33 protein-coding genes (1 of these 33 cut by a window edge) are annotated in these 57671 nt (G+C 55.0%); 15 read left to right on the top strand and 18 right to left on the bottom strand.

What is annotated here, in order from left to right:
- The 6 genes from Pla100_RS24145 to Pla100_RS24120 form a co-directional block, all read left to right on the top strand.
- Positions 1 to 5084, top strand: the 3' portion of a protein-coding gene (locus Pla100_RS24145; protein ID WP_146581039.1) for an Eco57I restriction-modification methylase domain-containing protein. It extends 148 nt beyond the left edge of the window; only the last 5084 of its 5232 coding nucleotides appear in the window; its start codon lies off the left edge, out of view; it ends in the stop codon at positions 5082 to 5084.
- Positions 5085 to 5120: 36 nt separating this feature from the next.
- On the top strand, positions 5121 to 7400 hold the full coding sequence (locus tag Pla100_RS24140) for a restriction endonuclease subunit S domain-containing protein (protein WP_146581037.1): 2280 nt from the start codon (positions 5121 to 5123) through the stop codon (positions 7398 to 7400).
- A gap of 202 nt (positions 7401 to 7602) precedes the next feature.
- Positions 7603 to 8799 (top strand): antiviral reverse transcriptase Drt3a, encoded by a 1197-nt coding sequence (drt3a, locus tag Pla100_RS24135; RefSeq protein ID WP_146581035.1) that lies wholly within the window; start codon positions 7603 to 7605, stop codon positions 8797 to 8799.
- A complete protein-coding gene (gene drt3b, locus Pla100_RS24130) occupies positions 8792 to 10681 on the top strand; it encodes an antiviral reverse transcriptase Drt3b (RefSeq protein ID WP_146581033.1) in 1890 nt (629 codons plus the stop codon). The genes drt3a and drt3b overlap by 8 nt, the downstream gene beginning before the upstream one ends.
- Before the next feature lie 345 nt (positions 10682 to 11026).
- Entirely contained in the window at positions 11027 to 16861 is a 5835-nt protein-coding gene (locus tag Pla100_RS24125; RefSeq protein ID WP_146581031.1) for a DEAD/DEAH box helicase, read from the top strand.
- Positions 16858 to 18972, top strand: a complete 2115-nt coding sequence (locus tag Pla100_RS24120; protein WP_146581029.1) for a 3'-5' exonuclease — start codon at positions 16858 to 16860, stop codon at positions 18970 to 18972. Before Pla100_RS24125 ends, Pla100_RS24120 begins: the two co-directional genes overlap by 4 nt.
- 611 nt (positions 18973 to 19583) lie before the next feature.
- Here the strand turns inward: Pla100_RS24120 and Pla100_RS32490 are convergent.
- From Pla100_RS32490 to Pla100_RS24095, 5 genes are all read right to left on the bottom strand, one after another.
- The gene (locus tag Pla100_RS32490) at positions 19584 to 20948 is read right to left on the bottom strand and encodes a 5-methylcytosine restriction system specificity protein McrC (protein ID WP_146581027.1); all 1365 of its coding nucleotides are present in this window, start codon (positions 20946 to 20948) and stop codon (positions 19584 to 19586) included.
- Positions 20948 to 22750, bottom strand: a complete 1803-nt coding sequence (locus Pla100_RS24110; protein ID WP_146581025.1) for an McrB family protein — start codon at positions 22748 to 22750, stop codon at positions 20948 to 20950. The genes Pla100_RS32490 and Pla100_RS24110 overlap by 1 nt, the downstream gene beginning before the upstream one ends.
- Before the next feature lie 995 nt (positions 22751 to 23745).
- Positions 23746 to 23928: a hypothetical protein gene (locus Pla100_RS24105; RefSeq protein WP_146581023.1), complete on the bottom strand. Its 183-nt coding sequence runs from the start codon at positions 23926 to 23928 to the stop codon at positions 23746 to 23748.
- Positions 23925 to 24770, bottom strand: a complete 846-nt coding sequence (locus Pla100_RS24100) for a GP88 family protein (protein ID WP_146581021.1) — start codon at positions 24768 to 24770, stop codon at positions 23925 to 23927. The genes Pla100_RS24105 and Pla100_RS24100 overlap by 4 nt, the downstream gene beginning before the upstream one ends.
- Positions 24770 to 25177, bottom strand: coding sequence for a JAB domain-containing protein (locus tag Pla100_RS24095; RefSeq protein WP_231603538.1), 408 nt, complete (start codon positions 25175 to 25177; stop codon positions 24770 to 24772). Before Pla100_RS24095 ends, Pla100_RS24100 begins: the two co-directional genes overlap by 1 nt.
- Before the next feature lie 395 nt (positions 25178 to 25572).
- Here Pla100_RS24095 and Pla100_RS24090 point away from each other — a divergent pair, with 395 nt between their 5' ends.
- From Pla100_RS24090 to Pla100_RS24080, 3 genes are all read left to right on the top strand, one after another.
- The gene (locus Pla100_RS24090) at positions 25573 to 25881 is read left to right on the top strand and encodes a hypothetical protein (protein ID WP_146581019.1); all 309 of its coding nucleotides are present in this window, start codon (positions 25573 to 25575) and stop codon (positions 25879 to 25881) included.
- 60 nt (positions 25882 to 25941) lie between these two features.
- Complete coding sequence (locus tag Pla100_RS24085) at positions 25942 to 26163, top strand: hypothetical protein (RefSeq protein WP_146581017.1); 222 nt, start codon at positions 25942 to 25944, stop codon at positions 26161 to 26163.
- A gap of 91 nt (positions 26164 to 26254) precedes the next feature.
- Positions 26255 to 26476 (top strand): hypothetical protein, encoded by a 222-nt coding sequence (locus tag Pla100_RS24080; RefSeq protein WP_231603502.1) that lies wholly within the window; start codon positions 26255 to 26257, stop codon positions 26474 to 26476.
- Positions 26477 to 27382: 906 nt separating this feature from the next.
- On the opposite strand, the gene Pla100_RS24075 is transcribed toward Pla100_RS24080, so the two are convergent.
- Positions 27383 to 28951, bottom strand: a complete 1569-nt coding sequence (locus Pla100_RS24075) for an Nramp family divalent metal transporter (protein ID WP_390620662.1) — start codon at positions 28949 to 28951, stop codon at positions 27383 to 27385.
- A 139-nt stretch (positions 28952 to 29090) separates the two neighbouring features.
- Here Pla100_RS24075 and Pla100_RS24070 point away from each other — a divergent pair, with 139 nt between their 5' ends.
- Both Pla100_RS24070 and Pla100_RS24065 read left to right on the top strand, forming a co-directional pair.
- Positions 29091 to 30536 (top strand): sulfatase, encoded by a 1446-nt coding sequence (locus tag Pla100_RS24070; protein WP_146581011.1) that lies wholly within the window; start codon positions 29091 to 29093, stop codon positions 30534 to 30536.
- 669 nt (positions 30537 to 31205) lie between these two features.
- Positions 31206 to 36299, top strand: a complete 5094-nt coding sequence (locus Pla100_RS24065) for a hypothetical protein (RefSeq protein ID WP_146581009.1) — start codon at positions 31206 to 31208, stop codon at positions 36297 to 36299.
- Here the strand turns inward: Pla100_RS24065 and Pla100_RS24060 are convergent.
- The 6 genes from Pla100_RS24060 to Pla100_RS24035 form a co-directional block, all read right to left on the bottom strand.
- Positions 36278 to 37990: an endo-1,4-beta-xylanase gene (locus Pla100_RS24060; protein ID WP_146581007.1), complete on the bottom strand. Its 1713-nt coding sequence runs from the start codon at positions 37988 to 37990 to the stop codon at positions 36278 to 36280. The genes Pla100_RS24065 and Pla100_RS24060 overlap by 22 nt on opposite strands.
- Positions 37991 to 38272: 282 nt before the next feature.
- Positions 38273 to 38416, bottom strand: a complete 144-nt coding sequence (locus tag Pla100_RS31880) for a four helix bundle protein (protein WP_231603536.1) — start codon at positions 38414 to 38416, stop codon at positions 38273 to 38275.
- Positions 38417 to 38702: 286 nt separating this feature from the next.
- Positions 38703 to 39155, bottom strand: coding sequence for a hypothetical protein (locus Pla100_RS24050; protein WP_146581005.1), 453 nt, complete (start codon positions 39153 to 39155; stop codon positions 38703 to 38705).
- A 123-nt stretch (positions 39156 to 39278) separates the two neighbouring features.
- Entirely contained in the window at positions 39279 to 39797 is a 519-nt protein-coding gene (locus Pla100_RS24045; RefSeq protein WP_146581003.1) for a four helix bundle protein, read from the bottom strand.
- Positions 39798 to 40087: 290 nt separating this feature from the next.
- Entirely contained in the window at positions 40088 to 40567 is a 480-nt protein-coding gene (locus tag Pla100_RS24040; RefSeq protein ID WP_146581002.1) for a type II toxin-antitoxin system VapC family toxin, read from the bottom strand.
- Between the two features lie 1582 nt (positions 40568 to 42149).
- A complete protein-coding gene (locus tag Pla100_RS24035) occupies positions 42150 to 43457 on the bottom strand; it encodes a GDSL-type esterase/lipase family protein (RefSeq protein WP_231603500.1) in 1308 nt (435 codons plus the stop codon).
- Positions 43458 to 44012: 555 nt separating this feature from the next.
- Here Pla100_RS24035 and Pla100_RS24030 point away from each other — a divergent pair.
- Both Pla100_RS24030 and Pla100_RS24025 read left to right on the top strand, forming a co-directional pair.
- Positions 44013 to 47420, top strand: a complete 3408-nt coding sequence (locus Pla100_RS24030) for a DUF1553 domain-containing protein (RefSeq protein WP_231603498.1) — start codon at positions 44013 to 44015, stop codon at positions 47418 to 47420.
- A gap of 7 nt (positions 47421 to 47427) precedes the next feature.
- On the top strand, positions 47428 to 48894 hold the full coding sequence (locus Pla100_RS24025; protein ID WP_146580996.1) for a DUF1501 domain-containing protein: 1467 nt from the start codon (positions 47428 to 47430) through the stop codon (positions 48892 to 48894).
- Between the two features lie 127 nt (positions 48895 to 49021).
- Here the strand turns inward: Pla100_RS24025 and Pla100_RS24020 are convergent, their stop codons facing one another.
- From Pla100_RS24020 to Pla100_RS24010, 3 genes are read right to left on the bottom strand one after another with little or no spacing between them, the layout of a single operon-like run.
- A complete protein-coding gene (locus Pla100_RS24020) occupies positions 49022 to 49717 on the bottom strand; it encodes a hypothetical protein (protein ID WP_146580995.1) in 696 nt (231 codons plus the stop codon).
- A 3-nt stretch (positions 49718 to 49720) separates the two neighbouring features.
- Positions 49721 to 51775 (bottom strand): serine/threonine-protein kinase, encoded by a 2055-nt coding sequence (locus Pla100_RS24015; protein WP_146580992.1) that lies wholly within the window; start codon positions 51773 to 51775, stop codon positions 49721 to 49723.
- Positions 51776 to 51819: 44 nt separating this feature from the next.
- Positions 51820 to 52644, bottom strand: coding sequence for a hypothetical protein (locus Pla100_RS24010; RefSeq protein ID WP_146580990.1), 825 nt, complete (start codon positions 52642 to 52644; stop codon positions 51820 to 51822).
- A gap of 383 nt (positions 52645 to 53027) precedes the next feature.
- Here Pla100_RS24010 and Pla100_RS24005 point away from each other — a divergent pair, with 383 nt between their 5' ends.
- Both Pla100_RS24005 and Pla100_RS24000 read left to right on the top strand, forming a co-directional pair.
- Positions 53028 to 53261, top strand: a complete 234-nt coding sequence (locus Pla100_RS24005) for a hypothetical protein (RefSeq protein ID WP_146580988.1) — start codon at positions 53028 to 53030, stop codon at positions 53259 to 53261.
- A gap of 636 nt (positions 53262 to 53897) precedes the next feature.
- Positions 53898 to 54959: a hypothetical protein gene (locus tag Pla100_RS24000; RefSeq protein ID WP_231603497.1), complete on the top strand. Its 1062-nt coding sequence runs from the start codon at positions 53898 to 53900 to the stop codon at positions 54957 to 54959.
- 5 nt (positions 54960 to 54964) lie between these two features.
- Here Pla100_RS24000 and Pla100_RS23995 read toward each other — a convergent pair whose 3' ends face one another.
- From Pla100_RS23995 to Pla100_RS23985, 3 genes are all read right to left on the bottom strand, one after another.
- On the bottom strand, positions 54965 to 55474 hold the full coding sequence (locus Pla100_RS23995; protein WP_146580986.1) for a chemotaxis protein CheX: 510 nt from the start codon (positions 55472 to 55474) through the stop codon (positions 54965 to 54967).
- 43 nt (positions 55475 to 55517) lie between these two features.
- Positions 55518 to 55892 (bottom strand): response regulator, encoded by a 375-nt coding sequence (locus Pla100_RS23990; RefSeq protein WP_146580984.1) that lies wholly within the window; start codon positions 55890 to 55892, stop codon positions 55518 to 55520.
- 473 nt (positions 55893 to 56365) lie between these two features.
- A complete protein-coding gene (locus tag Pla100_RS23985) occupies positions 56366 to 57427 on the bottom strand; it encodes a glycosyltransferase family 9 protein (protein WP_146580982.1) in 1062 nt (353 codons plus the stop codon).
- Positions 57428 to 57671: the final 244 nt, after the last annotated feature.

Genomic DNA, 57671 nt, shown 5'->3' with positions numbered 1-57671 from the left:
TCGTCTCATTCGAGCAAGATGAGAATGCCGGACGAGGCAAGTTCGTCAGCTACGTGCTCGATTCCATTTGTGGATTCGCCCGTGCCGGAACCTGGGATCGCGGCACCTCCGTTGATCCCGCCCGTTGGACCCGGCGCACCATCGCCGGCGACAACGTCAAACCCAGCCATCTGTGGCGTGGTCCATCCGATGCGATCCTGCCCGTCTTCATCGACGACCAAAAACGCGTCGGCGTTGGTCGTGGCAAACGCGCCGTCACCGCGGCGATCCAGTGGCTGCGCGGCGGCGATGAAAAATTGGCCGTCGTTACCAACGGTCGCCAGTGGCGTCTCGTCATGGCGGGCCTCGACTACGAAGCGTTCTGTGAATGGGACATCGACCGCTGGCTCGAGAGCGGACAAACATCCGCCGAGCTATTCGGGCTGCGGGCGCTTTTGAATCCGCCGATCTGGACGCCGCCATCGAGCGACGAAAGCAGTCCGCTGGTCGAAGCCATCGCCGACAGCCGCAAGGGGCAAGCCGATTTGTCGGCCGTTCTCGGCGAACGCGTGCGGCAAGCCGTCGAAATCCTGATCCAAGCTCACGGACCGGTGCTCGACAACATCAGCAAAACATCGACCACACCGCCCACCCACGCCGAAATCTACCGAGCCGGCGTGCGGTTGGTCATGCGTTTGGTCGTCGGCCTGTTCGCCGAATCACGGGAAGGCTTGCTGCCCAAAGACAACCCGATCTTTCACGAATGTTATTCCCTTTCCGGCCTGCGAGATCAACTCGAACGCGTCTCGCCAAGTCGTCGCGCGGGCAGCTATTCCGCCTATCCACGCGTCGTGTCCCTGTTTCGGCTGATCCACGACGGCAGTTCCCACGAAGGCCTTACCGTGCCCAGCTATGGCGGAAGTCTGTTCGCACCGGGCCAAGCCGACAGCGACGACGGCGTCAGCCGTGCCCTGCACGTGCTCGAACAAGGTTGCTACGAACACGAAATCATCAGCGACGCCAAGGTCTACTCTATCCTCGACCTACTCTCACGCACCAAGGTCAAGATTCGCCAAGGCCGCGGTGGCACGTGGGTTCCCTCGCCCGTCGATTTTTCATCGCTCGACAGCGAATACATCGGCATCCTGTACGAAGGCCTGCTCGACTTTGAGCTTCGCGTCGCTGGCGATGATGGCCCCGTCATCTTCTTGGCCGTTGGCAACCAACCCGCCTTGCCGCTATCGATCCTCGAAGCGATGAATGACAAGTCGCTCAAGAACCTGCTGGAGAAAATGAAGGACACGTCATCCGGTGACGACGAAGAGGAAGCGAGCGACGAAGATGCTGCCGACGAAGATTCCAGCGAATTCGATTCAGAGGACGGCGACGAAGACGATGCCGACGATGAAACAAGCGAGGACGTCGAAGAGGAATCCGCCGACGACATTCGCCATACCGCCCGCACCGCAGCGGAAGCCTGGGCCAAGCGAGCGATCGAAGTCGGCAAGCTGGTCCGCAAACCACGCGGCGCGATGACGCCCGAAAAGCAACTCGGTCATCAGGCCGCGATCGACCGCAAAGCCAAGCAGATCATTACGAAAGTCGTATTGCCCGGCGAACGCTACCTCGTCCGTTGGGGCGGCACCCGAAAAGGCAGCGGCACGTTCTACACCCGTCCGCAACTGGCCATCCCCACCGTCCACCGAACGCTACGTCCACTAGCTTATGAGCCGACGGCGCTAGCCGCGGGTGACGACAACAATTCATCCGCTGTTGACCAGGCCGCCAACGCGATCGAAACCCCACGCCGCCCCGAAGAAATCCTCGCCCTAAAAGTCTGCGATCCCGCCTGCGGCAGCGGTTCGTTCCCGCTCGCGGCACTGCGGTTCCTCACCGACGCTTTGTACCACTCGCTCGTCCATCACCAGCGATTCACCGGCTACGACGATCGCACCGTTATCGACCTGATTCGTGACACCGACAACGAAACCACGTTGGCCGACGAAACCTTGCCGTGTCGTCCCGACGACGCCGAGTTCGAGCCGCGAACCAAGGCGGTACTGCGTCGTTACATCGTCGAACGCTGCATCTACGGTGTCGACCTCGACCCGCTGGCCGTCGAGCTATGTCGATTGAGCCTGTGGATCGAAACGCTCGACCGCCGCCTGCCGTTCACCTTCCTCGATCACAAGATCAAATGCGGCAACTCATTGGTCGGAACCTGGTTCGACCAATTCATGCACTACCCCGCGATGGCCTGGATGCGCGAGGGCGGCGATAAAAACCACAGCGACGGTGTCCACTACAAAAAAGAAGGCTGGACCAAAGCGATCAGCGGCAAAGTCAAAAACGTCAAAAACGAATTGATCGACTACATCGACGGTGCGCTCTACATGTTCACCGACGAAGATCTCGATACGATCAAAACCGTTCACGACGAAGCCGAGCAAGCGCTTAAGGCGATTCACCAGTTAGGCATCCACGAAGCCGAAACGCGTGCCCAGATGTATCGCGAACTGCAATCTCGCCAGTCGGTTATCGACGCGAGGTTTTCGCTCGACCTGTGGTGTGCGATGTGGTTTTGGCCGCCCGACCAGATCGACGAGTGTCCGCTGCCATCAGAGTTCTACGCGGGCAAACTTTCCGACGAAGCCAAGCAAATCGCTCGCCAGGTCGCCGATCGCCAGCGATTCTTTCACTGGGAACTCGAATTCCCCGACGCGTTTAATACCGACAGCGATGGATTTGACGCCGTCATCGGGAACCCGCCCTGGGACATTGCCAAACCCAACAGCAAAGAGTTCTTCTCCGCACTCGATCCGCTGTACCGGAGCTACGGCAAACAAGAGGCACTGAAGGTCCAAAAGACACTCTTTGAAGCGACCGAAACCATCGAGTACGATTGGTTGCAATACAATGCCGGCTTTCGCGCCCAGTCCAACTGGCTCAAGAGTTCCGGTTACCCCTACGGCGACCGTGTCACGACCACATCGGCCGGCAAACAGTCGCACGATATTCCGCTCGGTGGCGGTGGCAAGGGATCGTGGGAACGTTCGGTGCATCGCTATGAAAAATGGCGAGACAATCGCGAAGCCCAAACCGGTTACTCCCGTGGACTCGAAGAGACGCGAGGGTTTCGACATCAAGGCGGCGGCGACATCAACCTCTATAAAATGTTCTTGGAACAAGCCCACAAGATCGCACGCGGATCGGGCCGTCTGGGCATGATCGTGCCATCGGGCATCTACTCCGACCACGGCACTCGGACTTTGCGAGAACTGTTCCTGGACGGGTGCCAGTGGGAATGGTTGTTCGGATTTGAAAATCGCGAAGGCATTTTTGACATTCACCGCTCGTTCAAGTTCAACCCGTTGATCATCACCAAGGGTGGCCGCACCGAGTCGATTAAAACGGCGTTCATGCGTCGCGACATCGAGGATTGGGAATCAGGCGAGCGATACGCGACCGAGTATCCGCGCGAGAGAGTGATCCAGTTCTCACCACGCAGCAAAGCAATTTTGGAAATCCAGTCGCGACGAGATTTGGACGTGCTCGAGAAGATTTATTCGGGAAGCGTGCTGCTGGGCGACGACGGCCCCGACGGCTGGGGCATCAAATACGTAACTGAATTCCATATGACCAACGACAGCAAGTTGTTTCCGCCACGGGCTTGGTGGGAAGAACGCGGCTACATCCCTGACGAGTACAGCCGCTGGATCAAAGGCAAGTGGCAACTCCGCACGGCAAGCAGCCCCGCGCCACCGGATTGCCCGCGAACGCAAATCCCCGCCGGCATCTTTCTCAGCCGCGACGGAGAACAATACATTTACGAAGATGACATTGATGTGGAGGAGTTCACACAAGCCAACGGGAAGCCGATCGTCTTCAAAGTCAAGAACGAAGAAGGGGAGACGGAGGAGATACAACCAACTGGCCCGGCGATTGGCTTACCTCTCTTGCAGGGCATCATGATGAATCAGCTGCTCGGCAATCGTGCGTTCTTCTCTGAATCAGGAAATCGAAAGTGGCGGATATCCAATAGCTACGAAGACAACGTCTACTCAAAATTTGTCATCGGAAAGCCTGTGGCCGCGCTGGCAACTCCGTCTTACGGAAGAGCAAAGTATGGTTTCCGATCTATCGCGCGAACAACGGACTCACGAACTATCATTGGCAGCCCATTTCCGGGGCTTCCTGCTGGCAATAGCCTTGGAGTTCTTACGTCGCGAACGGCGGACCCGCTTGTCATGATGTCGCTCGGAATGTTTTTGAGTTCGTACGCTTTCGATTGGCAGATGCGTAGACGAATTGCTGGTACCAATGTGAATTATTTCTTCCTTCGCGAATCAGCGACTCCGCCCACATCGCATATTGGCCGATTGGCGTTCGCCGCCTTGGGGTTGGCTTATCCATCGTTCAATGTATCGCAGCTTTATTTAGAAGCGGCAAAATCAAACAAAGAGATCATGTCATATCCATTGCAAAAGCTATGGGCGGTATCTGATCGAAGGCGGCTTGAGTCGCTGGCTGCGAGCAATGCGGTTACCGCAGAGTTGCTAGGGCTGGAAAACCAGCAGCTTAAATCGGTGCTCGCGGATTGCGATCGGCCGGTTGCGTGGTTGGCGGCAAACTCGGAAAGCCTCAACAGTGTTGGCTTTTGGCGAGTTGATAAGACGCATCAGCCTGAATTGCGGGAAACCGTCTTGGCACTGGTTGCGTTTCAGTCGTTACAAGAAGAAATCTTGTCTTTAGGCCGAGACGACGCGATCATGAAATTTTTGTCGCCCGACGGTTGGCAGCTTCCTGAGACGTTGCGATTATCGGATTATGGGTTGGGTCATGACGAACGGGCGAAGCAGGCTCAACCGGTGCGGGAGTGTTTCGGGCCTCGCTTTTACGATTGGCAGCTCGCCCAAACCCCCGAAGAATCCTGGGCCGAATGCCACCTCCACGCCCGAAACCTCCTCGGCCAAGCCGCCTACGAAAAACTGGTCGCTGGTGACTCGGCGGCTGTGGTTGGTGAAGAAAACATTGACGCCGTCCGAGAAGAAGAGGTTCCATTCCAGTTAACCGGCGAACCTAAGCCTTCCAAAAAACGAAAATGATTAGGCCACCAACTGCAACGCTTGCATAGGACTTTCATGAAGACTAATTACGCACAACTTGCTTTCCGTTTTTTGCTCAGGAATTGTTGTGAAAACATCGGTAAGGTCACTGTCTTTTATCCGCGATCGGTTCAGGGTGAAAAGCCATGGGAAGAAATACCAGAATTGCTCGGAGAAGACTTCAATTGCATCTCGATCCATGGCGTCGATAAGTTTGCTGATGCATTGAAAGCGGCGATCGGAAAACACGGCACTGGCGATTGCGTAGTGATTCCTCCGTTCGGCGTACTTAAACCGCTCGAAAAAAATGTGAAGCAAACCTATCGGCCACTGAACCTCGAAGCGGAAGCAATGCAGGCAGCGACCGATACGTTGCCTGCCGGATCACAGGTTAGCTTCCTGATCCCGAACCATCTTTTGACGGCAGAACGGTATCGACGCTTTCGATCATCTTTATTCGAGAAGCATCCGCCGGCGATCGTAACGAAGCTGAAGAACACAAATGGGGGAATTAGCCAACGAATCATCGCGTTCTTTGAGTTTGCACTCGTCACGTTAAACGTCGATGCTGAACAAGCTCCGCCGCTCAAGTTTTTTGTTCCAGGTGAAGTCACGAACGAAAACTCTTTTGAGATGGTCTCCTCGGATTTTCAGCGACTCGTCAATCAGCCAGGAGGGACGACGCAGTTCGGATACGTTATCCGTGGTGGCCTGCCGACCGATGCGCCACTGATTCACGAACTGTATGACCCGAAATTCATCAAAAAGCAACAATCGCTCGAAGCAATCGGTGAGTTGAAGCGGATTAATGAACTGTTTGACTTTGTCCCGATTTTGCACACGACGCATGCCAGGGAAGGGCTGCACACCGAAGCCGCCGACGGTAGGTTTCGCGTCATTGATGGCCGAGCGATCCATAAAGATGGCCGAGTTGAACCCACAGAAGCTAAACACTGGGTCGACGACGCAGGGAAGCGACAATTGCGGGTCGGCGATCTTTGTTTCCGCAGCATCGGTCGGTTTTCCGACAAAGAAATTGTCTTTGCTGAAATTCAAAAAGATGACCTTCCTGCGGTCGCCTCTCAATCGACGGTGGTGCTACGCCCGAAGGACGGTCTCGATAAGCTAGATCTGGAAGTCTTGGTAGCGATGATGAAGTCGCAGCACTTTGCCGATGCGTTAGCCGTTCGTTGTGGAAATTCTCTTCATCTGCTCCGCGGACCGTTCGGAGAGATGCAGGTTCCGGTTCCTGACGAAAACTTGAAGATCGCGGTTCACGATCTCAATGAAGCGATCTCGCACTTTGATCGCTACAAAACGCAAGCGACAAAGGCCAGGAGTTTTCTGTTTAGCTTTTCGTCTCCCACGGAAATGCGAAACGAGATCATGGCAGCGAGCCGTTTGAGTCGGCTGCGCAGTGCAGCAGCAGGCGCGATTGACAACGTCAGCTATCGCATTCGTTCGCTCTATCCCCATCCGGTCGCCATCCGATGGCGCAGTGCTGAGGTCAGCCGTCGAGACTTGGAGGGATACGTTGAGCTGCTCGAGGCGGCTGAAGTGTTGGCGTATTACCTGGCCTCCATGGCGATGGTTCAAGCCGACGCACTCGAAGGAGCGAGCATTTCGTATGTCGGTGAGATTTCCGAGCGACTTGGCAGGGGCGGTGAAAAGTCGGTGGGAACGAGTATGGGTGATTGGCTGGCGATCATTCGCGAAGTGTCCGGATCAAAGGCATGGAAGCGTCTTTTGGCTGACGCTCCGTTCCCCGAAGTGTTGACGTTTATCAAGGACGATCCTGAGGTCGACAAGGCGATGCAGCGAATCACAGAAGCTCGCAACGACCAAGCTCACGGACGTGGTCCCAAGGGGGCTGCGGTTGCGGATAAGTTCGACGAGGTGTTCGCAGACGTCGAGTATCTTTATTCCGCGACAGAGTTCCTGTCCGAATATCCGCTTCGATTCATAGAAAAGACGAACCGCGATTCGATGCGAAAGGTGACTCGGTATCAATACCGCGACCTGATGGGTGACCACCCGCTGACGCCTCAACAGGAAGCGGAAAGCGATGATGCTGAACTGGAGGCCGGCAGTTTGTATTTCGTCGCCCGCGACGGCTCGCTGCTCCGCGTGCGGCCCTATATCACTCGTCGCGAGTGCCCCGAATGTGGCTGCATGTCGCTGATGTACCTGGACAGATTCAACGCCAAAAGCGGCGAATGCACCCTGAAGGGTCTCGACCACGCCCACACCGCCAAAGACGCAAGCGTGACGGACGACTTCCGGTTCGTCGGCTTTTTGCCTGGACCAAAGTTTTAAGACGCATGAAACTAGAATCGAAACACCATTCGGGGCCGCTCAACCATCCCCACGCATCGGCGAACCTGAGACATCAATGCGGCGTCAATAAGGAAATGTCTCTCTGTTTTTGCTTAGCGATTGTCATGGAACTGCGTTTCTCTATCCACCACCTTCATTGGGTTCAGGGACGACATGCCGCCCCCTGCGAAGGCTACGTGGCATGACAGGACGACTCGCCAACGCAAACTACCTGCGTAAATTGACAAGATCCGACGATCCTCGCCGGTTTCCTGAGGCAAGTGGTGGAACGAATTCTTTTCTGCCGCAGCTTGCCGACGAATTTGGGCGGCGGATCTTCCAACCATCGCCGCTGAAGGTGTTTGATGGTGGTCGACGTATTCTTCACTCCGCGTCTAGCTATGCAGACGTGCTCTTCTTGCGTCATGGTTGCAGGATGCTGAGGCGAAAGCGCGGCATCCGATCATTGAACCGAAAGCAAATCGCTTCCCAGATCGTCAAGATTTTGGAGGCCGATGTGTCCCACCTCATCTTGCGGACTGATATCACGAACTTCTTTGGTTCGATACCGGTTTATGAGGCGATGAACCTGGAATCGGTACAGGCGTGCTTTCCGGCTGTCGAGTACGCTTGGTGCATGAAGATGCTGTCCGCCAACCCTTACACCGACGACAAGCTTCCACGCGGACTGTCGATCAGCGGCGAATTGGCGGAACACTTCATGGCGGCGTTTGATCGAAGTGTGATCAGCCACGAGGGAGTTGTGTTCTACGGGCGTTTTGTCGATGACATCGTCATCGTTACCGCGTCGGACGATTTGGACGAGTTGGAAGCCGCTATCAGCGATTACCTTCCGAAATGCCTATCGTTTAATCCAGACAAAACGCAAGCTTGTCGGTGGGGCGACACCCGCCAAGCCAAGGCTGGATTTGACTATCTTGGATTTTCATTCCGACGAACCAGCAACATCGCGAGTCGGAAACGCTCCGAAGTACACGTTGGCATCGCGACAAGCAAAATGCTCCGGTACAAGAAAAGAGTCCAGTTGGCCTTCAACGACTTCATTGACAATAAGGACTTTCGGCTTCTTCGAGACCGGATCCGATACCTGACCGGCGGCTGCTCGGTTTACAGCAGTTTCCAACGGCGACGGATCACTTTGGGTCTATCAGCTTCTCATCAGGACATCACCGATGACGCAGCACTGCAAGCACTCGACGCGTACCTGGGCAACTGGATCCGGACCGCATCACGTGATGGCGTGAATTCGTGCTTTACGAAGGGCCAGCAGACCCAGCTTCGACGGCTATCTTTTACTGCGAGTTATTCCAAGAACATCCGCCATCGCTTCACCGGCAAACGTCTTTGGGAAATCCGAGGGATTTTCAAGCATGTCTAAAATGCAAAAAATCGACACGTCTGACCGAGATCGTGTGCTGCTGAGTGAAATTCTACCGCACGAAGTTCCGCCACGATTTTCTCTCCGGTCCGTTTACCGCCGAATGCGAGGGGCATCGTTGACCACTCTCGATGATGCGCTTTTCCAACACCAGAACGATAACAGCGGCCCGCCAGAGACGGTCCCGTACACATTCTCACTTTCCAGGGGGCGCAAGACACCGCGAGACATTCATGTGATGCACCCGTTCCACTACCGCGAGGTTGTGAACTTCTACGAGACGTACGCGACGCAGATTCTGTCGAACTGCATGAAGAGCAAATGGACACTGAGATCGCCATCGGGAATTGCCCGTCGAGCCAAGGACATCGGTTACCAAAATCAGCAGCCCGGCTTTCAAAGCGACTACGAAGGGGACGAAAGTCCGGTGTGCTACTTCGCTTACGGTCCGTTCAACCTGCTTTACGCGTTTTACGGATCGCGTGACTACGAACGGCTGGAATCGAAGTTTCGTTTCGTTCGCGCAATCGACGTCCAGTCCTGTTTTGGCAACATCTACACGCATTCGATCGCTTGGGCCATTCGCGGCAAGGCCAACGCGAAACGTCGAGGCGACCGATCCGCATATTTCACATTCGATGCTAGGTTCGATTCATTGATGCGTTCGATGAACCACGGTGAAACGCATGGCATCCTGGTTGGACCGGAGATGTCGCGCATCTTCGCCGAACTAATTCTGCAAACGGTCGACACGGCAGTGTTGGGTTCTCTAGGCAACCGAATCGAATTCGGAAAACAATGCGAGGTGCGTCGATACCTGGATGATTTCTTCATCTTCTTCAACGAAACCAGCATTGCTGACCAAGTCGAGCAATCTATCCGCGAGGAGCTGAAGAACTGCAAGCTCTACATCAATGACGCGAAGACTGTGGAGACGGAATCCCCTTTCATGTCTACTCTGAGCGCCCTGAAGCATGAGCTGAGCCACTTGGTCGACGACTTGCATGAGTCGTTCCTTCGCGCCAACAAGGAAAAACGCCCGATTCCAAAGAGCGTTTGCCGAATCGCTTTTCGGAAGATCAAAACCAAGGTGGCGCAATCGGGCTGCCACTATGAATCCTGTGTCAGCTACGTGCTTTCGATCCTGCAGCGGAAAGTTTCGGCAGCAAATAGCAGTCGATGCTGTCAATTTGTCGAAGGCGGGATGGTGTCTCTTCTGAGCAAACTGCTGGAGCTAGACTTTCGCTATCAGGTCGCCATTAAAGTCGCCACAATTTACCAATTGATCTCAGACAAGATTCACGCTGATTTCGACTTGGATCCATCTGTTGTTGTCGACCTGAATGAGCGCATTGCCGACGAAGTCACTCACTTGGCTGCGAATGCGATGTCACGAGAGACTCCGCCCTGCCTGCCATTGTTGGTTGTTCTGATCCCGATTGCAAAGTTGGATCTGGTTCACAACGTGAATCCAATTTTGGCTGAAACCATCTGGAATCTCTCCCGGGCACAATCGCCGCCCGGAGAAGTGGACTACTTTACAGTGGTTAGCTTGCTCTATTTCTGCGGGGATCGTTCCGCCTATGGGCGTCTTGTTCGAGAGATCGTCAAGGCAGCCAGGGATTTCCTTCGGAAGTCGACTGCGAAAGGCATGCGAGCGGATTGCCTGATGCTGGCCGCAGATCTTGCCTGTTGTCCACTTATTGAAGAAAAGATTCGGAAGGGATTGCTGCGTCTGATTTTCTGCTGGGTTGAGAAATCTACTGGTGTATCGGACGCATTGGAGGAACTGGCCGGCAAAAGTATGTTCTTCGATTGGGATACGAACGTTTCGACGACAACCTACCTGCTTGAGAAGCAAATTCCTCGGTGCTACGCTTGACACACACGGGTGGAACTCCGCTCGAGACTGGACCGGGGTTTACTCCGGACCGACATTGAGTGCGGCCGAAAGGCGAAGAGGTGAGGTCGCTGGCACGTGACCGATTCTCAGCCCTCCGGGGCACACACACTTTCCACCTGGACACGTTGGGCACTTCGGTGCCTGACGTGTTTTTCTTTTTTGTGACCAATTGCCGCGTGCGACTTGGGCTTTGGTGGCGACTTTCTCAATCCTTGCCCCATTGAAACATCGCTGAGAACCAGGGGAAGCCGCAGGAAGAAGGATCTTCTATGATGTTGGCTGATTTGCTTACCCGCCGACAGCGACTGTTTCCAAGGGGCACCGATGCCGCTGAATCCGATTGTTTATACCGAAAAGATCGTTCGGAGCTTTCTTCGTTATCAATTGACCAGCTACGCGCTGGCTGATCCTCGTTTGTACGACCAAATGCGGGATCAATTGCGGCTCGATACCGTCCGAACATCACCGCTGCTGCGCGGTCCCTACGTCAGTTTGTCTCGTGGGTTTCGCCAAGGCGCGTCGGTTGATCAGTTGATTGACGATGGGGTTTTTCATCCGCACATGAAACGGATCGTGCCGAGCGGTTTCACGGCAGCCTATGGGCACCAGGAACGGGCCTTCCGATCGGTGGCGGATGGCAGCCCGACTCTGGTCAGCACGGGTACGGGATCGGGGAAGACGGAGTGCTTTCTGTACCCGATTATCAGTCGCTGTTTGGAACTACGTGACCAGAACTCGCCGGCAGGTGTGACGGCGGTGATCGTCTATCCGATGAACGCTTTGGCTGAGGATCAACTGGATCGGATGCGTGGGCTTCTGGCGGGCAGCGGTATTACGTTCGGGATGTATGTCGGCAAGACACCCGAAAACGAGCGGGAGGTTCACGGCCACCGAATGGAGGTTGGTGAGAGCCGCGGCGATTACGAGTTCCGCATTCGCGAAACACGTGAGGCGGGACTGAGCGATTCGGTTCACCCGGTCGAGGAGGTTTGCTCGCGAGAGATGATGCGGACCAGCGGCAGCCAACCACGCATCCTGCTGACAAATATCAAGCAGTTGGAACTGCTACTGACTCGGCAGCGTGACGTCGAACTGTTCGACAACGCCATGCTCGACTTCTTGGTCTTTGATGAGGCCCACACATTCACTGGGATTCAGGGGGCCGAGACCGCCTGCCTGATCCGACGACTGCGAGCGTTTTGTGGCAAGGACGCTTCGCACACGACTTGCATTGCGACTTCGGCAACGATCGTTGACGAAACAGAACCGGACGCGGCGCGAAAGTTTGCGTCTCGATTCTTTGGCGTCGATGCGGCGTCGGTCGTGACCGTCAATGAGGAATACCAAAACGACGAATGGGCCAGCACAAGCTACCTTCCCGAGCGGCCTCGTGAGCTATCTAAGCTGCTGGCCGACACACTGATCGCGGTCGAGTCGCTCAATCCGGAAGAGCAGGTCACGTCGGTTTACCGGCGGCTGACGAAGCGTGAAATCAGTGGTGACGATTGGCAGGAAGCGTTGTTCGATGATCTTCGCCAAAACGAAATCGCCAAGCAGATCCGCACTTCGTTGATGGGGCCTCGCGAGCTGTCGACATTGCTGAGTGAGTTGAACACCACGGTCGGTCGCAAAGTCGGTGAAGAAGAGTTGTTGTGCTACCTGACGCTGGGTGCGGCATCGCTGAAGGACGGCCGACCTTTGATGCGACCGGTCGTGCATGGATTCTTGCGTGGCATCACTGGCGGCGTGGTCTCGTTTGAAACGGGAAGCGAACCGAAGCTTTCGCTCAGCAGTGCTGAGGAATTAGAACGGGGCGAGAACGCTGAGAAGTGGTGGCGTCCGCGATTGTTTTCGTGCAACACCTGTGGTCAACATTACCTGACCACGCACTTGAAGGATTTTCAGTACACCGGCAACACGCCTGGTGGCGGAGAGATGGGCGAGGACGAGGACCACTTTTGGGCTCCACAAGAAGAGAAACACGGCGGCGTTCGCGTGGTCTTGCTGGACACGATCGTCAATCAAGACGGTCAAGACCTCGCCAATCATGCGCGAGCCACGGCGTTGTATTTTTGCCGCCAATGTGGTGCGGGGCATCCGAATGCAAAGTCGCGTTGCCAAGCCTGTGGCACGATGTCGGATATGGTTCGGCTGTACGCCGTCAAAAGCAAAGAGTCGCATCCCGGCAATCTGACGAGCTGTTTTTCTTGCCGGGCGCTTGGCAGTACGAACGGGCGACGTTATCGCGAACCGATCCGCGAGGTCCGCGCGACTTCGGTTGCCGACGTGCATGTTCTTGCGCAGGACATGGTGCATCACGCCGAGCGGAAGCGTTTGCTGTTGTTTGCGGACAATCGACAGGACGCGGCATTCCAAGCTGGCTGGATGAAGGACCATGCCCGCCGATTCCGTTTGCGGGGTTTGATGGCCGAAGCAATTGCGGGTGGTGCGGTGTCGATCGGCGATGTGGCGCTGAAGATGAGCGATGGGCTTGATCGGGATGATTCTTATTCGCGAGCGTTGATCCCCGAAGTTTGGCGGGTTGCACCGAAAGAGGGCAGTGGTGGATCGCACGCGGACGAGCGAGCGTACTTTTTGCGGATTCAGATGCTGCGTGAGATCACGATGGCATCGAATCAACGCAAGGGCTTGGAACCGTGGGGGCGAATCACAATGTCGTATGAGGGGCTGAGCACTTCGGACGCTTTTATTCAGTCGTGGGCGAACCGATTGGCGATGCCGGCGGAAGAGCTGAAGATCGGAGTTGAAACGCTGTTGGATATGCTTCGTCGGCGACGTTTGTTGCGGGATTCACACAATGAAATCTTCTCACGTTATTGGCACGACGGTGATCGTGAAATTCAACGCGGCTATTTACCGATCTTGCCCGGTCCGAAGGGAATGAAGCTAGAGTTGGGCGGTGCAGATGAACGAGAACGTGTCACGGCTTGGATGTCTCAGCGCAGCAACTTGATCCGGTCAATTGTCCGTAAGTGGGGCGTGCCACCGGACGATGTGGGCGAATTCATCGAAGACCTGTGGGCCTACTGTACGGATCCAACCAAGGCGTTGCTCGTGCCGGTGACGCTACGTAGTAACAAGGGGCGGGCTTTGCCGCGATGCAGTGGGGTCTACCAAATTGACTCGGACAAGATTCGTATCGCCGAGAACCATGGTTATTACTGCTGCAATCGTTGTCGCCGTCGGGTGACTCGACGGACGCCGGGCAGTCTGTGTTTAGCTTGGCAGTGCGATGGCACACTGGAATTTGTGGGCGAAGATCCTGACAACTACGACTTGCAGGTGCTTGACGAACGCTACGCGATGCTACGCCCGGAAGAGCATACGGCGATGGTTCCGCAGACGCATCGTGAGAAGATTGAAAACTGGTTCAAGGGAGGCGGCGATCGAGTCAATACATTGGTTTGCACGCCCACTTTGGAACTTGGTGTCGACATCGGGGCTTTGGACTCGGTTTTGCTTCGCAATGTTCCGCCGTTACCGGCCAACTATTGGCAGCGTGCCGGGCGTGCTGGACGTCGTCACCGGATGGCGGTGAATATCACCTATTGCCGGCCCGCATCGCACGACCGATCGTACTTCAACGATCCGATGCGAATGCTTGGCGGAAGGGTCGACCCGCCGGCGTTCAACTTGCGAAATAATGTCTTGGTTGCCAAACATGTTGCGGCCACGGTGATTACGCGGCTGAATCAACTGGCCCGACCGGCCTCCGGCTTATCCGAACCGGCCAGAGAGTTGATTCACGACACGTTGAAGGAAACGCTGCCATCTCGCATCACGCATTACCTATTCACGGCATCGGGTCAACTGCGCAGCCAACCGTTCAACGTTCAGCCGCTTCAGGATTTGATCGCATCGCATCGAGATGATTTGTTGCAGTACGTCGGTCGAGCGTTTCGTGATGGTTGGCCGGTCGAGGACGCCGACGTAACGACGGCTGACGAGATCGCTAGGCACATCGACGAAGTGGCCAATAATCTGGACAGCGTGATCGGTCGGCTGCGCAAACGATTGCAATGGGCGATTCGTGAAATTCGCCGTTTGAATCGCGTGCGTGACGACGAGGGCACGCTCAGCTATGACGACGAAGCACACTTCAAGCGTTGCGATCGGCTCGTCAAACAGCTCAAAGGCATGGGGCGGCGTCGTCGCGGCGATGCCGATGGCGTTGACGACACGGTGACGTTCAGCGTTCTGTCGCAGGAAGGGTTTTTGCCGGGCTATGGATTGGACGGCGGCGCGATCGTTGGGATGGCGGAAGTGCCGCGTTGGCAAATAGGGGCGATGGATTTCAATTTGCCTCGGGCCGCGTCGATGGCGCTCCGCGAGTACGTGCCGGGGAATTTGATCTATGCGAACGGACATCGCTTTGTCGCCCGTCGATTCCACCGCGAAGCTGACATGGATGAAGTCGATACACCAGTGTTTGCGGTGAACGTCGATCGCGAAGCCATTATCGAAAGTGACCGCAGCAGCGCCGCAGGCAGCCTGAGCGATATCGAGTTGATGGCCATTCCTGTTTGCGACGTGGACTTGGTTCACATGTCCCAGATTTCGGACGAGGAAGAGAACCGATTTCAATTGTCCGTATCGACGTACGGGCGCGAACAGGGACGGCACAACGGCGGCCAAGCGTTTGGCTGGGGCGGCAGCCCAATGCATTTTAGACGAGGCGTTCACTACCGCATGGTGAATGTGGGTGCGTCTTCGCTGGTGGATCGAACGCCGCCGGAGATGGGATACCCGGTTTGCCAGATCTGCGGACAGAGCGTGTCTCCGCTTTCTTCGGTTCGCCAAATCCAAAATTTCCGCGATAAGCACACGGAGTGGTGCGGGCATGAACCGGTCAATGTTGGCTTCTATGCCGACGTCGTCGCGGACTCGATCACTATGGTGGGCGTCAAGGATCAATCAACGGCTTACACGATCCTTGAATCCATTCGCCAAGCGGCGGCATCGGTTTTGGACATGCACCTGGATGATTTGCAGGTGCTGGTCGTCGGTCACGTTGATCGTGATGAGGTCGATGCCAGCCTGTGGGATCCGATGCCGGGCGGTTCAGGCTTGCTGGCTCAATTGCTTGATAACTTTCCACGCATCATCTCGACGGCGGCGGAGATGTTGGCGGGCTGCCCTTCAGATTGCGGCAGTTCCTGCAACCACTGTCTGCAAACGTTTCGTAATGCGTACTACCACCGCTATCTCGATCGTCACGCGGGGTTGGAGTTCTTCGAGCGAGCGGGTAACCAACTTGTCGAAGAGCATCCCATCCCATCTCTGCAACCGTCGCCGGACAACAATCCAGTCGCGCCGGCTGGCGAAGTCAATGATGCCGAAGCCAAATTGAAGCACTTGTTGTCAGCGGCAGGTTTTGCAACCGGCTCGTTTCAACAACAGATTCGATTTAAGCATGAGTTTCGGCCAAGTCCGAATTTGAGCAGCACGACTCCCGATGTCTTTTTCGATCCGGATCCCGATGACCCCGACGAAATGGGAATTTGCATTTATCTCGATGGCATGAGCAACCATATCCACGGCAACGCGGCAACTGCGGCCAAGGATAGCGAGATCCGATCGTGGTTACGAAGCAAGGGATACAACGTGTTGGAAATCACACGTGTTGATTTGGATGATAGCGGTGCGATGCGCCGTCATCTGAAAAAGCTTGGCCGATTGCTGGTGGGGAAAGAGTTTGCAAGTTCGCTGGATGAGAACGCAGAATTAACCGCAGCATTGGGCTCGGAAGTTCCGAAGCCCACGGCAAGTGGCGGTGAGGGCGTTGTTAAAGTTTCGGCCACGATGTCCCCCGTCGCCAAGCAAGCTACCAAGCTCTCCGCTGACTACGAAGAGGTTCTCGATCTAGTCAGTGGCGACGTCCGCAAGTTGGTGCTTCGACTTGCCGAAGAAAAAATCCCGGTCCCCGAACCGGGGCACCCGTTGGACGATGAAGACGGCGTCACGATTGCCGAGTGCGAGTTGGCGTGGCCCGATAAATCGGTTGCCTATTTCCGCAAGGGTGATGATGGTTCAGCAGAGCAGTTTAAGTCACGTAGCTGGACGGTTGTTGTCAGTGAAGATGTTGCCGCTGATGCGAAGGCAATTCAATCTGCACTGAAAGAGGCGGGCACGGCATGAGTGTTCCGCAATTGGCCATCAGCAACGAATTCATGGATGCTCTGGCGCGACTGCCGAAGTCGCAACGCAAGAAGGTTCAAGAGTTTGCCAAAAAGTTCAGAGCTGATCCAAAATCGGCGGCGATCAACTACGAGAAGATCCACAACATGGCGGACGATCGCGTTCGCACCGTTCGGATTGACCAAAAGTACCGGGCCGTCGTGCTGCACCCGGATACTGGGAACACCTACGTACTGGTTTGGGTCGACAACCATGACGAGGCGATGGATTGGGCCAAGAATCGCACGTTCGAGGTGCATCCGGAGACTCAATCACTGCAAATTTTGAACGTCGAACAAGTCCAACAGGCGGTCGACCAAGCGGCGGCGGCACCTGCCAATGAAAACGCTCTGTTTTCTCATGATGACGCGACCTTGCTTTCGCTCGGAATCCCACCCGTCTTACTGCCGGCGGTTCGGCAACTGCAATCAAAGGAACAACTCGCGCAGCTACAAAACGTGCTGCCGGCCGAGGCGTTTGAATCGCTCGTATGGCTTGCCGAGGGCGAGTCGGTCGAGAGCGTCAAAGAGTATGTCGGCTTGCTGCTCGGAGAGAAGGAACAGAGATCGTCCCTTGATGAGATCGCTGAAGAAGATCGAGTGCTGGGGAGCAATCAGTCGTCTAGACGTTTCCGCCGAGTCGACAGTGACGATGAATTGGATCGTGTTCTTTCGGCACCGTTGGAACAATGGCGAGTGTTCCTGCATCCTCACCAACGTCAGATGACTCAGCAGTCGTTCGCCGGACCGACGTTGGTTCTGGGGGGCGCAGGAACCGGTAAGACAATTGTTGCGATGCACCGAGCGAGGCAGCTCGCCTTAAAGTTACCACCCAACGAGCGAGTTCTTTTCACCACATTTACGAAAAACCTTGCGGAGAATGTTCGGTCGGTACTACGGACGTTTTGTGGCGATGAGTACGAACGCATCGAAGTTCAGCACATCCACGAACACGCGATGTCATGGCTGCGCACATCCGGTCCGGTTCAGGTCGCCTCCGACGATGACATTTCACTCGCATGGGATCAAGTGGCGATCGACAATCCCACCAAGCTAGAAACGGATATTCTGCGTGATGAGTGGTTCTACACACACGCCATCCGAGGCGTCACCACTAGAGACGAATACCTGCAAATGTCTCGCGTCGGGCGGACGCCATCGTTGTCACGACGTGAGAAAGCCGGCGTCTGGAAAGCGTTTGAGAGTTTTGACGAGGCGCTTCGCTTGAGTGGGAAGATGAGTTGGGTCGGTGTCACTGCGACCGCAAGCAATCTGTCCGCTACCGCCGCGTCGCCAACCTATCGACACCTCATTGTCGACGAGGGCCAGGACTTCACCGCAAGCGATTGGCGATTCATCCGGTCGTTGGTTCGACCGGCCGCCGACGATCTGTTCATCGTTGCCGATCCTCGGCAGAGAATTTATCATGAACCCACGCAACTCGCCGACGGTGACATTCATATTTCGGAACGAATTCATCGCTTGCAGATCAACTATCGGACGACCGAGCAGATTCGCAGTTGGGCGACCGGACGAAGCAGTGGATTGACCACTGCGGACCTGTGTGACTCATCTTGGTCGGAAATCGCAACGCACTCGCTGCTGGGCGGTCCTGAACCTGTTCTGCTCGAACACGATGACCAGCAATCTGAATCCAATGCGATTGCCGAACTCGTTATCTCGCTCAAGGGTGAATTTCCGCCAGAAGAAATTGCTATCGTCGTCAGAGCGGGCTGGCTGCTGAAGCAGCTCAAATCGACGCTAAAGAAGGAAGGCGTAGAATTCACCGTTCTTGATGGCGACACGTCCGTCGGAAGCGGAGTGCAATTAGCGACGATGCATCGAGTCAAAGGGCTTGAGTTCCGATGCGTCATCATCGCGGGACTGGCCGATGCGGTCTTTCCGACGAAGTTTCGGGGGCGAGACGAGGACCAGCGAGCACGCGATCGCCACATCTCGGCTGAGCAGAACCTGCTTTATGTCGCCGCAACTCGGGCACGAGACCAACTTTACGTCAGTACGGTCGGCGGTTTCACCAGATCAGCGTTCTGGACAGGGGGTGAACCATGTTAATGCCGATGTTGAGCGAGGCTGATCCGGCGGAGTCGGCGGAGGGGTCGATTGATCCGCTGAGGATTTATCCAACTACCGATCCGCTGGCGTCGCGGATGGTACCTGGCGTGCGGGAGAGACAGCAGCACCCGAGATTCTTAATGGTGATTGCGATGTCGCTTTGCAGGGCTCATCGGTATTGGTCGCCGCTCATCATTTTCTTGGGACGTGAAGTTTGCGCTGGGATCTGTTGCCAGCACGATTGTCGGGGGTCCAATGTGCTAAGGTCAGTCTGTTGGTTTGGTCGAGTCAGGTTCGCTTGATGATCGGTTCAACGTTGTGATGGGGCAAACGACCGATTCGTCTTGCGAAGTACGGACAAAATCGCCTGACGACTTCTATTTCCGCTTGTCGCGGCCCAAGAGCTTGCTTTCAGGCTGGAAGCCGAGCCAGCGAATAGCAACGAGATCAAGTCCCGCACGTTAAGCAACTGAAACAGTATGCGCTGAAGGATTTGAATCTGAACGGACGATCCATTCGCAATTTCCAACCGCCTACCAAAACACCGATCCTGCAAAGCCTTTGAGGTGACTTGTTTGTGGCAGTGATTGCGATTCCGTCGTGTTGATCGATCAACATGCTGGAACGAGCATTCGCCGAATCGTTGCCAGGAACCGTTGCTCTTCGGCGGTGTAACGCACTTGGTGCTGCGATTCCTCTTCTGTGCCTAGTCCCACGAAATAGACTGATGCCGAACTAGTTGCAGAAAAATATGGGTTTGCATCACTTAAACGGTCAAAGGCTTCCGAGGGACTGGGGTAAACCAGTGCACCACTGATACAGCTAGCATTGTTCGAGAACGCTGTAACGTACGCATTGATTTGGTAGAGATCCTCACGTAGCAAGCCGTTAGGGCGTTGTTCTGACGGTGTGGTGAGTTTGTACTTCGCGTCTATGACACCGAGAAGAGTATTCTCGTACCGCCGGTAAGCCAGAATGTCAGGCTTGAGCCCCCCTACGCTTGTTTGATCGACTGAACTGTGAAAAAGATGACCTTCGTTCACCTGATCACGCCCAGTGTGACGTAGGCGTAGATCAGGAAGGCCAGTGCGAAGTAAGTGGTAAATATATAGTTCCCAGACTTCAGCCATGTCCACCAGTGCACCCATCACATCTCGCTGTCCCCGCGAAGTCGACGTAATGCCCTGGCCAGCTAAAATTGAGAGTGAAAGATCAACTACCTGACGATAACTTTCTGTAATTGGCGTGTAGCGTATCCCAATCGGCTTCCTCTCTGTTGAAGTGTCCGAGCGGACACCTGAGTGCAGTCGCAACCGCGAAATTAGATCGTCCGCCTGCGGTGAAAGCCATCGAATCGGTCGTTGGCTGCCGGCCAATTCGATCTGTAGTCGCTTCCACGCACGAAGTAAAACGCTCGCAATTGGTTGGTCGATCCATCGTTCGCGTGAACGGCTGACGAGTTGATGCCGTCCTGAACTCAGCTGTTTGACAGTTCCGCGGATATCGAGTCGTCCTCGGATCGCTTGGCCTATATGAGCCTCATCAATTCGGCGGGTCGGAAGCCCGTGCTTTGCTGCGGCGACTAGTCTCGATTCCCATAATCGGGCAATGAGGTGCCAAATCCAAAGTCGGGATTGACTGTAGGCTCCTTTGGAGTCGATTAATTGAACTCCCCAGATTCGACTTAACCAACGCGACAATTGAACGTCCCCGAATCGTGGGCTGATGCGCAACGTTCCGCCTTTGAACTGAACCTCGCCGACGAAACGCCCGGTCCACCAGCAATTCGTTACTGTGTCGAACCGAAGCAGTGGTTCCGGATCAATTTGTTTGTTGCCAGATAACGAAATTGTAAGCCGTCCCGTGTCCGAGATATGGGCAAGCTCACGAATCCACCTGTCTTCTTCGTCGGTTAGTCTTCCAATTGAGCTTAGATCGGTCGTAGTGATTTCGATCGCGCGGGCCTGACGAGCCATCACTTCGATCCTTTTCCGAAGACATTCCAAGCATCCGTCAAGAACTGCGATCGGTCCACCTGGTCAATGCCCGAAAGGTACTGTCCCAACAATGGCTCAAGCGAATACTGCCACAAGACACCGAGCGTCTTCGCCAATCCAACGCCTTTGTTGTTGAACAGGACCCGTTGCCGGCCTGGGTTTGCCTTCAGGTCTTCCTTGATAAAGGAAACGACATCACAGAAATAGACATGACCTATCTCGTACTGCTGGCCAAGTGACCGATGCTCTGAAATAAGCCTATTCAGACGCTCTGCACGATCCGCAAGAAGCTCAAACTCGCCAGCAAACTGATCCCAAGAATTGACGCGAGGCAAGTCCGCTTGAATTTTGTTCCAGCGATATTGCGCCACTTCCAGAAACTGCTCTCGATCAAAACCTCGAAAGAACCAGAGGAAGCGACGGCGCAAGGCGAAGTCTATTTGTTCAAGCGATTGGTCGATCAGGTTCATTGTTCCGATGAAGAACAAGTTGTCCGGTAGTGAGACTTCGAGAGGTATTTCGTCCTGACCAGCCAACTGGACGGGCAGGCCTCGATCTTCCATCAAAGAAAACGCCTCGCCAAATACTTTGCTCAGATCCGCTCGATTCATTTCATCAAGAATGACAACGAAGGGAATTTTTTTCATTTCATCCGAGTCATCGTTGAGGTTGTCCACGATTCGCAACAGCACACCTTTCCGGTAGTCCGTTTTCCCGTCGCCCACCAGCTGCAGGCCGCGGATGAAGTCCTCATAAGCGTAGCCCGGATGAAACTGAACTCGACGCCAACGTCCCTTAACAAGACTCTGGATCGAATCGTGGCTGAAATACTTGTTCGGCCCCCAGAGTTTCAGCAGCGATCGACGGATCGCACGATCGGCTACGGCTCTCGCCTCGTGAGTCTTTCCAGTGCCTGGCGGACCAAAAAAGACAATCTGCCGCTTATGGCTAAGTGCCTCGATCGGCTCAATCTCGTTCGAGCGATGCGAAGCGAACCAACATTCATAAAGTGGAGATTCGTAAAAGTCGAGATTCCTTTCCGGCAAACATTCTTGAAGCCTTCTGCGGATCGATACGATTCGATCATCTTGATCGTCGTCACCCATCTCCCCTTCGCTGAGCATTTCGCTGAACGTGTCCGCGATTAGCCGTTTATGGTTCTGGCTTGCTATCCGCTCGTACTGATCGGGGAAGAGTAAATGCAACAGAACATCGCGACTTTGGACCGCTTTGTCAGTTGGAATGTTGTCCATCAACGTGCGAAGAGCGACATGGTCAGCGAGCAGAGTCAGGCGTTCAGCGCTGGATTTGTTGTTTATCTCGATTGCTAAGCGGCCAATGAACATTAGCTCGTACGGTCGGTTGAGATTGTAACCCATTCCGGCACCGCCGATCCCGCTCGAAAGTACGTTGTTCAATCGTGCGTTCTCGCTTTTTGGAACTTTGATCTCTTTCCAACTCAGCACCTCATCTATCAGGCCTCGTTTTCGAATCAAGCCTACCGACGAGGTAAAAGAGAGATGTACGGCGAGCATTTCGACTGCCAATTTCGTCGTGGTCGTATCTTCTGATCCTAGTTGCAACTTGAACTTGTTTTCAAAAGTCGCGTCCGATTCGTCAGCATTTTCGATGAAACACTTGTTGAAGCTCGCCAAAGAGTTCTGTGTCCAGACGTTCTCACCCTGCCAAAGCAAAGATCCCTCGCCAATTAAACACTGTTCACGCCACTGCGATGCGAACTCGTAAATCAGGTCGGAATTGGGGCCAGGGAATTTAGCCATTCGTTAAACTCGATCAATATGTCTGAGAGTGTCCAGTTAATGGCAATGTTATAACCTTTCCCACGATGGTTGGTGCCAAGCGGTAAACAGGTTGAAATCGACGGCCCTCTTTTTCAGAAACGTCTGAGCAGGTGAACGGTCGGCTCATTTGAGATTCTTGCAAGGCGAAAAAATATGCTTTTTGAAAGCTATGGTTCGCGTGCGGGAATGCCAACGCATGCACCCGAGTTGAGGTTCTCTTCCACGTTGAAAGGAGGTGGCTTTCAAAGCTGAATCTCGAGTGGCGATGAGCGGGAATGAAGTCGATACCGAATCCTGAAGACGAACTGGCATCGCTGGACTGAATAGCGGTAATGTCTATAAAGAAAATCGTCAAATCGATGGCGTATCGTGTTTTTTGAAAGTTTTGAGGTTGCGCATAATCTGCGCTGCGATCCCGGAGAAATATTTTCGAAATTCTCGCGAGAATGTTTCCGATGTCGACATCGGCGCAGCATTCGAGCGCATGCGATACCGGTCTGTCGCAGAGGCGGACCGGAAACCGCACACGCTCCCCAGCGTGATCGTGTCGTTTAGTTGTTGGCTGTCGTCGGTGCTGCTGTCCTCCTCGAGGAGCTCGAGCGATCCCCAAACGAAAATGGGGAGCGCATGCGGTACCGATCTGGCGCAGGGCCGGACCGAAAACCGCACACGCTCCCCAGCGTGGTCGTGATCGTGTCGTTTAGTTGTTCGCTGTCGTCGTTGTTGCTGTCCTCCTCGCGTAGCTCGAGCGATCCCCAAACGAAAATGGGGAGCGCATGCGATACCGATCTGGCGCAGGGCCGGACCGAAAACCGCACACGCTCCCCAGCGTGGTCGTGATCGTGTCGTTTAGTTGTTGGCTGTCGTCGTTGCTGCTGTCTTCCTCGAGGAGCTCGAGCAATCCCCAAACGAAAATGGGGAGCGTATGCAATCCGAAGACCGCACACGCTCCCCACGCTGGGGAGCGTTCTCGTTTAATCGGTCGTGTTTTCGTTGTCGTCGTCCTCGAGCTCGAGACGATCGTTCTCCGATTGCAGTTGCTCTGTTAGCACTTGCGCCATTTCCGCTATTTCGCTGTCGTGCATGCGCCGTTCAGCTGGCGTGCAGTTTGACAGCCATCGCAAGAACTTCTCGAGCTCGACTAATAGACTTTTCATTTTCGAACCTCAACCGAAAAATTAGATGTGATCATTTCCGCGCGTGCTTTGTTACTGTGCGCCTTCAAACGTAACCCAATGACGCGCCCGCGCGTCCGGCCGCGGGGATCGTCAAATCTCAAATCGGTCGTGTCGCCATCGATTACAGGGAATCCCCGCCAGGATTGCGGGAGACGCTGCCGTCCGGACCGGTTGCCAACAAAACGCCCTGCGGTGTCGTGGAATACAACGGCAACGTTCGCGCCATTTCGCAACGTTTGAAGCACCGCAGCGTCGTTTGTTTCGCTTCTCGAGAATGTGACCCAGTAGTTCGGCAGCAGAGCTCCAGCGCGTTTGGGGTGCTTAGTGTAATCGTAGAACTTGACCTCTGGAAATTGTTGCGGGATCCCGAAACGTTCAAAAGGAATATCGGAAAACATATTCAACCGGGCGCAGAGCTCCAGCCCCTTGCGCTCTGCTTTCCGTTGCCATCGTTCAACGTCCCTCGCTAGCGTCTCGAGAAACCAATCACGCGCCAGATACCATAAAACCGTCCGCGCCTTCCGCGCGTAGCCGATCGTTTCAAATACGCTTGCCAGCCCCTGCGCGTTGAGACAACCCGCAACGCATGCCGGACTGGCGTCCGTGCAAACGTTGCCGAATCCTACCGACTGATGCGGCGACATCGACAATCCGCAGGACAGGTAGCCCACGTTCTTGCGTGTTTTGGTATTGCTATCCCCAGACGCTAGCAACGCGTGCACCTCGAGGCCTTCCGCAAATCTGTCCCCATAACCATCGACCCAGACGCGCGGGATCCCGTTGCTAAACTCAACCCGGTTATTCGTTTTTTGATCGCTCATTAGATCGCCTTCCGCAGTGAGACGGATCCGCCTTCGTCATCGCCCACAACGATATGGTCAAGAACGTTAATACCGATAATCTTGCCTACCTGCTCGAGACGATCGGTTACCGCTCTGTCCTCCCTGCTGGGCGTGGGATCGCCCGAGGGGTGGTTATGCATCAGCAGAACTGCGGACGCGCCCGCCAGAATCGCCGCCTTGAATACTTCGCGAGGGTGCACAAGCGACGCGTCTAGCGTTCCCACCGTGCAAACTTCAATGGACATTGGACGGTGTTTCGTGTCCAAGTGAGCAACAACAAAACACTCGCGATCCGCGCCACGCTGGGCAAAAAATGCTTCGGCAAAACTGCGCGCCGTTGCGGTTGATGTGATCCGCGGCCGGCGGTTGATCGATCCCTCGCGCACCACCTGGAGACGCTGGATTGGGGTACAATAATTCGACACTTGGGGAGCTCCTAGAAAGCTTTCCGGGTTAGGCGCTTGCAGGGATTGCCGTCCCTGCTCGCGCCGTTTCTTCACACCCGCGCGGGTGCGTTCATGCCGGCATCATTCGGCCACCGGAATCCCCTTGCAATAGCGCCCGCGCCTCCTTCAGCGCCTGCGTCCGCCCCCTCTTTACGCACCCTTCGGCTCAAAAAAACGGCACGGGTCCTTCCCCGGCCGGCGGGGGTGCCGCGCGGGAAAGGTGTCCGAGGAGAACTCGCTGGCACGCAGTTTTTGGGAGACCACCACCACCACCACCTTTCAGGGGCAACCCTGGAAGTTACGATGTTTTGGTTCTGAGGCACGGTCAAAAGGTGGTGGTCATCACCACCTTTCCGATCAAGACGCTGCGGACAACAACGCCGACCGATTGGGCGGAATCAATCCTTTACGCGGGCGGCGGATACAATGAGCCTATGAACCGCAATCCGTATGAAACGCCACCCGAAGTTGACGACGCTACCGCGGATGACAGGCGGGAGACCCGCCGTCCAATTCTCGCCGTTGCTGCAACTATGACATTCGGGGCCCTAGGTGTGGGTGCGGTCATGTTTGGCGATTTGCTGGGGGCCGGTTTGGCATGGGTCGTGGCGATCGGTTTTGCCTGCATCACCGAAACCAAGTGACCAAACGTGTCGCGGAGACCTTCTCGCCGTCGGAAAGACGTCAATCGTTACAATGAAACCATGACCAGCAATCCTTATCAACCGCCGGACGAGTTAACAGAGGAGCCCGATGCAGCTAAACCAACAAACTCAGAAGCGTTCTGGATTTTGATACCGGGGTTTACGCTGATGATTGCTTGGGGATGGGCATTGTTCTCGGGGTATCTCCTCCTAGCGGGGATTCTACCGTTGTTGGCCTCCGTTCCTTTTCTGATCTTCATTTCGCAATCAGATCAACGGTGACCAGACGTGTCACGGTTCCCGCCACCATCCCCGTATGAACCGAGGGAGAGGACACCGCCGGAAACTGACTGAGGACAACCGAGTCGGCTTGATGGACGACCTACGCCGTCAGATCGCAAAGAACTTGGACATCAACCCCGACCGCCTTCGATACGCTCCGCTCGAGGACGGCGTCCCCGGCCGCCTGAACACTGAGGGAGTTCACTGGCAGATTTGGTATCGGGAGGCTTGGCGTGAATTACCTTGGCATCATGAAGGGCCGCTATATGTCACGCGTGGCATGGTTCAGCAGTGGTGGGGTTCACCTGAATGACAACTTTCATTCTCCCGCTTTCTTGCTACCCGAAGATGAGTCAGCAAATGAATTGCTATCAGACTAGCTCACATTTCTCGTTGCTCAGTTTTTCGACCGCCGCGTTAACTACTGCCAATTCCTGGCACGGAATGAAACGAATCGACGACGGATTGTAATTCGCGGTGCGGTGGGTATGACGGCAAGTCAATGACGCGTCCAGACCGACTACAACCAGCGGTTGTAAACAGCCCTTGTTTATCGCCGTCAGACCGGCCGAGATCAGGCAACCCGGCGAATGCGTTTGTGTTGAATTCAAACAGCAACGGACGAAAGCGTCCGCTGGTCAACTAAGACAAGATTTGAACCAAGTTTTCCACCCCCTTGGCACAGGGCTGCGGTATTACAACCAGCGGTTGTAAACAGCCCTCATCTATCACCGTCAGACCGGCCGGGATCAGGCAACGCGGCGAATGCGTTTGTGTTGAATTCAAACAGCAACGGACGAAAGCGTCCGATGGTCAACAAAAACCGAGATTTGAACCAACTTTTCCAACGCCTTTGACCAGGACCGCTGTACTACAACGACTACAACCGATAATTGCATTTTCTGTCCGATACAACCGGTTGCTGCAGTTGCTGTAAGTGCCGAAACGCTGGGTTCTAGGCGTTTCAGAAATCTTGCGTTCGCCTTAGAAGTCCGTTGCTCTATCCAGCTGAGCTATGGGCGCGGGTGAGGGCTTATCGGCCCGTAGACCATATGGCGAAAATGGCAGGATTGAGAAACCTCGTCGAATGAGTGATCGGCGGCCTTCCTCATCACTCGACGGACTTCGTCAATCTCTCAGAATTCAAGTCTATCGGGATGGCCGCAGGTGGGCAATGTCCGGAAATTAGGATTACGGACACGGCATCGCGACGAATGGTTCAAAACTGCGATACGATCGTCCATCCGCCGGTGATTAGCATGGCAAACGCCGACAACCATAACATCACGTCCCATAGTCGTCCTGGTCGAAGGGCGTCGTCGATTCGGTAGTAACGGAAATACAACGCGGCGGCGGCCAGCATCGGTAGCATGATGCCTTGCGCGACACCGCTGAGCAGGACGAGCTGAGCCGGCGAGGGAAACGCGACGTAGATCAACAAACAAATCAACGGAAACAGACCGCTGAAGATTCGAATCCACTTTTGCTGAGTCGCTTCGCTTCCATCGATCACGCCCATGACGCGAAGGGCGTCCGAGAAGACTCGCGCGTGACTGGCGTTGGCGACGAAGAACGTGGAATACAACACCGCGATCGCGCCGAACAAGAACACCGTCGATGCCCAATCCGAAAAGACGGGAACAAACATCACCGCGAGCGTTCGCACCATGTCGGATTTTTCCGGATTCAATCCGATGCGATGCAATACTGCCGCACCCATCAAATAGAAAGCGATTGTCGCGAACGTGTAAACCACCATTGCTCCCCAAGCGTCGACACGCATCACTCGCATCCATCCGGCCGCTCGTTCTTTCCACTGAGGCGTTCCGTCGTTGGGACCGGTGAAACGTCCGTAGCCTTTTTCGAGACACCAGTACGGATAGACGATCAACTCGGCCGCCCCGACGCCGATGATGCCGAATGTGGCGAGTGCGGTAACGATCGGTCTTGCCGTTGAACCCGCCACACCTTCGGGCAATCCAAACGAAAGCCCCGAAAAAATTTCGGACCACGAAACGCGATAGCTCGGTTCGTCCTGCAACAGAAAAACATTTACGATCGTTAACAGCGTGAACGACGCGACCAACACGGTCGAGAAACTTTGAATCAGTCCGTATCGCCCCCACACCAAAACCAAACTGGTCGCGACGGCCATGATCGCGGCCCAAATCTCGACGTCATGGGGCGAGGTGTTGTTATAGCGGCTTTCGTATTCGGATCGCAGTTCGGCGACCCGTGAAGCGCGAGCTTGGAAATCTTCCGAGTCCACGTTCGTATCAGCGGCTTCGGCCGCAAATTGATCAAAACGCAGCAATTGTTCTTCGTCGGCTAGGCGGTTCGCGTCGCGTCCTTGAACGGTCAACGGGGCGCTGATCGACAGCGCTTGCCCGACACCGCCGACGATACCGCCCTGTTGGCTGACGCTGGCCAACCACATCACCAACCAGTACCAAACGAGCCAATTGCCTCGACCGGAAACGCGTGGTCCGGGGACCTCGTCGAGTGCCTGCAATGTCGTCTTGCCGCTGGTCAAGGTATAACGACCTAACTCGATCTGCGCGAACACCTTGACGACGCATCCGAGGACGATCAACCACAACAGCGTGAATCCCGCTTCCGCTCCGGTTTTCGTCGTCGCGATCAGTTCGCCCGACCCGACGATCGATCCGGCCACGATCAATCCAGGACCGACACTACCAAGGATCCGAAAGCTCGTCGTCGGAGGCTGCCGGGTTGTCGCAGATTGCCCCGACATCGGCCCTCGTTCACTCGCCGTTGGGTGTGTCATGTCATCAAGTACTTCGTCAGCGGCCATCGATTTTGTTTGCCTGAAAGAAAACCGTTACAATGTGAGACCGAGATGATAATCGTTTTGATGTGACGGATGTTTCGCTCTCCTTCGCTTTCCCGTACATGAGTCCACTGCCATGCGTTCCCCCATTCGCGTTGAACTGGTTTTGTTTGTTTCCCTGTTTCTTGGTGGGTTATCCACGAGCAAAGCCGACGACACCGATAACCGGCCCAAAGACGTTCTGTTTATCGCGGTAGACGATCTGAACGACTGGACCGGTCATCTCGGCGGGCACGTCCAAGCGTCCACGCCGAACATCGATCGATTGGTCAATCGAGGCATGGTGTTTACCAATGCCCATTGCGCGGCACCCGCGTGCAACCCGTCAAGGGCCGCGTTGATGAGCGGTCGGCGTCCCTATGAAACCGGAATCTACGTCAATGGTTCGCCTTCGCACGAGGTGTTGAAAGACACCGTCACGATCAATCGTCACTTCCTCGCCAACGGATATCAAGTACTCGGTGGCGGCAAAATCTATCACGGGTTTCAAAGCGAAGGCCGCGATGACACATGGACGCAATGGATAGGGAATCCGAAAGACAAAGGACCGTTACCGCATAACGTCAATGGGCTCGATCAATCGCACTTCGATTGGGGCCCTCTGTCGTGTGAAGATGAAGCGATGGGCGATCATCAATTGACCGACTGGGCGATCAAGACATTGAAGCAGTCGCCGCGAACCAAACCGCTGTTCCTGGCTGTCGGTTACGTCAAACCGCACCTGCCGTGGTACGTTCCGCAAAAGTATTTTGACCGTTTTCCGCTCGACGAGATTCAACTCCCCGCAGTCCAAGAAAACGATCTTGCGGATTTGCCTCCATCGGCGATCAAGATGGCCAAACCGGATGGAGACCACCGGGCCGTTCGTAAAAACGACCAATGGAAGCAAGGCGTTCAAGGCTACTTGGCGACGATATCGTTCTTGGACGATCAAGTCGGACGTTTGCTTCAAGGACTCGAAGATAGCGGTCGCGCCGACGATACGATCGTGGTGTGGTGGACGGATCATGGTTGGCACTTGGGTGAGAAGCAGCACTGGCGAAAATTCGCGTTGTGGAATGACGCGACGCATACTTCACTCGCCATCACCGCTCCCGGCATTACCCAACCGGGGCAACGTTGTGATGCCGCGGTCGATTACGTGAGTTTGTACCCGACGATCTGTGAACTAGCTGGTTTACCGACACCAAAGCACGTTCAAGGTCCGAGTTGGATGCCGCTGTTGAAAGATCCCGATGCCGAGTGGGATCATCCTGCGATCTGCACTCACGGTCGCGGCAACCATGCGATTTATCAAGACAAATGGCACTTGATTCGGTACACCAACGGAGACCTTGAACTCTACGATCGGCAAAACGATCCGAATGAATGGAACAATCTTCTCGGCCCGAATCAGGATTCGACAGCGTTGCAAGGGGTGGTGAATCGCTTGGAATCGCAACTACCAACGTTGAAGCAGGAAGCCGATCCGCTGGAAACGCCCAAGAAAGGTGGTTCGAAGAAGAATAACAAGAAAAAGTAAAAGCCTTAGTCATCAACGAGAGTGTTTCCCTATCGACTGGAACAAATAGTGGCATAGGCTTCCAGCCTTTTTATACCCCACATCTTTTTTGACCCCCACGAGCTCGTCTCGTGGGTGAGTAAGGTTCGCAAGCTAGACAACGACGCCCTCCCAACCTTCCGATTTTCACTTGTGCTCGCCGCTTCAAGCGGCGAGCACAAGTGAAAATCGGAAGGTTGGAGAAATTGCGGCTCGTGTCTAGCTTGCCAACCTCGGCTTCCTGCCAGACGAGCTGGCAGGGGAGCAATACATGAGGACTTGTGGGGTATAAAAAGGCTGGAAGCCTATGCCACTTTTTTTCACGCGATGCTTAAACACAGAGTCCGATGACGGACGTCGAATACGACGCTTTGCGGCCCTCTGCGTCTCGGCGAACTCTGCGTTTAGACTTTAGCAACGAGTCATTGAAGTTCGCTTACGTTTCAGGTTGCCATTCCGACCCAGTTTCCGCAATTCCGACTTTTTGTCGGTTTCGTCAGTAAAAGGTGCCATCGGTTGAGGATCTTTAACAAGATCCACTACACCGAACCTGAATAGTCGTTTTTTTGCGCATCCAATCTACGCAAATGGGCACCGGGAAAGCTACTCTTGTGAATCAAAGTCCTGTTGCTCCTGCGGCGAGTGTTTTTAATGGAAGTTCTCTTCGTTGGCATTCTGATTTGGGGCGTTCTAACGCTTCTCGGGCACGGCACTTGGGTCTTGATCCGGGGAATTTTCCGCGTTCTTGCTTCCGATCCTACCAAGCCACCGGTTTCGCGTCCGGTGGCGACGGCGATTCCAAGGAATGAGCCGGCAGGGTCGGCGCCCGATCCCCAACGAGATCTGGCCGCGTTTTCGCGGATGGTAGATGCGTTAACGTCGACCGAGCAGATTTCCGGCGATCAAGCCACGCAGCTCAAGACGAAAGCTCGTGAGTTTGTTCAACAATACGCCGCGTTGCCTTCCAAGCCGATTCAACCTAAGCCCGTCGAATTACCAGCGGCAGCGAATACGCCGGTCATGAGCGATCTGCCGGTGCAAGCTCCTCCACGCTGGAACGAAGAATCTTCCCGGCCGGTTTCGGCCGAGACGGCTGCCCGGCGTGGTCTGGCCGATGTGTTGGCTGGTTTCCTGGAACAGCACAACATTCGCTGGGGTGAATTGATTGCCGGGATGTTGATCGTGCTATGTTCGATCGGACTCGTTCTGAGTTTGTGGAGCACGCTGACCGCCGCCCACCGGATTGTCCCTGCGGTTGTCTTCATGTCCGCCGATGCGGCGATCTTTGCCGCCGGTTTGTACACGATGCGTCGTTGGAAGTTACGGCATACTAGCCGAGCGGTTCTGATCATCGCGACGTTGTTAGTTCCGCTATGCGTGCTCGCGGGGCTTGCCGCTGCGGGTGCCAACGCGAACGCCACCTCGGTATCGCTGACCGACCCGGTCACGCTGAGTGTGATCGTTGTCGCCACGATCGGTTGCGGATGGTTGTTGTGGCAAGCGTCTCTTGCGTTGGTCGGCCGTAGTGGTGCCTTGGCGCTGACCTCGAGTGTCATCGCGTCATCGCTCAGCCTTCCGTTGCTGCCTGCGGCGGGCCGGTGGCTGGGCTCTCACGCCGGGTGGATGATCTTGGTGCCCACGTTAATCACCGCGATCGCGTTGGTAATGCGACGAGGTTCGACGACCTTGAAAGGCCGCCGCGCTTGGAAGAACCACTGGTTGCACATGGGGATCGTTGTCGGGGCTCTTGGTAGTGTGGTGGTTTACGCCGCGTTCTTTTTCCGTGATGCGGGTGAGGCGATCTGGTTACAGATCGCAATCTCGACCGTCCCGATTTGGGTGGCCATCACGATGATCGAGGCGATGCATTGTTTTGGCTTCAGATCACAAGCGTTGTTAGCGAGCAGTCATCGAGCGACACAGCGTTTTATCGCTACCGTACTGGTTTTCGTCGCCATCGGAGCGACCGCCGCGATTCTGCCGGCGTCGTTCGGCAGTTTGTCTTGGCTGTGGACGCACGCGATCGCGGTCAGTCTCTCGGCGGTTTTATTCAGTGTCTTGTTGCGACGCGGCGACCAAGTATTGCTGGCGATGTTGCCCGTCGCATTCGTGGCGATGGCAACGTCGACGGTTTGGATGAGCGGCCAAGATTGGGCCGAGGTGGATTTGCTCCGGACGGTATTGAGTGGCGAACCGATGCTGTTTGCGGTGGGTATGCTCCTCATCGGGATCGTTTTGAGATGGGGTCTCGGGCTTCAGAACGAGTCGACAAAACTGTGGACGGATCTGTGGGAAGTCTTTTCGATCGGAATCTTGGGACTCGGGACGCTGTGGCGGTCCGCCGCGATCGTTGCCGCTCCGTTTGAACGCGTCTCAGATATTGCTTTCGATTTCCTTGCCGTGCCGGCGATGTCGGTATGGACGCTCGCGTTGCACGGTGCCGGTTTGATCGGATTGTTGCTGAGCGGCTACCTTGCTCGTCGGGATGAGTCCACCGCCTCGCGTGAACGGTTACGCGTCGGCGTCGGTTTGGTGGGGATGCTGTTTATCGCGGTCGTCGTGGCCACACAATTGACGGAATCGGTTGACGAACGATTGATCGCAATGGTGAGTTTCGCTGCCACCGGTTTCGCTGTGCTGTATTGGCAAATGCGATCACGACCGCTGGCGATCGGTGCAATCGGGTTGGTGAGTGTCGGCTCGATGGTGCTGTTGGGGACGTCATGGTTCCCATCGGTAATGGACCACGTTTCGCCTGATCGTTTGATCGCCGGTTCGATGGCGGCTTGGTGGATCGTGTCGGCGTTGGGGTTGATGCGATCGAGAACGTCTTGGCACCCGATTTTGTCCGCAGTCTTGTTCGCGCTGACGGCGGCAATGGTGACTCCCGCGCTCCGTTGGACATCACCAATTGTTTGGTTTCAAGCATCCGCGTTGGGGGCCATTGTCTGGATCGGGCTCAACGAGATCTCAAGACGATTCTTTACGAAAGGCTGGAAGCAGTCCGCCGTGGGAGTCGTCGATTCGTATCCGAACGAAGCCATCGATTTGTCCGTTGCTTGGATCCGGATTGTCGGAGTGATTTGTGCAGCGATGGTTCTGGTCGGTATCGTAACGCAAGCTACCTGGACGATCTCGTGGAGTTTGCCGCTCGGCGGCGTGATGACGCTCGCGGCCTTGATCACATTCGCGATCGGCAGCACGCGTGATTACCGCTGGCCGTTGCCGTTCTTGCTTCCGATCATGAGTGGGCACCTTGCCTGTTTCGCGGCGATGTTCGGTTGGATTTCCCGGGACGAAATCATGACTGTTGTGGTCGTGTGCGGTTGGCTCGGGTGTCTTGGTTCATCGATCTTCGTGTGGTGGCGTCGATCAACGGCCCATTCGTGGCACGTCGTCGGCCAAAGTTTATTCTTGACCGGATCGGCGATTGGGTTGAGCGAGCCAACGCGATTGTTCGCGTTCATTCCAGGCGGTTGGTCGGCATCCAACGCATACGTTTTGCTCGCGGTGTCTGGACTGATGTTCGCGGCGGTAGCGTTGATGCGATTCACATCGGGAATGCTTTCCCGCGGCCTGGGTTGGTTGGTGATCTTGGCCGGTGCCTACCTGATCGGTTTCGAGTTGGTCGGATATCGTTTCCATGCGACTTCATTGACCGGAATCATGGCGTGGCTTTGCGGTTGTGTCGTTCTCTGGCGGAGCGACCGGTTAAGACTTAACGGGGTTTCAACCGGCGACCTTGCGGTGCCCGATCGCCCGTCCACGTTCGGCAGTCGGGCCGATACGGAAGCTTCCGCATTGATGCTGCCAATGCTGGGTTTGACGGGATGGACGGTCTTGATGGAATCAGGCGGTCGCTGGATTTCGTCGTGGGATAATTCCGTTACCCAAGCTGTCTTGCAATGTGGGGTCGCCCTGCTTGCGGGTGCTTCGGCGTGGATGTGCCGTGACTTGCGCGGCGGGGTGACGGAAGACACGGAATCTCGATCAAGGTGGCTTTATTGTGTTTGGCTGATCGTTGGCTCGCTCGCGATCGGATGCGGTCTAGCCGCCACGGTGTTCAGCACGGATTGGGGAACGCCTTGGGTCGTGTTGAGTTTGTCGGCTTCGTCGGCGCTCGTTGCGGCGGTTTGGTGCCTGCCTCGCCGAGGTCATGGAGCGATCGAATCCGCGATCGAACGTGTTACCATCGGTTGCACGCTGTTGGGAACCTTCATTGCGATCGGGATAGCCACCACGTCACCGGGCGTTGAATCCAACTTGACCGGGATTTGGACTCGGTTGAGCGTGCTGGGCATCGGAATTCTCTCCTGGGGCATGTTCAGTCTCTCCGAGCAAACCCAACCCACCGATGGACCGATCGCGCAGCGCCGACGGCATCGGTGCGTCGGAATCGGTTTATGGGCAATCGCATTGATCGCCACGCTGGGTTCCGGTTCGCTACTTCGAGACGATTCGATCAATCAGGGTCTGCCCGTTTTGATCGCGACGATGCGTCTGGTGATCGCTTCGGTCGTGGCGATCAGTTTGCTGCTATTGGTCATCCCCAAGCTGCTCAAAGGTCCCTTCGTCGATCGGTGGCAGTTGGCGTTACGGCGCGGTGGGAAGATTGCTGGTGGGACGTTTATCGGTTCTTTAACGATGATGTTGGTTCTCGAGTGGACATTACGAGAACGAGATCTTGGGATCGAGGGATTGCCCATGCCGGTCGTGATCGTAGTGATGCTGATCTTAGGATTCTTTGCAGTGATGGCGGGCACGTTGGCCGTATTGAGCGGCCCCGTGTTTGGGAACGATCGCAAGCCGAACTGGTTACGACTAAGCGATCGTCAGCGAACCGCATTGGTTTATGGGGCTCAAATCGTTGCCGGATTAACTTGGCTGCATTTCTATCTATGCCGTGGCAGTTCGGCCTATTTGGGACTGCGTGAAGTTTGGCCTTATGTCGTCATGGGGATCGCTTTCGCGAGCGTGGGAATGGCCCAGTGGGCGTTGCGGCGTCAAGACAACGTGTTGTTTGACGCGATGAAACGTACCGCGATGTTCTTGCCCCTGATTCCGGTCGTTGGCTTTTGGCTCAGTGGTGCGTACGCGATGGTGTGGCATGAGCTGGAATGGTCATGGACGTTCTATCGCGGAGCGACATCGTATCAAGCCATTCTGATCGTCGGTGCGATTTATTACGGCATCATGTCGATGCTTTGGAAGAATGGTTTCCCGCGTATTGCCACCGTCGTGTTGGCGAACGCCGGGTTATGGGTGATGTTGACTCAAACGCCCGGCTGGGGATTCCTCTCGCATCCGCAAGCCTGGTTGATTCCGCCCGCCGCGTGCGTGCTGCTGATCGCGCATCTGCAACGGGATTCCTTGGAACCGAAGCTCGGATCGGCGATCCGGTATGGCGCGACGTTGATGATTTATCTCAGCAGTACGGCGGACATCTTATTCAGCGAAATCGGTACGTCGCTTTGGGGACCGATGATCTTGATCGGGTTGTCGCTGGTAGGAATGGTTGCGGGCGTGGCCATGCGAGTCAAACCATTCTTGTACTTGGGGACGATTTTCACGTTCTTGGGAATCATGAGCATGGTCTGGCACGCCGGCCAAGCGATCGACGCGGTATGGCCTTGGTGGGTCTTCGGCATCACGACCGGCTTGATTCTCTTGAGCGTTTTGGCGGGGATCGAAAAACACAAAGATCAATTGAGAAAGTGGTCCGATCAATTAGCGGGCTGGAGTTGATCGACTCGTTCGAAATACCAGACTTGGCTGGACCAATCCGCGACCGGATAGACACGGACCTCGGGACCAGGAACGTAGTCGCCGCTGGCGTTTTGGCCCGAAGCTTCTCTTGTGAAGGCTCCGTCGGGTGACGACCATCGGTTGATCATGCGAAAGCCGCCATCCCCTTGTGGGACCAGCGTCCATTGCTGACTGAGCCAATCTTCGTTGAGTCCCTGCAACGCGATCGAGGCTCCCGCCGTCGACGGATTGTTTGAGGAAGGTTGCCGCGTGAGATAATCGGCACCGTCTCGCCATTGATTGCGTAGCCGAAACACTCCAGACTCGACCCGCTCGATTTGCCAGATCAAACTGGACCATTGTCGCGACGTGTCATCGAGCGTTTCCAAGTAAATCTCCGAACCGGGTACATAGTTACCGGTTTCATCGGGGAACCCGAATCGTGCGAGATAAGAACTCGATCGATCCCAACCGCTGCTCAGTCGAACGAAATCCGTTGTTCGTCCGGCGAGTCGTTCTTGCATCGCGAAATACGCAGGCTTGGGAGTGATCGGAATGATTCCATCACCGCCGCTCAGTGGTGTGGCAAACATCGAACTGCCCGGCGGGACGATCGTGTCGGAGAAGCCGGGACGTCGATCGGCCAACGTGAGTGTGAAATCGGTGTTTTGCAACCAAGACGTTTCGTCGGTGAAGTCCCACATCAAGAAAGACTGGCAAGCCGGCTGATCCAGTGCAATCTGCAATAGTTCGGCGAACGAACGGGCCTGTTGTTCGAGTTCGGCCGAGTTGGGCGGATCCGCCTGAGGATCCGAAGTGATCGTGGCCGCGATGTCGCATTCGGTGATGAATAGTTGAAATCCTTCATCGGCGAATCGTTGAAAGTTCGCACGGATACTCGGAAAGTCGGGTTCATATCGCGTATCCAACCAATGGTTCTGAAAGCCAACTCCATCAATCGGAACGCCTTCGTCACGCAGCTTTTTGCAAAACGCAAGTAAGCGATCGGATTTGTCGTTGATCGTTTCAGCGGAGTACTCATTGACGATCAAGATCGCATTGGGATCAGCGGCCTTGGCCCACTCGAAAGCCTTGCGAACATAGTCTGATCCCATCGCCTCGTACTCTTTGTAAGCAATGAAGCCGTCGCCCGACCCCAGTCCGATCCGCAACCCATCGGCGTCCATCACATCACCGTTATCGCCGATGATCTCGTTGACGACGTCCCACACCCAAACGTCGCCCGCCGTACTCGACGCCATGGTCGTCACGTATTGCTGCAACGTCGCCTCGACTTGATCGTTGGGCAGGTCACGAAACCACGGCAATCGAACGTTCTCGGTCGGGTAAACCAAGATGTGGGCGTGAACTCGAAATCCGTTGCTGCGTGCCCAATTGACGTTGTTGACCAAGCCCGACGTGTCGATCGGTAAGTTTGGGTCGGACCATGGACCAAAAGGCATGAAGGCCTTGGTCGTCACGGCATTGAATTCCGACTTGGCAAACTCAAGCGGTGGAGAGTCAAATGTTGGCGTGTCGTAACCACCCATGACACCGCCGATCGCGAAGCCGGGCGGGACCAAGTCGCGCAGCCGGTCGGCAGAGAATGGACCTTGGGCAGGCAACGCATGTGAGCCGATGACGAACCCGAGCAGGATCGTCCATAACAAGGCAATCGGGCGAATATTCATGTGATTGAGCGATTCGAGGGCAGTGGCGGGATGGACTTCCCCCGATTGTAATTCCACGAAATCGGGATGGGATCTCGAAAGCTATCCGGTAGTTGCCAGCCGCCGTGTCGGCGTCCTTGGGTGCACGGCCTAGTTCTGGCTTTCGTTCGTGCTCGTGCTCAGCATCGCGGTGCTCGTACTCGTCATCGACCGCCGCCGCGTAGTCTACCGATGACTCCCCGACCCCGTCAAACTTGATCGCCATCCGAGTCAACATCGAGACGACTCGTTTGAGCTTCAGCTTCATGTCACGGCTTGTCCTGATATCCAATCCACCGGACACAACGAGCACATCTTCGATTGCAGGTATCCAAAAGCTGAACCGGGAGCGATGTCGAGAAAACGAGCACGATCCTTCACGCTTCGCCTGACGTTGCCCTCGGCGATGTTCAGGGGAATCGATTGCGCCGCACGGAGCCATTAATCACGAGCGTGGCGATGCAAACCGCTTAGCGATTTTGAAATCGCGAAAGCCGCCGACACATAGATTGGTTCGGTCACCGTTACCTCATTTCGAGCACGAGCACCGTTTCACTGAGCACGAGCACGAACTGCACTTCGTGCCAGAACATCACCGATCAGCCGGCGGTGACAAATGATCTTCAAATTCAAAATGCTCGATTTCGCCGCTCGGTTGTACCGGATGATTATCCATCTCCTCTGCATAGCAAAGCTAATCCCCAATCGCTGCAAAATCTGAGTACTCGCCCACGTTTACAAAAGTTGAAAGCTTCTGAAGGGCAGAAATCTGCATTGGCGTAGCATCTTTTTGCAGAGATTCAGACGCGTCACCATCCTCAACAGGAAAATACTTATTGCGAACCTCTTTGGAATCGAATACTACCACAATCTTATACACCCCTTTTTCCTTTCCCCGATCTCCTTTTACGATGAATGCACGAATCCCGTGCGTCGGTTTGGAAAAGGCATTCTTAAATTCATCCTTTACGAATGCCTCAAAATTGGTGGCATCGATTCCTTCTCGGAGCTCAATCGGACGCAACGAGTAGACTGGCAACGCTGACGTGGCCTCCTCTGCCTTTTCTTTTGAAGCAGCCGTCTGAGCACTGGTCACACCTAGTAAGGCGAGTGTGGAAATTGTGATTGCAAGAACGTAGCGCATCATTTTCTGACTCCGTATACTGAAAAGGAAGTTCATAGATTGAACGGGGAGACGACTCGTAAATTGAACGGCGCAAGAGCGTACAGGGACTAGTGGAGTAGTAACTCAGTCGACGAACGACCGCCGTCACCTAGGGCGGATGATTGAGTCTCGATTTGTAAAACCGCGCAAGCCGTCCTTAGGTGCACGGCTTAGTTCTGGCTTTCGTTCGTGCTCGTGCTCAGTAGCGCGGTGCTCGTGCTCGTAATCGATCGCCACCGAGTATTCAACTGATGACTCTTTGACGCCGTCAAACTTCATTGCCATCCGAGTCAACATTGCAACGATTCGCTTGAGCTTGGATTTCAAGTCGTGATTCGTTGAATCGTCCAAGCCACCAGTCGCGACCAAGACATCTTGAATCGCTGCAAACTCAAACGACGAACCGCGAGCAATATCGAAGAAACGGGCGCGATCCTTCAATCTTCGTTTGCCGTTGCCCTCAGCGATGTTGAGCGGAATCGATTGAGCCGCACGGAGCCATTGATCACGACCATGGCGATGCAAACCGCTCAGCGATTTTGAACTCTCGAAAGCCGCCGAAACATACTCGATGGACAGACGGTAAACATCGAGTCGATCATGGTCGAAGATTGGATCGTTCATCAAAGCTACTTTTCGATTACGAGCACGAGCACCGTTTCACTGAGCACGAGCACGATGGAGCACTTCGTGGCCGAACGACTGGATTCACCGAGCCGACGGGGTAGATGCACCATCAGGCCGCGGTTGTTCGTCGGCTTCGGTGCAATCCTTGGTTCGTCTTGGTGTCCAGAGAACTCGACCCGATGTAGATTCTTCACGTTGCAGGCGCGCTACCAATGTAGCGAGTGTGCCACCCGATTCAGCAAGCAATCGTTCCCGCGTTGCATGCAGCTCATCAAGAATTGGATCGTTCATGGGGATTGGCCTCCGAGAAATTCCGCAGGTGTACAAATCAACATGCCACTCAGTCCTTCACTCGCGAGTAACCGGTAAACGCGAGGAAGCTCGTGTGCATTGGCGATGTGCTTGCAGTTCAACGTCAATAAATAGTCTACTCGCGCTAGTGCAGCCAAGGCAACATGCAAGGCGTCCGCGGCAGCCTTCTGCGGCATCATGTGTCCAGCCAGTATGCGGCTGGCAAGTTGTTCAGCGTCTTGAGAGATCGGCATGATAGGCAAGCCATCTAAAATTTTAAGTCGGTCCGCCGCTGCGGTTGGGTCGCCATCACCGGCCTCGTCAAGCGTAAGTTGCGACGTTACCAAATCAAACTTCGGACGCTCAAGCCGCCACCAATCTCGCGCCTGCTCCTGGATTGCCGCGATTTGAATGTTCTTGCTCGGCCATGCAGTCGCATAGCTTACAATCGACGTTTCGATGTAGAGTGTGTCCATCCGGTCATTGTATCAGATCGTTGTGCTATTCCGTATGGAGCGACTGTGGTCGCAGGTTTCAAGACGAACGGTACGGTTCAGCGGGGCCGCGCGAACGACTCTCCACTTCAAAAAGGTCACCTCGCGGCCTCCGTTGCAACCGATGGTTCGTCGCTTCACCGGGCAGCTTCAATAGACGTTCCATAGGCAACGAGAGACAATTCTACAGCGCTTGTTCAGAAGAAACAAAGCTCCATCACATCGGAAAACTTTCAACCGAGTGATTCACGATCGTGTTTACAACGCCGAGTTGCAGGAGCCCGGCGAAAACGACATATGCCACACATCGCCGTTTTTGCAGAGGCAGCCGTTGTCGGACGTAGATCGCCGCTACAGCAATCGTAGTACAGCTAGTCACGATCGAGATCAATCGGCCAATGTCTCGCTGGATTAGAAAATTAAGCCCGTCTTGCTGCCACATCAAGAAAAGAACCAAGAGCCATCCGTAGCAAATAACCTGCGTTGCTTTGAACATGAGCGATGCGGTACGCCCACCCTGTGATTCCGGTGGGGGATTTGAAGCCGCTGTTTCGCTCGGAGGGTTATAGGGCGATTGATTCACAGCAAACGCAGATTCTTAGTCCGACGAACGGTTGCGATGGGCGGGCGGCGACGTGCGACATGCAAGCAGAGGAAACCAGTTTGCCGCAGCTCCGTCACCATCGCTTGGTTATTCGCGATCTGGATACAGCAAACGATCTACAATTCGCAAGTCGGCAGACGACAGTTCGTAAGTATATCGCAAGATTTCGCGCGGAGGTCGTTCTGTAGAGAAAATGTCATGTGTGGTGACAACACTGAACCGAAGTTGCCCAGCAGCAACGCGTGGAACGTGTAACTGCAAATCAATGGTCTGATCGGAACGCCACAAAGCATCGGCGAGAATAACTCGTCCGAGTTGGCAACCATATGCGATAGCATTTGCCAACGACGAAGCATCGCGGATCGCGGCTGAACAAAAGTCATGCGAGTGCTCGCGAAGCCTATTCATGGCGGCGTCAAACGATGAATAGTGTTCAAGCCTGGAACTATTATCGGCGTCGAATACACACCATGCGTCGACTATCGTCTTATGGTCTGAATCATATCCGTCGTCCGATTGGAATGTAGCAACGCGAGCGATACCGAACCGCTGAGTCTCAAACAGGCGTTCAATTACTGTGTAAGTTCGCACGCAGTTGGTTTGTATATCACTAATCGAATAACGAGGTAATTATCCCCGGTTGTTCTGGGTATGAGGTCGCGAGAAGGGCGTTATCGCTGGGTGTGCCTTCGGCTTCCTACGTGACAGGCGGGGTGTTATCGCTGGGTGCATGGGGACTTATCTCCGGGTAGCCGGACTTATCGCCGGGTAGTTCGGAAGGCCAGTATGCGGCCGCCCCGCGGGTGGGTCAAGCAATTTTTTCGATAAACAATTTGGTGTTAGGTTGACCTTCTTCAGGTTCTTGCGATGACACAAACGGATTGTACCAATGGGAATTGGAGGTGCCCCCATGCTCACGCATGGGGGCTGCATGCTGTCGCGGTTCCGCCGCTGGGATCACTACTGCTTGATGCGAATGTGTCGGTACTCGATCTGTCCGCGGTCGCCTTCGAGTCCGATCGGGCCGTCGGCGGGAATCGCCAATGCTTCTTCCAAAACTTCGCCGTTGCAAGTGCAACGAGCGACATCGTCCTTGACGACGATCTCGAGGTCATTCCATTTCTGGGGGCGGTACTTGATTAATTCTTTGTAGGGTCCGGCGAGTTTGAAATCACGACATTGCAATTGAGGACCTCGCAAAAACACACCGCTGTCGGCATTCGGCGTCGCGCGAAACTGCAACCTTAATGTCAAGTCGCCTGAAAAATCCTTCGACGTCCATAACTGCTCAATGCTGCGACCGTCCGGAGGTGTGGTCACGATAATTCTTCCGTGACGAGCGACGAAGCGTTCGTTGGGTGTTTGAGTCTTGCCGTCCAATACCAACTTCTCTTCCACCAATGGCCAATGAATGCCCTTCGGATTACGACTGAGCCAACGTTCGCGGCTCTTTCGCATCGGCTCGGGCGTGGGACGAAGTTCCCAGCCGGTCAGGTCCTTGCCATTGTGCAGAGCGACAAAGCCGGGTTCGATCGTCAGTGACGTTACTTCTGGCTCAAGTAGACCAAGTGTTTCAAAGAGAGGAATGAGGGCGTCTCTCCACTTCTCATAGCCGGCGCGGTTGGGATGCAAGAGATCAGGAAACTCGGCCGCGATGGCATCACCATTTGCATCGGCAAACAACGTCCAGGTGTCCACCATGGTCACTTGGCGATCGCCAGAAACCATGTCGACTAGCAACTCATTGAGTTGTTGGATGCTTTCGGCAGAGCGTTTTTTCGAAGCACTGCTTGGCATGACCTGACAGAGCACAACCGGCATGGCTGGATTATGCTTCTTCAAACTGTCGAGAATCAATTGAACATTGCCGGCGATCGTAGCAGGCTCGGCGAGTTCTTCTAAATCATTGGTGCCCATTAGCAAGACGACAGCCGCCGGATCGAGTGACAAGACATCTTCTTGCAATCGAATCAACATGCCTCGTGTCGTGTCGCCACTGATGCCTCGATTGGCAACTTTCATACCGGCAAAGTCTCCCGCAAAATCATCCTTCCATCCTTGCGTGATCGAATCACCCAAGAACACGACGGCACCGTGATCCTGTTCAGCCCGCCGCGCAAAAGTTGCCCGGCGTTGCGACCACACATTCTGCATCCATTCATATCGCCGAATCGGTCCGGCACCCGGCAAACCTTCGTCAGTAGCCGGAATCAGAAAGGTACTCTGGCTGGTGTCGATCTGATCTTGAGCGTGACAAAGAACAGTCATCGTCGACGCCCAGAGGATCCAGAGTAAAAAGGATGCTATGACGGTTTTCAAAAGCATGTTTTTGTTAGGCTAATACATGTGGGGTGAAGCGGGGAGCTGAGTTGCGTAGCTTAACACCTCTCCCGAGTGGAGGACACTGCTGAATGAAATAGCCGTTTTGGCGATAGCGGGCTGTTGATTTAATCGTAACCCGCTGCGTAAGCGAGGAATAATTGATATTGACTCATCCCTCGCTTACGCTTCGGGTTACGAAAAACCAATTCCACAGGAAAAAGTGCAACTTCAAAACTCACGCATCGGGTTACGATGAGAACTAAATCAACAGCCCGATCGCCACGGTTTCGGCACCGCGGAACCGGGGTTAACGCCCTTCGGCTAATCGTTGTCATTCGGTAAATGACTAAATCAACACGCCGCTACGCATGGGGCACTATACTAATTGGTGTTTGACGAATCATTTCAGAAGCCCCACCTCACCTGCTGCCCACCCCTATGAAGCTGCCGTTTCTCGACCTTGGCCCCCGGTGCGTTTGGCGTCTAGCGACGTTGAGCCTAGTGACGTTGTCTCCAGCGATCTCGGCTAAGGGCGACGACATCGATTTTAACCGAGATATCCGTCCGATCCTCTCGGGCAGTTGTTTCGCTTGCCATGGACCGGATGAGAATACTCGCGAAGCCGATCTCCGTTTGGATACGGCTAAAGGCGCCACGGAAGACTTGGGGGACTACGCTGCGGTCGTCCCTGGTTCTGCCGACGAGAGTACCATCATCCATCGGATCTTGTCCGACGATGAAGACATGCGGATGCCGCCAACCGGCAAGGGACGAAAACTGAACGAAGAGGAGGTCCGTTTGCTGCGACAATGGATCGATTCCGGTGCCAAGTATGCGCAACACTGGTCTTATGTCAAACCCGAACAGAGTGGTCCTCCAGTTCACCCGTTTCCGCATTCCCGCGTGAATGAGATTGACGATTTCATTCTTGCACGGTTGCAACGGGAGGGCTTGCAGCCATCGCCGCCGGCCGAACGAGCGACCATCGCGCGGCGGGTGGCAATCACGCTCAATGGTGTTCCGCCAACGTGGGAAGAAGTACGAGCTTTCGTCAACGACACTCGCCCAGAAGCCTACGAGATCTTTGTCGATGCGCAATTGGCAAAGTCGAGTTTTGGTGAGCGATGGGCTCGCGTGTGGCTGGACCTTGCCCGCTATGCGGATTCCGCCGGATACGCGGACGATCCCTCGAGAACGATTTGGGCCTATCGCGACTATGTCATCAAATCACTGAATCAAAATAAACCGTTTGACCAATTCACTATCGAACAACTTGCTGGCGACTTGCTGGAGAACCCGAGCGATGAACAACTGATCGCAACTGCCTTGCATCGCAACACGATGACCAATAACGAAGGGGGCACCAACGACGAACAGTTTCGCAACGAAGCGATTGTTGATCGTGTCAATACAACGATGGCTGTGTGGATGGGCACGACGATGGCATGTGCCCAATGCCACACACACAAGTACGATCCGATCAGTCAAGCAGAGTATTTCCGTTTCTTTGATTTTTTCAACCAATCGCAAGATGCTGACCGCCGTGATGAAAGTCCGCTGCTGCAGATCTTGACCGATGAACAAAAAGAACAACGTCGTCAACTCGAACAGCAACTGGCGTCGCTGCGGAAGGTTCTTGACACACAAACACCCGCGATTGATGAAGCGATGGGGCAATGGATCGAGCAACTTCAAGAAGAACCACAATGGCAACCGCTGCCAATCGAATCGGCCACGTCCGACGCGGGAACATTGGAACTGCAAGCCGAGGGTACGCGTGTCGAACTGAAAGGGGATCGTCCGAATACGGCGACCTATACCGTGCGGATGCCATTTCACAATCCACAGGACGTAGCCGCCATCCAATTGCGAGTCCATCCCGAACAACAAAGCAATTTTGTCCTCAGTCGTGTTCGCGCGGCGTGGGTACCAGCAATCGCCGAATCTCCAAGTGCTCGCTTCGTCCGTATTGAACTTCCGGGTGCCGGCCGTTTCCTACATGTCGCTGAGGTCGAAGTCTTTCATGAAGGAACCAACGTCGCGCTCCAGGGAAAGGCCTCGCAAAGTTCCACGGCTTTCGGCGGTCCTGCCGAACGAGCCATTGATGGTAATACCGACGGTAATTTTCAAGCGAACTCGGTCACTCATACGGGCCAGGAAACGAATCCATGGTTGGAAATCGATCTTCATCAGTGGCAACCGATTGATCGCGTCGTGGTTTGGAATCGAACCGACGATGGCGGAGCAATCAAAGAGCGGATTGCCGGTTATCGGGTCGTGCTGTTGGATGATCAACGCAATGAAGTGTGGTCGTCGAACTCCGAGGGAATTCCTGACCCGAGTCACTCCTATGAGCTGACCGGAACGCGCCGACTGCAATTTGCGTCGGCATCAGCCGATTATTCACAAGACCAGTTTTCTGGCGACAGTGTACTGCCCAGCAGCGGTGCAAGCACTGACCAAGCTCCGAATCCGGAAAAGGGATGGGCGATTGCTGGTGGTACAGGCGCATCGCATGCGTTGACATTGATACTAGCCACTCCCCAAAAATTCGGTGAAGGGGAACTGGTGCTGCATCTCGAACAAGTTTCCCGCTTTGGCCAACATCTGCTGACAAATTTCGGGTTTGCTATCACGGCCGATGCGCAGGTGTCGCATTGGTCATCCATGCCGGAATCGGTTCGAGCACTTGTGAAGAAGGGAGAGCTTTCCGATCCGGAACGCGTGCAATTAGCCAGCTATTACCGAACGCTTGCCCCTTTACTTGCCGAGACTCGAGCCGAACTTAGCAAACTGCAAACTGCCTACGACAACATCAAACCGGCGACGAGTGTGCCGATCATGCGAGACGTGGCCGATTCACAGCGACGAACGACAAAGATTCAGCTTCGAGGAAACTACCTTAGTTTGGGTGACGAAGTGACGGCAGGAGTTCCCGCGGTCTTTCATTCGCTGCCTGCGGATATGCCAGCGAACCGTCTGGCGTTGGCGCAGTGGCTGGTCTCTGCTGAAAATCCCCTCACGGCAAGAGTGATCGTTAATCGGCATTGGGAGCAGGTCTTTGGAATTGGCATCGTGGAAACTAGTGAAGAATTTGGTTCTCAAGGCGAATTGCCCACACACCCGGCGTTGCTTGATTGGTTGGCGGTGGACCTGATCGACCATGGCTGGGACATCAAACGACTGCTCAAGCAGATAGTGATGTCGGCAACTTACCGCCAATCAAGCGCCATCAGTCCCGATTTGCTCGAGGCAGATCCGGATAATCGGCTATGTGCACGCGGGCCACGATTTCGGATTTCGGCCGAGATGGTTCGCGATCAAGCGTTAGCCGTTACGGACCTGTTGAGCGATAAAGCTTACGGGCCTCCTGTTCGTCCGCCACAGCCATCCCTCGGCCTATCGGCCGCATTTGGATCAGCGACGGATTGGAGTACGAGCGAAGGAGAAGATCGCTATCGACGGGCGATTTACACGACTTGGCGACGTTCGAATCCATACCCGTCGATGGCAACGTTCGACGCACCTAATCGTGAAGTCTGCACCGTGCGCCGGTCTCGGACGAACACTCCACTGCAAGCGCTGGTGACTTTGAACGACCCAGTTTACGTCGAAGCGGCACAATCGCTGTCCCGACAAATGGCGCAGCAGGATTCGCTCGACAAGCAACTGCAGTACGGCTTTGAACGTGCATTACTGCGTGATCCCAATGCACGCGAACTCGATCGCTTGCGATCGATGTACACCGACCTAGTTGCGTACTACGGCGAACACTCCGATGATGCCCGACTGATGGCGAGCGAGCCTCTGGGAAGCTTGCCCGACGGAGCTGACGCCGCTCAATATGCTGCGTTAACCGTGATTGCGAATACGATTCTGAATCTCGATGAATTCTTGATGCCCCGATAAAAATGCAATGAATGATTATCAAAACATGCGGATGCAGCGATTGCTGACGGAGACTCGTCGACACTTTCTCAAGCAGTCGACAGCCGGGATCGGAGGGATCGCGCTCGGGTCGCTGTTGGCAAACGAAAGCCAAGGTGCCGGCGCGGCAGCCGCCCCTAGTTCACTCGCATCCAAGGCCCCTCATTTTCCGGCCAAGGCGAAGCGAGTTATCTACCTTCACATGACCGGTTCACCGCCAAATCTTGACCTGTTTGATTACAAGCCGGAACTGGCGCGTCTCAGTGGAACCGATTGTCCTGACGAGTTCTTAAAGGGACGAGAGTTTGCTTTTACGAGCGGAACTCCCAAACTGCTCGGGTCTCCACGCCAGTGGAAACAGGTTGGCCAGTCTGGGACGTGGATGTCCGATGCGATCCCGAATTTCCACGAAATCGCTGACGAAATGTGTGTCATCCATGGCATGCATACCGATCAGTTCAACCATGCTCCGGCTGAACTGTTGTTGCTGACCGGATCTTCCCGATCGGGACGTCCATCATTGGGAGCCTGGACCAGTTATGGACTTGGCAGTGAGAATGAAGACTTGCCCGCGTTCGTGGTCTTGATCTCCAGCGGCGTGCAACCCAACGGAGGCAAGAACTCGTTTGGTTCCGGGTTTCTTCCTTCGATCTATCAAGGAGTCCAGTGTCGATCCAAGGGGGACCCAGTGTTGTACTCTTCCGATCCGGCAGGCATGAATCGACAAGTGCGGCGACAAAGTCTTGATGCTTTGAATGATTTGAATCAATTGCAAGCTGAAGAGATGGGACATCCCGAGACTCTGACGCGAATTTCGCAGTACGAGCTAGCTTATCGGATGCAGGTAAGTGTTCCCGACGTGATGGACGTCACGAAGGAGTCTCAAGAGACACTGGATGCTTATGGGGCAAAGCCCGGTCAAGCGAGCTTCGCCAATAACTGCTTGCTGGCGCGAAGACTGAGCGAAGCCGGCGTTCGCTTCGTTCAATTGTTTGACTGGGGCTGGGACTTCCACGGAACGGGAGCGGGCGAGGGTTTAACCGATGGTTTGACGAACAAGTGTGCGACGATGGACAAACCGATTGCCGCCTTGATCAAGGATCTGAAGCAGCGTGGCTTGCTTGACGAGACGTTGATTATTTGGGGCGGCGAGTTTGGCCGAACCCCTTTCCGCGAAGGACGCACGGCCGGCGGACAAATTCTTGGTCGCGACCACTATCCCGACGCCTTCTCGATGTGGATGGCAGGTGGTGGTGTGAAAGGTGGTCTCGACTATGGCGCAAGTGACGAACTGGGGTTCCGTGTTGCCGAGAACCCGGTTCATGTCCATGACCTGCAAGCGACCATCTTGCACTTGATGGGCTTCGACCACACGCAGCTAACCTATCGCTTTCAAGGTCGCGATTATCGACTGACCGACGTGCACGGCCACGTTGTTCAGGACATTTTGGCGTAGAGCCTATCCGAAAAGGGGTCTGACCCTTTGGAGGCGAGTCAATTTTCGTTGCTTTTCTGGTTTCGCCGGAGAGGGTCAGACCCCTTTTCGGATAGGCTCTTGAGCTAATGTCAAGAATGAGTGATGACTAACTCGCTCGTCGTTGCTGACGGGCGGCGAGGCCGCTAAAGAGGATCGAACCGCCGACCAAGCTTGCGAAACCGCCGAGTGCGAATACACCGACGGCACCGAGTCGGTGCATCAATCGATGGTTTTGAATCAAATTCTGCAAAGTGGTCTGATGCTCGGTGGTTAGCTGCATCCAACACGCGCTTTCGTATTCGGTTTGGTCACCGGATCGAACTTCGCCGTCGTATCGACGCGTGATTAACTCGTTACGAATCCAATCCATTTCGACGACAATTTTGGAAGTGTCGATTGATTCGGGGATCGTTGCGGCTTGTTGGTCGATGTAGTTTTCGACCGCGCCTTTGGCCATGACTTCCATCATCTCGGCGGCCGCTTCCGGAGTCGGTTGAGGCGGCGACACGACCACGATTGAAATCACTTGATCGGTTTGAGATGCGTCCGTCGGCAACGACAGGTCATTCTCGTTCCGTTGGACCCATTTGGGTCGATCACTCGGATAGTCGACATGATCCAAGGGAGCAATACTCAGTTCAGCGGATGGTTCTCCCGCCGCTTTATTCTCGTCGGCATGTTTCTCGCCGACATGTTTCTCGTCGGCATGTTTCTCGTCGGCATGGCCGGAGAGCGTAAAACAGGTCGCCAGCAGGAGGGTCATGGCAAGCGATGTTCGCTCGAGCGGATTGATCGTTTTCATGGGTTAAGCCTTTCTCATCGTCGCAAGCGTTGCCACCGAATCCGCTTTCACCCAAGGTGCCGACATTTGAGTCATCACGATGATACCGCCAGCGATCAACATGCCGGACGGTTGAGGAACCGGGATGACTTGATGAACCAACCATTCGCCAACAACGGCGACGGCGACCGCCCACAAACTCAACCGAGCCCGTCGCAAGGGATCGACCGGTTTCCACATTCGCAGCAAGCCGAACAAGACCGCAAAATGCGCCATCATGGCGGCCGCTTTGGGGACGCCGGACAAATGATAAAATGACACGGGCAATGACGTCGCATCGATGTCGCGTCCCAATCCCACATCCATCGGCACCATCAACATTTCGGCAAGCAAATAGGCAACCACACCGACACCGGCACCGAGGAACGACGACGATAATCGTCGCAACATCCCTTCGCCGTCACTCGATTCCCACGCCTTGCCGAGTCCGAGCAGCCCGAACGAACCGATCCACACGACGCACGCCATCCATACATACGGAGACAACGCCATCGGACTGACCGTCGCGTTGCGAAGACCGATGACCGAAGTAATCAACAATAGCGTCGCCGCAACAATCATCGAGATCATCCCGGACGTGGTCCACTCGGCCGCCAGCGTGGTGCGCGATCGAGCGGCCAAGGACTCTCGCAACATCTGTCGCACCTGCGTTTTGGAAAGCCGTTTGGGAACGGGGGTCGGATCCGACAAACGTGCATCCGCGGAAGCGAACGAGTGAGACGGCGAGGTGTTTGATGTTGTTGAATCGGGATTGGGATACGCGTAGGTGTCCGGCTCGGAGATCTGCAACACCATGTGCCGAATGATGTAGTACGGCACGTAGATGAAACCCACGATCGACAACGCGGGCAGCAGCCAATGTGTGTTGAACAACAAGATGAAAATCGTTGCCAAGACGATCACGAACTTCGAGCCCGGCGACCGTTCGAGGTTTTTCCACCAAAGTCCTAAGTCGGTGACACTGTTCCGAATCGCGCGGGCGATGGGTTCTTCGGATGACGGATTTCGCAACGTGACCGCCGGTGCGGTCGCCGGCGACGCGGCTGAACGGGTTGGCGGTGAGACCGGTCGAGCGGGCTGTTCGTTCGAGGCAACCTGTTGCGGATCGATGACAGGAATCCGGTCGGCATCGGTCCACGTTACCGAACTCTTCCACGGCAACATCGCCATCAAAGAAGGGACATCGGACGGTCGATGAGCAGGGTCCTTTTCCAGACACGACGCGATCGCATGGCGGTACTCACGGGGAATCATGGATACGTCGGGCGTGGCGGACAGGTGCTTGATGATGATCTCTTGAGGCGTTTCGCCATTGAACGGCGTCATACCGGTTAAGAGCTCAAACAGGATGATGCCCATCGCGTAGATGTCGATCTCGCGTCCATACTGACCACGTCCGATTTCCGGGGCCATGTAATGGAAGGTCCCGACGCTTTCGGTATGTCCGCCCCGATGAGAGGTCGAGATGAATTTGCTTAAACCGTAATCGCCAACTTTGATGACCCCATCGTCGTCAAACAGGTTGCCCGGTTTCAGGTCGCGGTGAACCAGTCCGGCCGAGTGCAAGTGAGCGACCCCGGCGGCCATCCCGGAAAACCACCGACGGACTTCCGAGATCGGCAAGCCGGTTTCCATCGACGGAACCTGCGGGACGAACCCTCGAGCCGCGTCGGCACCGTCGAGGACTTCTCGGAGATTCTTTCCGGAAACGTATTCCATGACCACCCAAGCCTGATCGTCGTCATCACGGCATATGTCGTGAAGCGAGACCAGATTGTTGTGCTTGAGGTTCAAGCAATGCGACACGCCGCGTAATTCGACGTCGAGGTTGCGTTGAATCCTTTTCAACGCGACCTCTTTGCCTGCCTGGCTGATCGCAAAATAAACTTCACCGAATCCGCCCATGCCGATGCCACGCTGGATCGTATAACGATCCAGAACGACTTCGTCGGGGCAGTGGGTAAAGTTCATGTTGCGGCCGTGATCTCGGGATGGAACGGATGCGAATGCGACACTCATGGTATCTACCAAGATAGTGTATCGACCAAGAAAAGGCAGAGTTTCTACAGGGTCGAATCTTCACCGATCTCGATCGAGACCAACGAACCGGGATCTCGTCCCTCGAGCCCATTCATGTACGACGAGATGTCGTCGAGCAAGGATTCGTCGGACGGCTCGTCCAGGTTGATTTCGCCGAAGTACTCGACATCAACGGCCATGGTTTCTTCTTCGACATCGATGCGAGAGGCAATCTCGTCGAGCAATTCACGCGAACGTGACAAGGCGCTGTCGTCAAGGTTCAACTCGCTGCTCGTTTGAGCGACGCGGAGGGCACCCAAACGTGCTTGCAGGTTTTCGACTTCGACTTCAAGTTGACGCTTGGCGTCGAGCATCGCTTCCATCCGCTCGTTAGCTGATCGCAGGGAAGCTTGTCGGGCCGAAAGCATATTTTGCAACTTGTCAGATGTTTGTTGACGGGTTTTGAATCGTTTGAAACGGTTCGACAAATCCGATTTGACTTGCACCGATGTGTAGGTCTTACCGCCGTAGCTGTAAACGGTGCTCTCGTTTCGCAGGTCATCGGACAATCGTTCGATTTCTTCCTGAGCCTTGGCGAGGCTGCTATCGGTGTCGACGAGTTGTCGTTCCAAACGCACGACTTCGATTTTTTCTTTCGCGATACGTCGGGCGTTGTCGTGAATTTCAGGAGTCAGATCGGCGATCATCTGACGTGCCCGTTTGAGCTCCCATTCCAACGGAACGGCGTCGTTGGCCGAGGTGGTGATGTAATCCCAACCGCAACGAGCGTACGATCCGATCGGCGTGGCGAGAGTGATTCCGGACAACAGAGCACAGGTGGCTCCCGTCATGAAAAGTTTGCGTAGCATGATTTTGTTTCCCAGTCGGTGGATTGGATGTTTCGGTGACCCGGTCCGCCTCGGATCAGGTGCCTTCAACAAGCTCTTCGTTCCAGGCGGAGGAATCTTGGCGACGTGGGCGCAAAAAAAGAAAGAATTGGGCTCAAGTTCGGCGACAGACGTAGAAAGGCAGCAGAATGCGGCATGATGCGCGATTCTGCGGCAGACCATTCGGCTTGAGAAAAAAACCGAAAGCCCGTTCGAACGGAAAATTGTGCGTTCAAGTCGTTCCCTGCAAAGACTTTACGAGCCGTTGGACCGATCGAACTGTTCATCGGGTATCAAAATTGCCGAACTTTTTATCGGGCCGACCCATCTTACCTATGTCTTTTGTGCATTCATGGGAGTTCATCATGTCCACCTCTCACTCAACCTACCCTTCCGGTGGCGGAGACGCTTCCTCCAAAGGGAACGAACTTCACGGCAGTGAAGTTATCACCACATCGAATTGGGGTTGGTTGACGCAACGAATCGAAAAAACCGCCGACGCTGGTTTTGATCGCTGGATGGATGCGAAACTCACGACGCTCGAAGCGGATCTACACCGATTCGCGGTGACCCATCCGGTCTCCACTCGACGGTCTTAGAACCTATCCGAAAAGGGGTCTGACCCTCTCCGGCGATACCCTCAAACGAATGAATAACGACTCGCCTCCAAAGGGTCAGACCCCTTTTCGGATAGGTTAATGCGTCGCTAAGCATCGCGTGAACATCAACTGGCGCATTAAAAAAGTGGAATAGGCTTCCAACCTTTTTATACCCCACATCTTTTTTGACCCCCACGAGCTCGTCTCGTGGGTGAATAAGGTTCGCAAGCTAGACAACGACGCCCTCCCAACCTTCCGATTTTCACTTGTGCTCGCCGCTTGAAGCGGCGAGCACAAGTGAAAATCGGAAGGTTGGGAGAATTGCGGCTCGTGTCTAGCTTGCCAACCTCGGCTTCCTGCCAGACGAGCTGGCAGGGGAGCAATACATGAGCACTTGTGGGGTACAAAAAGGCTGGAAGCCTATGCCACTTGTTGTTCACTCGATATTTACGGTGTCAGCAACGTGGCTCGACGGTCCTCCGTCGAGAATCACGGTGGGGACCACCGTGCCACGTTTTAAGCCAACCTTCATTTTAAATATTGACGAAGCACTAGCATCGATCACAACGATATTGGTAATTGAGACGATTGCATCGAACGCTCTCATTTTCCTAACCAAGATGGCTGTCCAGCCCAATGGTCGGTTTCTTACGTTCTCCAACGCACGTCGTCGGCCGATCTTGGCAGTGGTCAACCGTCGTGTGTTTTACGGTATGGACTTTCGTTGCAGGACTGGCGATTGGCTTTCCACCTCCGGTCCAGTCTCAAACAACCATTCTTAATCCACCGGAGACGTCAACATCGATCGCGGCAACAACGGTCACAGCCATCCCGATCGCGATGGAACCCGCGATGATGGAGACTTGGTCGATCATCGATACACCGGAAGTACCGGTTGAACGATTTCGCCGTGGCTTCTTTCAAGGCGGCGAATTGATCGGCGGTTACGTCGGCGATGCGGCGGCCCCGGCGCGATCGGTCGATGAAACGTCTTGGGAAGCCCGCTTGGCGTTCGGGGTGCCACTGGGAAGCCTCGAAAACATCTTGGTCGTCCGCCCGTTCTTTCGCGCCGATCATTTGAATGGTCCCACTGTGGTCGACGTCCCGGCAACCCTCTACAGCACCGGGGCGACTCTTTTTCAGCGCAAACAATGGAACGAGCGGGTCTCGACGATCTTGATCGCGACGCCTTCGGTTCGCAGCGATTTCACGACGAGCGACAACGCGTTCCGCTTATTCGGATTAGGGCTAGTGAACTGGCAATGCCGCGACGATCTGAGCATCGGGTTGGGCGCTGTTTATCTGGACCGAGCCGACTTGGGCGTCTTACCGGCAGCCGGTTTGACTTGGACGCCAGCGCCGTGGTGGAAGATCGACTTGATGATGCCGCGTCCCCAAATCAATCGCCGCGTCTGGAAGGACGGCGGTTTTGCCGAAGCTTGGGCCTACGCCGGTGCCACACTGGGCGGCAACACGTGGGCGGTGACTCGACAATCCGGCCCGACGACGGGCCAAAGCGACGAACTGACGGTCAGCGGGATTCGCTTATTCGCCGGCTATGAAGTGATCCAAACGGGCAATCGCGGTTGGAAATTCGAAGCCGGATATGTGTTCAACCGAAGCATTGAATATGAGAACGACGCGACCGACGTCGACCTCGACGACGCATTGTTCGTCGAGGCGGCGTGGAGGTTTTGAAACCGTTACAGGTTCGATGCGATCAACGAGACATAAACTCGGATCTCGTGTCCGGCAACCTTATAGGTCACTTCCGTTGGGACGCAGTTGCTCGGAAACGCGAGTCGCGAAGGGCCGGCCAACAACACACAGGGAAGTCCTAGGGTGAGCATGAAGTCTTCCAACCGGCCTTTGGCACCGCCAACAACCATATTGCCCAGCTCGCCGATCGCATCAACGACGGTTTGATCGAGATGGTCGGTATCATGGTCAATCAGGCGTTGCGTCCAAAGCAACGCAGCACCGAGGTCCAAGCAAACACTGATGCTACCTTGAAGGCCGCCGCTGAGCGAGACGACGACAGTGGCTTCTTCGATCGTTTCCTTCGCACAATCCATTAGCGGTGCGGAGATGGGTGCATGGCGGGTGTTGAGATGTTCCATCTCTTCACCGATCATCATCGAGAAGGTTTCACGAATGGAGGCATCCATCGCTTCTTGGACGGCGACATTAATATCAAGGGAAAGAGCGGACATATTAGGTCTCGGGGGTGAGGCGTTGGCCGAATCAGGAGTGGCCCTACGCAGTGGCCGGGTTAGGAAGCACACGCTCCAATTTCATTTGAAGCATGTCTTGGTCGAACGGTTTGACCAAGTAATCGTTCACACCGGCCTGGATCGCTAGCAATACTTGCGACTTCTCCGATTCGGTCGTGATCATCATAATAGGCAGTTTATGACCGGCACCACGAATCGACTGGATTAACTCCAGACCGTTCATGTTCGGCATGTTCCAATCCGTCAGGATAAGATCGAATCCGACTCCGTCACCAAATTTTTCGAGCGCTTCGACACCGTCCGCAGCTTCGACGACTTCGTCGACCCAAAGACTGTTGAGTCCACGTGCGATAATTTTTCGCATGACACCGGAATCATCCACCAACAAAACTTTCATTTCGGTTTCTCGCTTCGAGATTTTATATTAGGGGGTGTGCACGTTACCAAGGCGAAACTTGATCCATCGCCGCATCGATTCTCCGCATCAATGCAGAATCTTTCGCCTTCGTACAACCGTAGCTCGCAATTTGGGGGGAGAAGCGTTCTTGCGAGGATTTTTTTCCTTTCCGAGCGATCACCCCCCTTTTTAGATGGGCTTTCCCTGGGCGGTCAGTTCGCTTGGAATGAATTGAAGCGAGTGCTTTGTCCAACTTTAATTTTAGGACTAGCCGTTTTGGCGCTAGCGGGCTGTTGATTTAGTTTGCATCGCAACCCGAAGCGTCAGCGAGGGATACATACAGAGGATTTAATAGCGTTCAATCCCTCGCTGACGCTTCGGGTTACGATTAAATCAACAGCCCGCTAGCCACGGTTCCGTCGCAAAAACCGGGGCTAATGTTGCCGACCCTAAAGTTGAATCTAGACAAAGCACTAGGCGGCTCGCGAGAAACCTATCTGGTTCGAAGCATGCAATTCGTCGATGGCTTCGCAAACATGCTCCACACCGATTGCGGTCATCGCGTAGTTGTCCACCGATCGCCAGAAACCATGACTGCTTGATTCTGTTTGTCGTCGCAAGGAAACTTGATGGTAGGGACCGCGGTCACTGGGACGGCTTGGTCCGTACAGACCGATCGCTGGTGTGCCGACGGCGACGGCGAGGTGCAACGGCCCGGCATCGCTACTGATCAACAGATCCGCCGTCTGGAACAATGCCGCCGCCATCATCAATGTGGTGTCGGGTGCTAACGTCACCGTGCCCTCGGAACGTTCGACAATCTGTTCGGCCATCAAGCGATCTTCAAACGTCGTCCACACCGCCAAGCTACGATAACCGTAACGATCTGCTAGATAGCGAGCCGTTGCGGAAAACCGATCGGCTTCCCAACGCTTCGACGGACAATCTGCTCCCGGATTCAGAATCGCCAGACGCGCCGAGCGGATCTGACTGCGGCATTGGTTCGCCCAAAGTTGGTCTTGGCGACCAATCGGCAAGTCCCAGCGAACACGTGGGTGGTGGATCCGCAACGGCGTGAGTAACTCCAAACGCCGATCGACGAGATGATCAAATACCGGAACGACTCGCTCGTTATTCAGCCAAGCGAAGGCATCCCATGCATGTCCAGCGGTGAAGCCGATCCGGTGCCGAGCACCGCTGAGATAACAAGCCAACGCCGAAACTAGGTCGCCTTGGCAATCGATCGTGATGTCAAATTTAGACTGACGCAAAGCCTTCCGAGTTTCACGCACAAGCGAAGGCGAACGATACCAACCCGGTGGTACTTCGAGGACTTCATCGATCGCTCGGTGACCGCGAACCAATGCGGCGACTTCGGGCCCGATGAGCCAGCCGAGATGTGCATCGGGATAGTGATCGCGAAGGCAGCAGGCCACCGGCAATGAATGAACGACGTCACTGACGTCGCCCGCACCGGCGATCAAAATACGAGGCGAATGAGAAAGAGAATCGATCGGGGGGATGGCGTCGGACATCAAAAGGCTTGCCGGCAATCGGAGCGAAGTGGGCGTCCATGGGGACGCCGTCGACGCGACGTTAACAATCCGACACGAACGATCACCAGAGCAGTTCGAGTTGCTCCCAATCCTAGTAGTCTATCGCAGCTCAATTTTCGGGTAGAGGCGTCTTAATTTGATCCGAGCGTCTGCGGTCGTGAACTGCCAATCGATTCCCGTTTGACGCTCGTTTCGCGCGGCATACCACTTGGTAATTCGCTCG

The sequence above is a fragment of the Neorhodopirellula pilleata genome, from assembly GCF_007859915.1.
GTDB classification, from domain to species: Bacteria; Planctomycetota; Planctomycetia; order Pirellulales; family Pirellulaceae; genus Rhodopirellula; species Rhodopirellula pilleata.
Note: the sequence above shows the minus strand (reverse complement) of the source record. Positions and strands in the feature narration are given on the sequence as shown.

What these genes read in the sequence shown, in the direction of transcription:
- Pla100_RS24140 (WP_146581037.1), top strand. Translation starts at nt 5,121, where the DNA reads ATGAAGACTAATTACGCACAACTTGCTTTCCGTTTTTTGCTCAGGAAT.
- drt3a (WP_146581035.1), top strand. Translation starts at nt 7,603, where the DNA reads ATGACAGGACGACTCGCCAACGCAAACTACCTGCGTAAATTGACAAGA.
- drt3b (WP_146581033.1), top strand. Translation starts at nt 8,792, where the DNA reads ATGTCTAAAATGCAAAAAATCGACACGTCTGACCGAGATCGTGTGCTG.
- Pla100_RS24125 (WP_146581031.1), top strand. Translation starts at nt 11,027, where the DNA reads ATGCCGCTGAATCCGATTGTTTATACCGAAAAGATCGTTCGGAGCTTT.
- Pla100_RS24120 (WP_146581029.1), top strand. Translation starts at nt 16,858, where the DNA reads ATGAGTGTTCCGCAATTGGCCATCAGCAACGAATTCATGGATGCTCTG.
- Pla100_RS32490 (WP_146581027.1), bottom strand. Translation starts at nt 20,948, where the DNA reads ATGGCTCGTCAGGCCCGCGCGATCGAAATCACTACGACCGATCTAAGC.
- Pla100_RS24110 (WP_146581025.1), bottom strand. Translation starts at nt 22,750, where the DNA reads ATGGCTAAATTCCCTGGCCCCAATTCCGACCTGATTTACGAGTTCGCA.
- Pla100_RS24105 (WP_146581023.1), bottom strand. Translation starts at nt 23,928, where the DNA reads ATGAAAAGTCTATTAGTCGAGCTCGAGAAGTTCTTGCGATGGCTGTCA.
- Pla100_RS24100 (WP_146581021.1), bottom strand. Translation starts at nt 24,770, where the DNA reads ATGAGCGATCAAAAAACGAATAACCGGGTTGAGTTTAGCAACGGGATC.
- Pla100_RS24085 (WP_146581017.1), top strand. Translation starts at nt 25,942, where the DNA reads ATGACCAGCAATCCTTATCAACCGCCGGACGAGTTAACAGAGGAGCCC.
- Pla100_RS24080 (WP_231603502.1), top strand. Translation starts at nt 26,255, where the DNA reads ATGGACGACCTACGCCGTCAGATCGCAAAGAACTTGGACATCAACCCC.
- Pla100_RS24075 (WP_390620662.1), bottom strand. Translation starts at nt 28,951, where the DNA reads ATGACACACCCAACGGCGAGTGAACGAGGGCCGATGTCGGGGCAATCT.
- Pla100_RS24070 (WP_146581011.1), top strand. Translation starts at nt 29,091, where the DNA reads ATGCGTTCCCCCATTCGCGTTGAACTGGTTTTGTTTGTTTCCCTGTTT.
- Pla100_RS24065 (WP_146581009.1), top strand. Translation starts at nt 31,206, where the DNA reads ATGGAAGTTCTCTTCGTTGGCATTCTGATTTGGGGCGTTCTAACGCTT.
- Pla100_RS24060 (WP_146581007.1), bottom strand. Translation starts at nt 37,990, where the DNA reads ATGAATATTCGCCCGATTGCCTTGTTATGGACGATCCTGCTCGGGTTC.
- Pla100_RS24050 (WP_146581005.1), bottom strand. Translation starts at nt 39,155, where the DNA reads ATGATGCGCTACGTTCTTGCAATCACAATTTCCACACTCGCCTTACTA.
- Pla100_RS24045 (WP_146581003.1), bottom strand. Translation starts at nt 39,797, where the DNA reads ATGAACGATCCAATCTTCGACCATGATCGACTCGATGTTTACCGTCTG.
- Pla100_RS24040 (WP_146581002.1), bottom strand. Translation starts at nt 40,567, where the DNA reads ATGGACACACTCTACATCGAAACGTCGATTGTAAGCTATGCGACTGCA.
- Pla100_RS24035 (WP_231603500.1), bottom strand. Translation starts at nt 43,457, where the DNA reads ATGACTGTTCTTTGTCACGCTCAAGATCAGATCGACACCAGCCAGAGT.
- Pla100_RS24025 (WP_146580996.1), top strand. Translation starts at nt 47,428, where the DNA reads ATGAATGATTATCAAAACATGCGGATGCAGCGATTGCTGACGGAGACT.
- Pla100_RS24020 (WP_146580995.1), bottom strand. Translation starts at nt 49,717, where the DNA reads ATGAAAACGATCAATCCGCTCGAGCGAACATCGCTTGCCATGACCCTC.
- Pla100_RS24015 (WP_146580992.1), bottom strand. Translation starts at nt 51,775, where the DNA reads ATGAGTGTCGCATTCGCATCCGTTCCATCCCGAGATCACGGCCGCAAC.
- Pla100_RS24010 (WP_146580990.1), bottom strand. Translation starts at nt 52,644, where the DNA reads ATGCTACGCAAACTTTTCATGACGGGAGCCACCTGTGCTCTGTTGTCC.
- Pla100_RS24005 (WP_146580988.1), top strand. Translation starts at nt 53,028, where the DNA reads ATGTCCACCTCTCACTCAACCTACCCTTCCGGTGGCGGAGACGCTTCC.
- Pla100_RS24000 (WP_231603497.1), top strand. Translation starts at nt 53,898, where the DNA reads ATGGTCGGTTTCTTACGTTCTCCAACGCACGTCGTCGGCCGATCTTGG.
- Pla100_RS23995 (WP_146580986.1), bottom strand. Translation starts at nt 55,474, where the DNA reads ATGTCCGCTCTTTCCCTTGATATTAATGTCGCCGTCCAAGAAGCGATG.
- Pla100_RS23990 (WP_146580984.1), bottom strand. Translation starts at nt 55,892, where the DNA reads ATGAAAGTTTTGTTGGTGGATGATTCCGGTGTCATGCGAAAAATTATC.
- Pla100_RS23985 (WP_146580982.1), bottom strand. Translation starts at nt 57,427, where the DNA reads ATGTCCGACGCCATCCCCCCGATCGATTCTCTTTCTCATTCGCCTCGT.